Origin of the sequence: Spirabiliibacterium falconis (assembly GCF_014885015.1) — a bacterium.
Taxonomy (GTDB): domain Bacteria; phylum Pseudomonadota; class Gammaproteobacteria; order Enterobacterales; family Pasteurellaceae; genus Spirabiliibacterium; species Spirabiliibacterium falconis.
The window spans coordinates 346,028-403,315 of sequence record NZ_JABMIJ010000006.1; the positions used below are offsets into that span (position 1 = coordinate 346,028).

57 protein-coding genes and 4 tRNA genes (1 of these 61 running past the window's edge) are annotated in these 57,288 nt (G+C 42.9%); 20 read left to right on the forward strand and 41 right to left on the reverse strand.

Translation table 11 applies throughout. The features are described from left to right. From guaA to guaB, 3 genes are all read right to left on the reverse strand, one after another. On the reverse strand, window positions 1-1,151 hold the 5' portion of the coding sequence (guaA, locus tag HPC40_RS04255; protein WP_208118242.1) for a glutamine-hydrolyzing GMP synthase. 424 nt of this gene lie to the left of the window's left edge; the window shows 1,151 of its 1,575 coding nt (coding positions 1-1,151); its start codon is at window positions 1,149-1,151; the stop codon falls past the left edge of the window. A gap of 19 nt (window positions 1,152-1,170) precedes the next feature. Further along, window positions 1,171-1,692, reverse strand: coding sequence for a bZIP transcription factor (locus HPC40_RS04260; RefSeq protein WP_208118243.1), 522 nt, complete (start codon window positions 1,690-1,692; stop codon window positions 1,171-1,173). Between the two features lie 105 nt (window positions 1,693-1,797). Further along, window positions 1,798-3,261, reverse strand: a complete 1,464-nt coding sequence (gene guaB / locus HPC40_RS04265) for an IMP dehydrogenase (protein WP_208118244.1) — start codon at window positions 3,259-3,261, stop codon at window positions 1,798-1,800. 173 nt (window positions 3,262-3,434) lie between these two features. Here guaB and HPC40_RS04270 point away from each other — a divergent pair, with 173 nt between their 5' ends. Further along, window positions 3,435-4,394, forward strand: a complete 960-nt coding sequence (locus HPC40_RS04270) for an AEC family transporter (protein ID WP_208118245.1) — start codon at window positions 3,435-3,437, stop codon at window positions 4,392-4,394. Between the two features lie 22 nt (window positions 4,395-4,416). Here HPC40_RS04270 and HPC40_RS04275 read toward each other — a convergent pair whose 3' ends face one another. Both HPC40_RS04275 and HPC40_RS04280 read right to left on the reverse strand, forming a co-directional pair. Continuing rightward, window positions 4,417-5,610, reverse strand: a complete 1,194-nt coding sequence (locus HPC40_RS04275; protein ID WP_208118246.1) for a low temperature requirement protein A — start codon at window positions 5,608-5,610, stop codon at window positions 4,417-4,419. A 15-nt stretch (window positions 5,611-5,625) separates the two neighbouring features. Further along, entirely contained in the window at window positions 5,626-6,177 is a 552-nt protein-coding gene (locus HPC40_RS04280; protein ID WP_208118247.1) for a DUF924 family protein, read from the reverse strand. 184 nt (window positions 6,178-6,361) lie between these two features. On the opposite strand from HPC40_RS04280, the gene HPC40_RS04285 reads away from it, so the two are divergent. Continuing rightward, window positions 6,362-6,556, forward strand: a complete 195-nt coding sequence (locus HPC40_RS04285; RefSeq protein WP_208118248.1) for a CsbD family protein — start codon at window positions 6,362-6,364, stop codon at window positions 6,554-6,556. A gap of 95 nt (window positions 6,557-6,651) precedes the next feature. Here the strand turns inward: HPC40_RS04285 and galM are convergent, their stop codons facing one another. Genes galM through HPC40_RS04300 form a run of 3 tightly spaced genes read right to left on the reverse strand, consistent with a single transcriptional unit; the run spans window position 6,652 to window position 9,903 of the window. After that, complete coding sequence (gene galM / locus HPC40_RS04290) at window positions 6,652-7,686, reverse strand: galactose-1-epimerase (RefSeq protein WP_208118249.1); 1,035 nt, start codon at window positions 7,684-7,686, stop codon at window positions 6,652-6,654. Continuing rightward, entirely contained in the window at window positions 7,683-8,840 is a 1,158-nt protein-coding gene (gene galK / locus HPC40_RS04295; protein WP_208118250.1) for a galactokinase, read from the reverse strand. Before galK ends, galM begins: the two co-directional genes overlap by 4 nt. Window positions 8,841-8,850: 10 nt before the next feature. Further along, complete coding sequence (locus HPC40_RS04300) at window positions 8,851-9,903, reverse strand: UDP-glucose--hexose-1-phosphate uridylyltransferase (RefSeq protein WP_208118251.1); 1,053 nt, start codon at window positions 9,901-9,903, stop codon at window positions 8,851-8,853. Window positions 9,904-10,134: 231 nt separating this feature from the next. Between HPC40_RS04300 and HPC40_RS04305 the strand changes: the two genes are divergently transcribed. From HPC40_RS04305 to mglC, 5 genes are all read left to right on the forward strand, one after another. Next, window positions 10,135-10,815 (forward strand): MgtC/SapB family protein, encoded by a 681-nt coding sequence (locus HPC40_RS04305; protein WP_328805302.1) that lies wholly within the window; start codon window positions 10,135-10,137, stop codon window positions 10,813-10,815. An 84-nt stretch (window positions 10,816-10,899) separates the two neighbouring features. Next, on the forward strand, window positions 10,900-11,901 hold the full coding sequence (locus HPC40_RS04310) for a substrate-binding domain-containing protein (protein WP_208118253.1): 1,002 nt from the start codon (window positions 10,900-10,902) through the stop codon (window positions 11,899-11,901). 215 nt (window positions 11,902-12,116) lie between these two features. Then, the gene (gene mglB / locus HPC40_RS04315; protein WP_208118254.1) at window positions 12,117-13,109 is read left to right on the forward strand and encodes a galactose/glucose ABC transporter substrate-binding protein MglB; all 993 of its coding nucleotides are present in this window, start codon (window positions 12,117-12,119) and stop codon (window positions 13,107-13,109) included. 44 nt (window positions 13,110-13,153) lie between these two features. Then, a complete protein-coding gene (gene mglA, locus HPC40_RS04320; protein ID WP_208118255.1) occupies window positions 13,154-14,674 on the forward strand; it encodes a galactose/methyl galactoside ABC transporter ATP-binding protein MglA in 1,521 nt (506 codons plus the stop codon). 19 nt (window positions 14,675-14,693) lie between these two features. Continuing rightward, window positions 14,694-15,704 (forward strand): galactose/methyl galactoside ABC transporter permease MglC, encoded by a 1,011-nt coding sequence (gene mglC, locus HPC40_RS04325; RefSeq protein WP_208118256.1) that lies wholly within the window; start codon window positions 14,694-14,696, stop codon window positions 15,702-15,704. Between the two features lie 83 nt (window positions 15,705-15,787). On the opposite strand, the gene HPC40_RS04330 is transcribed toward mglC, so the two are convergent. From HPC40_RS04330 to HPC40_RS04390, 13 genes are all read right to left on the reverse strand, one after another. Then, on the reverse strand, window positions 15,788-16,225 hold the full coding sequence (locus HPC40_RS04330; protein ID WP_208118257.1) for a GNAT family N-acetyltransferase: 438 nt from the start codon (window positions 16,223-16,225) through the stop codon (window positions 15,788-15,790). Next, window positions 16,222-17,139, reverse strand: a complete 918-nt coding sequence (locus tag HPC40_RS04335) for a sigma 54-interacting transcriptional regulator (protein WP_208118312.1) — start codon at window positions 17,137-17,139, stop codon at window positions 16,222-16,224. The genes HPC40_RS04330 and HPC40_RS04335 overlap by 4 nt, the downstream gene beginning before the upstream one ends. A gap of 248 nt (window positions 17,140-17,387) precedes the next feature. Next, complete coding sequence (gene cydC, locus HPC40_RS04340) at window positions 17,388-19,118, reverse strand: heme ABC transporter ATP-binding protein/permease CydC (RefSeq protein ID WP_208118258.1); 1,731 nt, start codon at window positions 19,116-19,118, stop codon at window positions 17,388-17,390. A gap of 9 nt (window positions 19,119-19,127) precedes the next feature. Further along, window positions 19,128-20,888: a heme ABC transporter permease/ATP-binding protein CydD gene (gene cydD, locus HPC40_RS04345; RefSeq protein WP_208118259.1), complete on the reverse strand. Its 1,761-nt coding sequence runs from the start codon at window positions 20,886-20,888 to the stop codon at window positions 19,128-19,130. A 45-nt stretch (window positions 20,889-20,933) separates the two neighbouring features. Then, a complete protein-coding gene (trxB, locus tag HPC40_RS04350; protein ID WP_208118260.1) occupies window positions 20,934-21,887 on the reverse strand; it encodes a thioredoxin-disulfide reductase in 954 nt (317 codons plus the stop codon). An 11-nt stretch (window positions 21,888-21,898) separates the two neighbouring features. Continuing rightward, entirely contained in the window at window positions 21,899-22,753 is an 855-nt protein-coding gene (locus HPC40_RS04355) for a co-chaperone YbbN (protein WP_208118261.1), read from the reverse strand. Window positions 22,754-22,776: 23 nt separating this feature from the next. Then, window positions 22,777-23,172, reverse strand: coding sequence for a cytochrome b562 (locus tag HPC40_RS04360; protein ID WP_208118262.1), 396 nt, complete (start codon window positions 23,170-23,172; stop codon window positions 22,777-22,779). An 11-nt stretch (window positions 23,173-23,183) separates the two neighbouring features. Then, window positions 23,184-24,521 (reverse strand): phosphoglucosamine mutase, encoded by a 1,338-nt coding sequence (gene glmM, locus HPC40_RS04365; RefSeq protein WP_208118263.1) that lies wholly within the window; start codon window positions 24,519-24,521, stop codon window positions 23,184-23,186. A 14-nt stretch (window positions 24,522-24,535) separates the two neighbouring features. Further along, a complete protein-coding gene (folP, locus tag HPC40_RS04370; protein WP_208118264.1) occupies window positions 24,536-25,375 on the reverse strand; it encodes a dihydropteroate synthase in 840 nt (279 codons plus the stop codon). Between the two features lie 8 nt (window positions 25,376-25,383). Next, entirely contained in the window at window positions 25,384-26,235 is an 852-nt protein-coding gene (locus tag HPC40_RS04375; RefSeq protein WP_208118265.1) for an SDR family oxidoreductase, read from the reverse strand. A 2-nt stretch (window positions 26,236-26,237) separates the two neighbouring features. Next, window positions 26,238-26,861, reverse strand: coding sequence for a class I SAM-dependent methyltransferase (locus HPC40_RS04380; RefSeq protein WP_208118266.1), 624 nt, complete (start codon window positions 26,859-26,861; stop codon window positions 26,238-26,240). Continuing rightward, the gene (locus tag HPC40_RS04385; protein ID WP_208118267.1) at window positions 26,861-29,011 is read right to left on the reverse strand and encodes a 3-hydroxyacyl-CoA dehydrogenase NAD-binding domain-containing protein; all 2,151 of its coding nucleotides are present in this window, start codon (window positions 29,009-29,011) and stop codon (window positions 26,861-26,863) included. Before HPC40_RS04385 ends, HPC40_RS04380 begins: the two co-directional genes overlap by 1 nt. A gap of 2 nt (window positions 29,012-29,013) precedes the next feature. Next, window positions 29,014-30,321 (reverse strand): acetyl-CoA C-acyltransferase, encoded by a 1,308-nt coding sequence (locus tag HPC40_RS04390; RefSeq protein WP_208118268.1) that lies wholly within the window; start codon window positions 30,319-30,321, stop codon window positions 29,014-29,016. A gap of 145 nt (window positions 30,322-30,466) precedes the next feature. Here HPC40_RS04390 and smpB point away from each other — a divergent pair, with 145 nt between their 5' ends. Continuing rightward, window positions 30,467-30,946: an SsrA-binding protein SmpB gene (gene smpB / locus HPC40_RS04395; protein ID WP_208118269.1), complete on the forward strand. Its 480-nt coding sequence runs from the start codon at window positions 30,467-30,469 to the stop codon at window positions 30,944-30,946. 27 nt (window positions 30,947-30,973) lie between these two features. Here the strand turns inward: smpB and truB are convergent, their stop codons facing one another. The 9 genes from truB to HPC40_RS09400 form a co-directional block, all read right to left on the reverse strand. Then, window positions 30,974-31,888 (reverse strand): tRNA pseudouridine(55) synthase TruB, encoded by a 915-nt coding sequence (gene truB, locus HPC40_RS04400; protein ID WP_208118270.1) that lies wholly within the window; start codon window positions 31,886-31,888, stop codon window positions 30,974-30,976. A gap of 1 nt (window position 31,889) precedes the next feature. Further along, entirely contained in the window at window positions 31,890-32,276 is a 387-nt protein-coding gene (gene rbfA / locus HPC40_RS04405) for a 30S ribosome-binding factor RbfA (protein WP_208118271.1), read from the reverse strand. 57 nt (window positions 32,277-32,333) lie between these two features. Continuing rightward, window positions 32,334-34,982, reverse strand: a complete 2,649-nt coding sequence (infB, locus tag HPC40_RS04410; protein ID WP_208118272.1) for a translation initiation factor IF-2 — start codon at window positions 34,980-34,982, stop codon at window positions 32,334-32,336. Window positions 34,983-34,993: 11 nt separating this feature from the next. Further along, the gene (gene nusA, locus HPC40_RS04415) at window positions 34,994-36,487 is read right to left on the reverse strand and encodes a transcription termination factor NusA (RefSeq protein ID WP_208118273.1); all 1,494 of its coding nucleotides are present in this window, start codon (window positions 36,485-36,487) and stop codon (window positions 34,994-34,996) included. 32 nt (window positions 36,488-36,519) lie between these two features. Then, window positions 36,520-36,981, reverse strand: a complete 462-nt coding sequence (gene rimP, locus HPC40_RS04420; RefSeq protein ID WP_208118274.1) for a ribosome maturation factor RimP — start codon at window positions 36,979-36,981, stop codon at window positions 36,520-36,522. A gap of 173 nt (window positions 36,982-37,154) precedes the next feature. Next, window positions 37,155-37,231: transfer RNA gene (locus tag HPC40_RS04425), tRNA-Met, on the reverse strand. A gap of 56 nt (window positions 37,232-37,287) precedes the next feature. Then, window positions 37,288-37,425, reverse strand: a complete 138-nt coding sequence (locus tag HPC40_RS04430) for a hypothetical protein (RefSeq protein WP_208118275.1) — start codon at window positions 37,423-37,425, stop codon at window positions 37,288-37,290. Continuing rightward, entirely contained in the window at window positions 37,422-38,144 is a 723-nt protein-coding gene (locus HPC40_RS04435) for a BUD32 family EKC/KEOPS complex subunit (RefSeq protein ID WP_208118276.1), read from the reverse strand. Before HPC40_RS04435 ends, HPC40_RS04430 begins: the two co-directional genes overlap by 4 nt. Window positions 38,145-38,194: 50 nt before the next feature. Continuing rightward, window positions 38,195-38,899 (reverse strand): hypothetical protein, encoded by a 705-nt coding sequence (locus HPC40_RS09400; protein WP_235972296.1) that lies wholly within the window; start codon window positions 38,897-38,899, stop codon window positions 38,195-38,197. An 88-nt stretch (window positions 38,900-38,987) separates the two neighbouring features. On the opposite strand from HPC40_RS09400, the gene HPC40_RS04445 reads away from it, so the two are divergent. Further along, on the forward strand, window positions 38,988-39,551 hold the full coding sequence (locus HPC40_RS04445; protein WP_208118277.1) for a DUF1439 domain-containing protein: 564 nt from the start codon (window positions 38,988-38,990) through the stop codon (window positions 39,549-39,551). On the opposite strand, the gene nagK is transcribed toward HPC40_RS04445, so the two are convergent. Continuing rightward, on the reverse strand, window positions 39,548-40,462 hold the full coding sequence (nagK, locus tag HPC40_RS04450; protein ID WP_208118313.1) for an N-acetylglucosamine kinase: 915 nt from the start codon (window positions 40,460-40,462) through the stop codon (window positions 39,548-39,550). The genes HPC40_RS04445 and nagK overlap by 4 nt on opposite strands. Window positions 40,463-40,628: 166 nt before the next feature. Between nagK and ribA the strand changes: the two genes are divergently transcribed. Next, entirely contained in the window at window positions 40,629-41,249 is a 621-nt protein-coding gene (gene ribA / locus HPC40_RS04455) for a GTP cyclohydrolase II (protein WP_208118278.1), read from the forward strand. Here the strand turns inward: ribA and HPC40_RS04460 are convergent. Genes HPC40_RS04460 through HPC40_RS04470 form a run of 3 tightly spaced genes read right to left on the reverse strand, consistent with a single transcriptional unit; the run spans window position 41,246 to window position 43,946 of the window. Beyond that, the gene (locus tag HPC40_RS04460) at window positions 41,246-42,808 is read right to left on the reverse strand and encodes a peptide ABC transporter substrate-binding protein (RefSeq protein WP_208118279.1); all 1,563 of its coding nucleotides are present in this window, start codon (window positions 42,806-42,808) and stop codon (window positions 41,246-41,248) included. The two genes, ribA and HPC40_RS04460, sit on opposite strands and share 4 nt — an antisense overlap. Next, window positions 42,808-43,452: a YchE family NAAT transporter gene (locus HPC40_RS04465; RefSeq protein ID WP_208118280.1), complete on the reverse strand. Its 645-nt coding sequence runs from the start codon at window positions 43,450-43,452 to the stop codon at window positions 42,808-42,810. The genes HPC40_RS04460 and HPC40_RS04465 overlap by 1 nt, the downstream gene beginning before the upstream one ends. A gap of 17 nt (window positions 43,453-43,469) precedes the next feature. Continuing rightward, entirely contained in the window at window positions 43,470-43,946 is a 477-nt protein-coding gene (locus tag HPC40_RS04470; protein ID WP_208118281.1) for a hypothetical protein, read from the reverse strand. A 385-nt stretch (window positions 43,947-44,331) separates the two neighbouring features. Here HPC40_RS04470 and HPC40_RS04475 point away from each other — a divergent pair, with 385 nt between their 5' ends. From HPC40_RS04475 to HPC40_RS04505, 7 genes are all read left to right on the forward strand, one after another. Then, window positions 44,332-44,595 carry a type B 50S ribosomal protein L31 gene (locus tag HPC40_RS04475; RefSeq protein ID WP_208118282.1) on the forward strand — a complete coding sequence of 88 codons (264 nt, stop codon included), beginning with the start codon at window positions 44,332-44,334 and terminating at the stop codon, window positions 44,593-44,595. A gap of 11 nt (window positions 44,596-44,606) precedes the next feature. Further along, the gene (gene ykgO, locus HPC40_RS04480; protein ID WP_208118283.1) at window positions 44,607-44,747 is read left to right on the forward strand and encodes a type B 50S ribosomal protein L36; all 141 of its coding nucleotides are present in this window, start codon (window positions 44,607-44,609) and stop codon (window positions 44,745-44,747) included. 124 nt (window positions 44,748-44,871) lie between these two features. Then, window positions 44,872-45,459 (forward strand): aminoacyl-tRNA hydrolase, encoded by a 588-nt coding sequence (pth, locus tag HPC40_RS04485; RefSeq protein WP_208118314.1) that lies wholly within the window; start codon window positions 44,872-44,874, stop codon window positions 45,457-45,459. Between the two features lie 21 nt (window positions 45,460-45,480). Then, window positions 45,481-46,572, forward strand: a complete 1,092-nt coding sequence (ychF, locus tag HPC40_RS04490; protein WP_208118284.1) for a redox-regulated ATPase YchF — start codon at window positions 45,481-45,483, stop codon at window positions 46,570-46,572. A 204-nt stretch (window positions 46,573-46,776) separates the two neighbouring features. Continuing rightward, window positions 46,777-47,742, forward strand: a complete 966-nt coding sequence (locus HPC40_RS04495) for a Bug family tripartite tricarboxylate transporter substrate binding protein (protein WP_208118285.1) — start codon at window positions 46,777-46,779, stop codon at window positions 47,740-47,742. A 17-nt stretch (window positions 47,743-47,759) separates the two neighbouring features. Beyond that, window positions 47,760-48,215: a tripartite tricarboxylate transporter TctB family protein gene (locus tag HPC40_RS04500; protein ID WP_208118286.1), complete on the forward strand. Its 456-nt coding sequence runs from the start codon at window positions 47,760-47,762 to the stop codon at window positions 48,213-48,215. After that, window positions 48,212-49,732, forward strand: a complete 1,521-nt coding sequence (locus HPC40_RS04505; RefSeq protein ID WP_208118287.1) for a tripartite tricarboxylate transporter permease — start codon at window positions 48,212-48,214, stop codon at window positions 49,730-49,732. Before HPC40_RS04500 ends, HPC40_RS04505 begins: the two co-directional genes overlap by 4 nt. A gap of 16 nt (window positions 49,733-49,748) precedes the next feature. Here HPC40_RS04505 and bioD read toward each other — a convergent pair whose 3' ends face one another. Genes bioD through HPC40_RS04535 form a run of 6 tightly spaced genes read right to left on the reverse strand, consistent with a single transcriptional unit; the run spans window position 49,749 to window position 55,395 of the window. After that, window positions 49,749-50,396 carry a dethiobiotin synthase gene (gene bioD, locus HPC40_RS04510; protein ID WP_208118288.1) on the reverse strand — a complete coding sequence of 216 codons (648 nt, stop codon included), beginning with the start codon at window positions 50,394-50,396 and terminating at the stop codon, window positions 49,749-49,751. Between the two features lies 1 nt (window position 50,397). Beyond that, on the reverse strand, window positions 50,398-51,171 hold the full coding sequence (gene bioC / locus HPC40_RS04515; RefSeq protein WP_208118289.1) for a malonyl-ACP O-methyltransferase BioC: 774 nt from the start codon (window positions 51,169-51,171) through the stop codon (window positions 50,398-50,400). Further along, window positions 51,156-51,818 (reverse strand): DUF452 family protein, encoded by a 663-nt coding sequence (locus tag HPC40_RS04520; RefSeq protein WP_208118290.1) that lies wholly within the window; start codon window positions 51,816-51,818, stop codon window positions 51,156-51,158. Before HPC40_RS04520 ends, bioC begins: the two co-directional genes overlap by 16 nt. Next, the gene (locus tag HPC40_RS04525) at window positions 51,818-52,990 is read right to left on the reverse strand and encodes an aminotransferase class I/II-fold pyridoxal phosphate-dependent enzyme (RefSeq protein ID WP_208118291.1); all 1,173 of its coding nucleotides are present in this window, start codon (window positions 52,988-52,990) and stop codon (window positions 51,818-51,820) included. Before HPC40_RS04525 ends, HPC40_RS04520 begins: the two co-directional genes overlap by 1 nt. Further along, complete coding sequence (gene bioA / locus HPC40_RS04530) at window positions 52,987-54,276, reverse strand: adenosylmethionine--8-amino-7-oxononanoate transaminase (RefSeq protein WP_208118292.1); 1,290 nt, start codon at window positions 54,274-54,276, stop codon at window positions 52,987-52,989. Before bioA ends, HPC40_RS04525 begins: the two co-directional genes overlap by 4 nt. 3 nt (window positions 54,277-54,279) lie before the next feature. After that, window positions 54,280-55,395 carry a methionine biosynthesis PLP-dependent protein gene (locus tag HPC40_RS04535; protein ID WP_208118293.1) on the reverse strand — a complete coding sequence of 372 codons (1,116 nt, stop codon included), beginning with the start codon at window positions 55,393-55,395 and terminating at the stop codon, window positions 54,280-54,282. A 225-nt stretch (window positions 55,396-55,620) separates the two neighbouring features. On the opposite strand from HPC40_RS04535, the gene HPC40_RS04540 reads away from it, so the two are divergent. From HPC40_RS04540 to HPC40_RS04550, 3 genes are all read left to right on the forward strand, one after another. Further along, window positions 55,621-55,696 (forward strand) — tRNA-Gly (locus HPC40_RS04540). 3 nt (window positions 55,697-55,699) lie between these two features. After that, window positions 55,700-55,773, forward strand: a tRNA-Cys gene (locus HPC40_RS04545). Between the two features lie 4 nt (window positions 55,774-55,777). Then, window positions 55,778-55,864, forward strand: a tRNA-Leu gene (locus HPC40_RS04550). Between the two features lie 225 nt (window positions 55,865-56,089). Here HPC40_RS04550 and HPC40_RS09455 read toward each other — a convergent pair. Then, window positions 56,090-56,977 (reverse strand): tyrosine-type recombinase/integrase, encoded by an 888-nt coding sequence (locus tag HPC40_RS09455; RefSeq protein ID WP_208118315.1) that lies wholly within the window; start codon window positions 56,975-56,977, stop codon window positions 56,090-56,092. Between the last annotated feature and the right edge of the window lie 311 nt (window positions 56,978-57,288).

Here is a 57,288-nt window from a genome sequence, read left to right on the forward strand (position 1 = left end):
CGCACTTCGTCTTTAAAGAGTTCTTTAAGCGGTTCAACCAAACCAAGTTTCATATAATCTGGCAAGCCTCCCACGTTGTGGTGGGATTTGATCACATGCGCCTTGCCCGTTTTGCTGGCGGCGGATTCAATCACATCAGGGTAAATTGTGCCTTGAGCAAGCCATTTAACGTTGCTGAGTTTGTGGGATTCTTCATCGAACACGTCCACAAACACTTTGCCAATAATTTTACGTTTCGCTTCAGGATCTGCTACGCCTTTGAGCTCATTTAAGAAACGCTCTTCCGCATTAACGTGAATGATATTTAGCCCGAATTTGTCACCAAACATCGCCATAACTTGCTCAGCTTCGTTCAGACGTAGCAAACCATTGTCCACAAACACACAGTGGAGATTTTTGCCAATGGCTCGGTGAAGTAAAAGTGCGGTCACGGAGGAATCTACCCCACCCGATAGCCCTAAAATCACTTGATCATCGCCCACTTGTGCTTTGATGCGTGCCACCGCATCTTCAATGATGTTCTCTGCCGTCCATTCACGAGCACAGCCGCAAATATGCTCAACAAAATTAGTTAATAGCACTAAACCGCTCTTAGTATGCGTCACTTCTGGATGGAACTGCACACCATAGAAATGGCGGTTTTCATCTGCCATTGAGGCAATTGGGCAGGTTGGCGTTGTCCCCGTTATCGCAAAGTGCGGTGGTAGGCGGGTGACTTTATCACCGTGACTCATCCACACATCCAGTAATCCTTTACCTGCCTCATTTTGGGCATCTTGCATATGGGCAAAAAGTGCGGTTGGGTTTTCGAGTGCTACTTGTGCGTAGCCAAACTCGCGGTGATCAGAGGTTTCCGTCAAGCCACCGAGTTGCATCGCCATGGTTTGCATACCATAGCAAATGCCCAGCACCGGCACGCCTGCATTGAAAACATACTCTGGCGCACGCGGGCTATTCTCTTCGGTAGTGCTCTCAGGCCCACCTGAGAGGATGATGCCTTTTGGATTAAATTCACGGATTTGCGCTTCCGTAACGTCCCACGCCCACAGCTCGCAATACACACCGATTTCACGAATGCGTCGTGCAATCAGCTGCGTATATTGTGAACCAAAGTCGAGGATAAGAATTTTGTCATTGTGGATGTTATTCATATTTTCTCTTAATTATGTATTATTTTTTTGGTAATTCTCGAATGATATAACTAACTTTGTCTTTGGTAATTGTCGTGATAACAAATTGATAGTATTTATTTTTAAATTCAAAATTAACTGCATCCCCTGCATGTATATCAAAAGTTTTATTTTCTCCATCAGGAAAAACAATTCTTATCGTAGCGTATTGAAATGTAACTGACCAATCGGCTAGAGTTATCATTGTTCCTGTTACGGGATCAAATTCCGTAATGCCTTTTCCTGGAAAATCACGAGTTTCAAATGAATTAACAGTATCATTTTTAACAGCAACATCAGTATTTTCATTAACAGTGAGTTCGCTTAATTTCTTTTTAAGTTCTTCATTCTCTTCATGAAGGCGTGTGATTTGATCTTTTAATTTAGGATAATCTGTATCAACAACGCGTGTTGCAATAGTCCAAGTTGCAGAAATAGTTGTCGCAAGAATAACGGCTGAATATGAGATGAGTTTAAACCAAGACAAACTTTGCGCAAATTCAGTATTAGCGGGCTTTTCCATAAAATATCCTTTTAAACTAGTATAAAATATAATTGAATTATATAAATATATAAAAGAAAAATACATAATAAAACCGCACTTTAATTATTAAAGTGCGGTTTTAGCTTACCCCATGCGATAATTCGGTGCTTCTTTGGTGATGGTAACATCGTGCACGTGGCTTTCGGTGATGCCAGCACCGCTGATGCGGACAAATTGTGCTTTAGTGCGTAGCTCTTCAATAGTGGCACAGCCAGTTAAGCCCATACATGAACGCAAGCCGCCCATTTGTTGGTGAATGATCTCTTTCAAATAGCCTTTATAAGGAATTCGCCCCTCAATACCTTCTGGCACCAGTTTGTCGGCGGCGTTATCAGATTGAAAATAACGGTCGCTTGAGCCTTTGGTCATCGCGCCTAATGAGCCCATGCCGCGGTAGGACTTAAACGCACGCCCTTGATAAAGCTCAATTTCACCTGGTGCTTCTTCCGTGCCTGCCAACATGGAGCCGACCATCACGCAGCTTGCACCTGCGGCAATGGCTTTGGCTAAATCGCCCGAGTAGCGAATGCCGCCATCAGCGATCACAGGAATGCCACGATCTTTTAATGCTTCTGCCGCATCGGCAATGGCTGTGATTTGCGGCACCCCCACACCTGTAACAATACGGGTGGTGCAAATCGAACCAGGACCAATCCCCACTTTGACCGCACTTGCACCTGCATCAGCTAAGGCTAATGCACCTTCTGCCGTTGCGATATTGCCTGCAACGATCGGTAAATCGGGATATTTCGCACGCGTGGCACGTACACGTTCTAATACACCTTCAGAATGCCCGTGAGAGCTGTCAATTAACAATACATCCACGCCTGCGGCAACAAGGGCATCAATTCGTTCTTCGTTGCCTGGTGCTGCACCAACAGCAGCACCAACACGCAAACGTCCAAATTGATCTTTACACGCATTCGGTTTGCTTTCGGCTTTTTGATAATCTTTTAAGGTGATCATACCCACTAATTTAAACGCATCATTCACCACCAATACTTTTTCAATACGGTGTTGATGCATAAGTGCAAATGCCTCTTCACGCGGGCGGTGTTCTTGCACGGTCACAAGACGGTCTTTCGGGGTCATTACGGCACTAACAGGGCGTTCAAGATCGGTCACAAATCGTACATCGCGCCCTGTAACTATTCCAACAAGATCGCCATTTTCAGTCGTCACAGGATAACCTGCAAAACCATTTTTCTTGCTTAATGCAGCCAAATCTCGCAAACTCATATCAGGGCGTACAGTGATTGGATCGGTAACAATGCCACTTTCAAATTTTTTCACTTTGCGTACGCGGTCGGCTTGGCGTTCAATGCTCATATTTTTGTGGATAAAACCAATCCCGCCTTCTTGGGCAAGGGAAATCGCCAATTTGGTTTCAGTTACGGTATCCATTGCGGCAGATAACACAGGGATATTCAGTTTTATTTCTTTTGTTAATTGCGTGGTTAAATCTGCCGTATTTGGTAAAACGGTGGAATGGGCTGGCACTAATAATACATCATCAAACGTGAGTGCTTCTTTTGCGATTCTAAGCATGGCAATATCTCTCAAATCAAGGTGGGTTAGATAAATATTGCTGGCGGATTATACAGGCTTTATTGTCTTTTGTGAATGCCTTTTAATGCGATAACAACACTTTCTGCCCTATTACTGGCAATTTCAGCAAAATATGACTAAGATGTTAGCATTTAGACTCTATTGGAAGTGCTATGCAAGACACCTTTCTTGATTCGATTGCCTTTTCTATCAGTGTGACGTTGCCGAATATCTTGATGCTCATGCTAGGTATCTATCTCAAACGTATTGGTATGATCAATGATCATTTTGCACAACAAGGGGCAAAACTGGTTTTCAATATTACACTACCCGCACTTTTATTTCTAAGCATTATCCAAAACCCAACGGATTACTCTGCACAACTCAGTATTGTTAGCGTAGGCTATCTCGGCACATTCATTATTTTCATACTCGCTGAGTTGTATGCTTGGCGATTTGTTGCCGACAAACGTGAACGAGGCACTTTCGTACAAGGTGTTTTTCGAGGAAATAGCGGCATTATTGGGCTTTCGTTGTGTGCCAACGCCTACGGTGCAGCGGGTATTGCCGTCGCTTCCGTTTATACCGCACTTATCACATTGCTCTATAATGTACTCGCCGTAATCACGTTAAGCCGCTCATTAGCCGAAAATGGCAAAGCAGATCTGGTCTATGTGTTGAAACAATTAATCAAAAATCCATTGATTATTGCCATCATTTTGGCATTAATGATAAGCCATTTGCCCCTCACCATCCCCGAACCGCTGATCAGCACTGGTAATTATCTCTCACATATGACATTACCATTAGCACTCTTGTGCGCTGGAGCAAGTTTAGATCTGAAACACATTGATAGCACCTCAATGGTCGCCATTTCATCCAGCATTGGGCGCGTGTTTGTCGCCCCTATCATTATGGTGTTGCTTGCTCATTTCTTTGGATTACACGGTATTGGGCTAGGTGTTGTATTTTTGATGACATCAACCCCTGTTGCCGCTGCTAGCTATGCGATGGTACGAGGCATGGGCGGCAATGATAAAACTGCCGCCAATATTATTGGCATCACCACATTGCTCGCAATGTTCACTTCTGCCATTGGCGTAGTGATCTTAAAAATGCTCAATTGGATCTAACCGCACATAAGTGCGGTCTATTTTATTGATTTTCTTGGTATAACATAATCATTGCCACTGGCGAAATCACACTAAACCAGATCGCCCATTGCAACGGCATGCCAAAATATACCGCCAAAACTGAAAGTGCGGTTAATGCTAGAGCAAATACATAACCAATAATGTGATAATTACACGCCCCTTGATTAAGACGCGCTCGTAGTAACGTCACAACACTGAGATAAATAGCTAGGGAAAAACTCACAACAGACATTGCAAGGAATGGCGACACACTATGCTCCTGAGCACTATGCGTTACATTCTGTACGCTAGCTTTTACACTATCAGCGACCAACTCAAGTCCAGCCCCCACAGCGATTAACGCACCAAAAATAAAATAATGCCCATAGCCATAAAGCACCGCAATACGTACACGGCGATTATGTTCAAGCAAAGTTGCCCACGGCATTTTAAAATATAACCACCACAGCGAAAACATTAATGCAGAAATGCCTAATCCCAGTGGAAACGCCTGTGTTAGCCAACGAATTTCTGTGTGCATTAATGGCGCGATAGCATTTGCGGCTCCTAAAATTCCTTCACCAAGCACAATAATTGTTAATAAACTATATCGCTCAGCAATATGATGTGGATGCCATGTTGTGGATTCTGCCTTTTCTGCCCAAACAGGTACTGCAAGCTCGGCGAAAATAAACACAATAAGCCAGTACGACATGATTGCTGGTGGTAAAAATAGCATCACCCCCCATGCTATTTGCACTAAACTTATTCCTATAGCATAACGCAAACACGTTACGCTACGCGCTCGATCGCTTTTGGCTGCTCTTAACCATTGATAAACCAACGCAAAACGCATCACTATATAGCCGACAATCATTAAGCTAAATGATTCTTGCTCAAAGACATCAGTAATCCCAATAGCCAAAATAAGTGAGCCAAACATTTGAATCATCGTTGCAATACGATATGCGACATCATCTGTATCATATGCTGAGGCAAACCAAGTAAAGTTCATCCACGCCCACCATACTGCAAATAAACTTATACCAAAAGTCCAAATACCTGTTGCAAAATGATGTGCAGCAAGCGCATGATGCAAGCCACCTGCCACTGCGGCAATTGCCACAACATAAACTAAATCAAAATATAACTCCAATGGCGTCGCAACCCGATGATGTTCATTGTGATTTCTCGGTTGCATAACTTTATAAAACATAATCAATCCCACAAATTAAAATGACGAACCATCTTCTTGCAAAAATTGCAACTCTTCTTCTGTTGAAGTGCGGTTTAAAATTGCATTACGGTGTGGATAACGCCCAAAACGGTCAATAATTGCCTTATGACGCAGTTCAAAATCCAACGTCATTTCATCTTGCAATGCTTCAAAATAAGGTAAGGCACGCTCGTGAATAAGCCGCGATTCGCTGTGCATAAACGGCATCAAAATAAATTTTCGCCACACTGGGCAAAGCGTCACATACCCTTCCGTTTTCAATGCCTCTTGTGCCAATGCCAATGCAATATCATCTTGTGCAAAAGCCTGCGGTGTATTGCGATAAACATTGCGAGAAAACTGATCCAACACAATAATCTCTGCTAAACGCCCTTCAACAGTGGTGCGCCACTCAGACAACTCACATGCTGCCGCTTGGCGCAATACCTCACCAAATTGAACTCGGATTTGCTCGTCAAAATCCGCACTTTTAACAAACCAAAACGCCTTATTTTGTTCATTAAACCAAAAATCTAATACGTTTTGTGCATCGCAATGAACCTGCATCTTACCTCCACTTATTTTCTAATTAACGCTTGCTATTCAAGCATATAATAGGCATTTTGACAAAAACTTGCACTGCCATTTTTTATCAAGAAAATAGTAAAAATATGCAACTCATTGATTTTATAATAAATATACTATATAATAAAAATTCTTGAATAAAATAATCATTCGTTAAGGAGCAATTATGAATTGGGATCAAATTGAAGGAAAATGGGAACAACTTAAGGGCTCTGTCAAAGAAAAATGGGGTAAACTAACCGATGACGACCTGACCGTTATCGCGGGTAAACGCGATCAACTTATCGGTAAACTTCAAGAGCGTTATGGCTTAACCAAAGAAGAAATCGAAAAAGAGCTAAACGCGTGGGAAGACGAATAATGTTCAACTAAATAAAAAGTGCGGTCTGACCGCACTTTTTATTATCAACGCAATGGTATTACCTTTTCAACCGCACTTTAATGTGCGGTTTTATTTTATGGTGTATAAAATTGGAAAACCGTATCATTGCAATACTGTTCTCCAGCTTGACTCATGCCGCCATACTGCCACCATTCAGGGTGATTTGGCGTATCAGGCAGTGCTTCTGTTTCTAGTGCAATACCCGCTTGATTAACGTATGCTCTCCCTTGGCTATTTGGCGTGCCTGCTAAAAAATTCCCCGTGTACACTTGAATAGCAGGTTGGTTGGTGGAAATGGCTAATGCCAAATCATCTTTGCTTGATTGCAACCGCACTTGCACATTGTTCGCATTGCATTCATCAAATAAAAAGGCGTGATCATATCCTTTGGTAATGCGTTGATCTTCATCACGCATAAAATCTTGCCCAATGGCTTTCATGGTACGAAAATCGAAGCCCGTTCCCTCAACCGCCGTAAGCGGCTTGTTTGGAATCCCTTCTCTGTTCACCGGCAAATAATGGTTGGCTGCGATACTCAGTTTCTGCGTTAAGATCGTATTGGCTGAGTTAATACCATCAAGATTAAAATAAGGGTGGCTGGTTAAATTAAGAGGGGTATCCGCTGTGCTACTGGCGGTATAGCAAATGCGTAAGGCGTTGTCGTGATTGAGGGAAAATACTGCCTGCACTTGTACCTCTCCGGGAAATCCCTGCTCACCATCAGGGGAAACCAATGCCAGTGTTACCGCACTTTCATGTTGTTCTACGATACGCCAACGTTGCTGATTAAAGCCATGACTGCCACCATGTAACTGATGTTTACCATCTTGATTGGCATTGAGATGAAAAGTGCGGTCATGCAAGGTAAATTGCGCATTGGCGATACGATTAGCATAACGTCCAACACTTGCGCCTAAATAGGCCCCTTGCTCACACTGCACTTTTGGGCTATTTGCACGCAATAGCACTTCTCGCATCAGCGTACCCACAGGCACAGAGCACGCCAGCCATGTTGCCCCCCAATCCGTGAGCAATACTCGCATGCCGTGCGTATTTTTCAGTTCGATCAACTTAAATGGTTTACCATCAGGTGCGAGCATCTCGGTCATAGTTTATGCACTCCCTGTGAGGCGTGGCAAACATAAAATGTTTCCGATTTTCCAAACCGTGCTTTGTAGTGTTTTGCAATATGCGACCGCACTTTATCCACTTTGTCTGCATCCGCTAATGCCACAATACAACCACCGAAGCCCCCACCTGTCATTCGTGCACCACCTTCATTGCCAATAGCTTCTTGTGCCAGCTCAACCAAATAATCCACTTCAGGCACGGTAATTTCAAAATCATCACGCATTGAGCAATGCGACTGTGCCATTAATTCGCCTAACCGCACTAAGTCACTTTTTTCTAGTGCATTGACGGCATCTAGCACACGCTGATTTTCACTGATAACATGACGAGCACGTTTTGCCACCTCATTGTCTAACGCCATTAATGCCTGCTCTTGAGCTTTAAACTGGGCCACACTGACATCACGCAAGGCTTTTACACCAAAAAACTGGGCAGCTTTTTCGCACTGCTGACGGCGGGTATTATACTCACCACTGACTAAGTCATGTTTTACATTAGAATTGATGATCATCACGGCCACATCTTTTGGTACAGGGGTTGGTTTGGTTTCAAGGCTACGGCAATCAATCATTAACAAATGATCTTGTTGCCCTAATGCAGAGATGAGCTGATCCATATTGCCGCACTGACAACCTACGAATTTGTTTTCCGCTTTTTGCCCAATTAACGCTAATTCAACATTACTCAGTGGCAAATTCCCAAGTAATTGGCAAAATTTTCCAACCGATACTTCTAACGCCGCTGATGAGCTTAGCCCTGATCCCAATGGCACATTCCCACAAATGACTAAATCTGCACCTTGTTGAAAATCAGGACATTTTTCTTGGATAAATTTCACCACGCCACGCACATAACCTGTCCATTTTTTATCATGATTTGGCTCAATTGGCTGGCTTAAATCAAATTCATCCCATTCATTGAGATCAACGGCATAAACTTTAAACAGGCTATCTGACCGCACTTTACCACTCACGGCTGTGCCATAATCAATCGCACATGGCATAACAAAGCCGTCATTATAATCCGTATGTTCTCCGATAATATTGACTCGCCCTGGGGCATACACGGTCAATTGTGGTTCACAATGAAATTGTGTTTCAAATGCATGTGGCGATTTTTGTTGTGGACTCATCTCTCTCTCCTTATCTTGCTTTGTAGTGCACATCGCTAAGGTTTGCCAAACGTTCAGCGGCTTGCTCGGCGGTAAGATCACGTTGTGCTTCGGCGAGCATTTCATAGCCCACCATAAATTTGCGTACAGTCGCGGAACGCAATAATGGTGGGTAGAAGCACGCGTGTAGCTGCCAGTGGTCAATATTACGCCCATCTTTGAAAAACGGCGCAAAGTGCCACCCCATTGAATACGGGAATGCACACTCAAATAAATTATCGTATTTCGTCGTTAATGTTTTTAATGCCAACGCCAAATCATCACGGTGCGCCGCATTGAGCTCGTCAAAACGACGTACTGGTATTTTTGGCAATAATAGGGTTTCAAATGGCCATGCTGCCCAATAGGGCACAACGGCAAGCCAATATTCACTTTCTACCACTGTGCGTGCGCCATCTTGGCGTTCTGCCTTGACGTAATCAAGTAGCAAGTTGCTACCATATTTTTCGTAATAAGCACGCAAATTTTTCTCTTTTGTGGCAATTTCATTCGGCAGAAAACTGTTTGCCCAAATTTGCCCGTGTGGATGCGGCTGTGAACACCCCATCATAGCCCCTTTATTTTCAAAAACTTGCACCCAAAGATACTCTCTACCTAATTCTTGTAACTGACTATCCCATGTATCAATCACGCCACGAATTGCGCTCACATCCAATTCAGGTAACGTTTTACTATGATCGGGCGAAAAGCAAATCACACGACTTAATCCACGCACGCCTTGCACTTGGAAAAGCGGATCATCACTGCTCGGTGCGTCAGGGCTATCTGTCATGAGTGCCGCAAAATCATTTTGAAAAACGTATGTGCCTGTATAATCAGGATTTTTCTCGCCTGAAATGCGCATGTTTCCAGGGCAAAGAAAGCAGTTTGGATCATAGCTGGGTAATTTATCTCGTGCGGGGGCTTCATTTTGCCCACTCCATGGGCGTTTAGCACGGTGTGGAGAAACTAAAACCCATTCATCTTTCAATGGGTTATAACGACGATGTGGATGTTCAGTTGCGTCAAATTGCAAAATAGACATAACGCCTCCCAAAATGTAAACGTTTTCATTGTTACTTTAGCAATGAATTAACCTTTAAACTGTTAAATAGATCACAAAGTTTATAAAAAGTTTCATACACTGCGTTTCCTTACGATTTTCGTTATTGTGCGATTATTTTTTATCACAATTGCGTTACAATAGCCTCTAACAATATAACAATGTGAGTGGATTATGACGTGGACAACATTTTTTACTAGCCTCAGCCATCAAATGGATTGGGTTGTTTTAGGAAAATTATTATTAACCGCACTTTTAGGGGGATTAATCGGCATTGAGCGTGAAATCAAACGTAAACCCGTTGGCTTGAAAACCTGTGTCGTTATTGCAGTTACCACCTCAGTGCTGACCATCGTATCTATCCATGCGGCAGAATATTATGCGTCACTCTCTAACAATATCCGAACCGATCCTATGCGTCTTGCCGCACAAGTTATCAGTGGCATAGGCTTTATCGGTGGTGGCGTAATTTTACAAAAAAATAATGATGTGATTTCGGGTATTACCACAGCAGCGATTATTTGGGCAGTGGCTGGCGTTGGTATCACAGTAGGGGCTGGCTTTTACCTTTATGCCCTGATTGCTTCGGCTATCATCATTTTTATTCTAAAATATAGCACAGGCATAAAACGTGTGATCCCCAAACATGAAAATATTAATCGTGTCATGATTAAATTGGATATGCAAGACACGCAGCTTGTCAATCACATATCTAAAGTCTTACATCGCGAAGCGTGTGATATTGAAACCATTAGCATCAAAGAACAAGATGAACATAAATTGGTGCTAACCATCAAGGCGCAAATGCCAGAACATGGTTCGTCTTATGAGCTGTATAAAGAACTAAAAAAAGTAAGTGGCATAAGCAACATTGAGATCAATTATTTTAACTAAACCGCACTTTATCCTGTAAAGACTACCCAAAAGGGTAAAAAATCGCTATGATAGAAAACGGTTACACTTCAGACAAGGGAAAGTATGGTTACCATTCGTGATGTGGCGCAAGCGGCTAATGTGTCTGTGGCAACAGTCTCGCGCGTGTTAAACGGCTATGCCAAAATCAGCGATAAAACACGCCAAGCGGTATTAAGTGCGGTCGAAAAACTGGGTTATTATCCAAATGCCAATGCACAAGCACTTGCCAGCCAAAGCTCAGATGCACTTGGCGTGGTGGTCACTGATGTTACTGATGCTTTTTTTGGTATTCTCGTTAAATCCGTCGATCAAGTCGCTCATGCTCATAAACACAATATTCTCATTGGAATTGGCTATCATGATGCCCAAAAAGAGCAAGCGGCAATCGACTTGTTGCTACGCAAACGTTGCTCTGCATTGGTGGTGCATGCTAAGGCGTTAAGCGATGACATTTTATGTAATTATATGCGTAACCATCAAGGAATGGTGCTAATCAACCGCACTTTACCCGGTTTTGAACAGCGTTGTGTTGATCTCAATAATGAAAAAGGTACTTTTCTTGCTACCCAAACGCTGATCCAATATGGGCATTCTCATATTGGCTATATTGGTTCAAATCATAATATTAGTGATGAAATTGACCGCAAAAATGGCTATCTAAATGCCCTAACAGAGCACCATATTATGCCGCAAGACACCTATATGGTAAGCTCTAGCCCAGATTACCAAGGCGGGAAAGAAGCTATGGTTAAGTTATTGAGTTTTAATACGCATTTAACTGCGGCGGTATGCTATAACGATTCAATGGCAGCGGGTGCGCTGTCTATTTTAAATGAAAACGGTATAAAAGTGCCTGAGCAATTTTCATTGATTGGCTTTGATGATATGCCACTTGCCAGTTATTTAATTCCTAAACTGACTACTATTCGCTATCCGATTGATTTAATGGCAAGTTATGCGGCGAAATTGGCCCTTAGTCTAGTCAATTCTGCTATGCAGCCACCGAAAAATATTACATTTAATCCAACCTTAGTGAAACGCTTCTCTGTCGATTTTCCCAAATAACCGCACTTTTGTGATCATTGTCACATATTTTTATTTTATTAATGTAATCGTTTTCATTCTGTGAAAATGATCACATACTTTTTACATTATGTTGCGTATCCTTTTTGTCACGTTATCGTGCACAATGCGATAATCTCTTGGACTCGGTTAAAAGTGCGGTTACGCAATGACACCGACAATCCAGATCTTTCAATAGGTTATATATGGAGAGAACTATGAAAAAAGCTGTTTTATCTGCCATTGCAGTTGCTGTCGGTATGGGCATTGCAGTCACCAGTGCACAAGCAAAGGACAAAATTGGGGTTACTATCTATAAATACGATGATAATTTCATGTCTTTAATGCGCCAAGAAATTGAAAAAGACGCTAAAGCCTTACAAGATGTTGAATTATTGATGAATGATTCACAAAATGCACAATCTATTCAAAATGACCAAGTTGATGTGCTAATTTCAAAAGGTGTAAAAGCCCTTGCAATTAACTTAGTTGACCCTGCGGCTGCCCCAACTATTATCAAAAAAGCGTCTGAATATGATATTCCAGTTGTTTTCTTCAACAAAGACCCAGGTCAAGCCGCACTTGATAGCTATGATAAAGCCTATTTTGTTGGAACAGACCCTAAAGAATCAGGTGAAATCCAAGGTGAATTAATCACTAAACAATGGAAAGCACACCCAGAACTGGACTTAAATAAAGATGGTAAAATCCAATATGTTTTATTAAAAGGTGAACCAGGACACCCAGATGCTGAAGCGCGCACAAAATATGTTATTGAACGTTTAAATGCAAACGGTATCGAAACTGAACAGCTTTATATTGATACAGGTATGTGGGATGCTGCGCTGGCTAAAGATAAAAGTGATGCGTGGCTTTCAGGCCCTAAAGCCAACGAAATTGAAATGATCATCTCTAACAATGATGGTATGGCGATGGGTGCATTAGAAGCAGCTAAAGCACATGGCAAAAAACTACCTATCTTTGGTGTTGATGCACTCCCTGAAGTATTGCAATTAATCAAAAATGGACAAATTGCAGGAACAGTGTTGAATGATGGTGTCAATCAAGCGCAAGCTGTAGTTGACCTATCAAATAATCTTGCTAAAGGTAAGCCAGCAGCAGAAGGCACAAAATGGGAAGTAAAAAACCGCAATGTACGTGTGCCTTATGTTGGTGTTGATGCCGATAATTTAGATAAATTCTTAAAATAATCAATCAAGGGAGAGCTTGCTCTCCCCTTTCCTTGAGGTTGGCTATGAGTACACAACAACCCTCTCAAATGGGAGAGATTTTGCTGGAAATGAAAGGTGTCAGCAAAACCTTTCCGGGCGTTAAGGCCCTAGATAATGCCAATTTAACCGTTCGCTCTCACAGTGTACACGCACTAATGGGAGAAAACGGTGCCGGCAAATCGACATTACTAAAATGTTTATTTGGTATTTACGCCAAAGATGAAGGCGATATTTTATTTTTAGGTGAACCTGTTAATTTTAAAACCTCAAAAGAAGCCTTAGAAAACGGGATTTCGATGGTGCACCAAGAATTAAACTTGGTAAAACAAAGTAGTGTTATGGATAATCTTTGGTTAGGTCGCTATCCAACGAAAGCAGGATTTGTTGAGCATGGCAAAATGTACCATGATACTAAAGCGATTTTTAAAGAATTGGATATTGATATCGATCCCAAAGAAAAAGTTGGAAAATTATCCGTATCCCAAATGCAGATGATCGAAATTGCCAAAGCCTTTTCCTATAACGCCAAGATTGTGATTATGGATGAGCCGACCTCATCGCTCTCTGAAAAAGAAGTTAATCACCTTTTTACGATCATTGAAAAACTCAAAAATAAAGGCTGCGGTATTATTTATATTTCCCATAAAATGGACGAGATTTTTAAAATCTGTGATGAAATCACCATTCTGCGTGACGGCAAATGGATTAATACCATTCCAGTTAAAGGCGCAACAATGGACGGCATCGTGGCAATGATGGTGGGACGTGAACTCACACAACGCTTCCCACCAAAAACCAATGAGCCCAAAGAAGTGATTTTAGAAGTCGAACACTTAACTGCCCAAAATCAACCGTCTATTCACGATGTCAGTTTTACTCTCCACAAAGGTGAAATTTTAGGTATTGCGGGGCTTGTTGGTGCAAAACGCACGGATATCGTAGAAACCATTTTTGGTATTCGTGAGCGCAAAGATGGAAGCATCAAGTTACATGGTAAAGAAATGCGTAATAAAACCGCACTTGAAGCAATTAATAACGGTTTTGCGCTTGTGACGGAAGAACGTCGCTCCACAGGGATTTACTCTAACCTTACTATTGAGTTTAACTCATTGATTTCTAATATTAAATCTTATATGACTAAATTTGGGCTATTAAGTAGTGCCAAGATGAAAAGTGATACCCAATGGGTCATTGACGCAATGAATGTCAAAACTCCATCACATAAAACAACGATTGGCTCACTTTCAGGTGGAAACCAACAAAAAGTCATTATCGGGCGTTGGTTATTAACTCAACCTGAAATATTAATGCTTGATGAGCCGACGCGAGGGATTGATGTTGGAGCGAAATATGAAATTTATCAATTAATTATGGAGCTTGCGAAAAAAGATAAAGGCATCATTATTATTTCCTCAGAAATGCCAGAGCTGTTAGGTATTACTGATCGCATTATGGTAATGAGCAATGGCAAACTCGCAGGTATTGTCAACACCAAAGAAACATCGCAGCAAGAAATTCTTCAACTTGCCGCCAAATACTTATAAAAATAGAAGGAACGCAAAAATGGCTGAAATAGGAAAAAACAAGTCGCTTGATTTTCTTAAACAAAATGCGATTTATTTTGTGTTATTAATTCTCTTAGCAGTTATTATTATCCAAGACGCTAGTTTTTTGAGTTTAATCAACTTTAGTAATATCTTAACACAATCCTCTGTACGACTAATTATTGCACTTGGTGTAGCAGGGCTTTTAGTTACACAGGGAACTGACTTATCTGCGGGGCGACAAGTAGGTTTAGCCGCCGTGGTTTCTGCAACCATGTTGCAAGCTATCACCAATGTTAACCGCGTATTCCCAGATTTACCCGAAATACCAATCCCAGTCGTCATTCTCACTGTCTGTGCAATCGGCGCAATGATCGGATTGCTTAATGGCTTTGTCATTGCGGTGCTAAACGTAACACCATTTATCGCAACCTTAGGTACGATGATTATCGTCTATGGAATCAATTCACTTTACTATGATGCGGTCGGCTCATCACCTATCGCAGGCTTTACTGCCAGCTTCTCCGAGTTTGCACAAGGCTACTTCCGATTTGGACATTTTAGGCTCTCATATATTACCATTTACGCCATTATCGCCACCGTGTTAGTGTGGATCATGTGGAATAAAACCCGCTTTGGTAAGAATATCTTTGCCATTGGCGGCAACCCTGAAGCCGCTCGCGTGTCTGGTGTCAATGTAACGCGCAACCTCGTTGTAATTTATATGATTGCTGGTATGTTCTATGCCTTCGGCGGTATGCTTGAAGCAGGACGCATCGGCTCAGCTACCAACAACCTCGGCTTTATGTATGAATTAGATGCTATCGCCGCCTGTGTTGTCGGTGGTGTATCATTCGCTGGTGGTGTGGGTACCGTTATCGGTGTGGTAACAGGGGTGCTGATTTTCACCGTTATCAACTATGGTTTAACCTACATCGGCGTTAACCCATATTGGCAATATATCATCAAAGGCTCAATCATTATCTTAGCCGTGGCGATTGACTCCTTGAAATATGCCAAGAAAAAATAGCCACATCTCAACAGATAAAACCGCACTTTTAACGTGCGGTTTTTATTTCGTTGGGCTATTAGTAAACGAATTGCTATGGCGTTTTATGCTTTCTTGAGATAGATAATCGGATAGGGCTGACCTTGTTCATCAACCTTGCTTGTTCGTTCAATCTGAAATCCCATTTTCTGATAAAATGCCAACGCATTCGGATTTTGTGCATTCACCACGACATTACTCACACCGTTTTTCAAGGCAAAATCCATCAGATTTTTACCAAAACCTTTACCAAAATAATCAGGGTGAACAAATAACATCTCAATTTTATCTCCATTAATGCCAATAAACCCGATCATTTTTTCGTTTTCCATTGCCACAGCAAGGCACTCCACACCTAAAAGTGCGGTTGGCACATGATTTTTTATCTCCGCAATGGCATTAGTATCTAAAAAATGATGGGTTGCTATAACGGACTGTTCCCACAACGCAACGAGCAACGCAACATCATGGGATGATCTGTCAGTCAGCTTTTTTATGTTCATTTTTTAATTCCATACAATTTTAGCTTGTTCGCAATCGTGGTGTGTGACGTTCCAAGTCGCGTAGCCAGTTTGCGAGTGCTTGGATAGGCTTGGTAAAACGTCCGCAGCACTTGTGATTCGTATTGCCCAATAATCTCGTCTAGCGACATCTGCTCAAAACGCTCGATTGTGATGCTGTCCGATGCAAAGTGCGGTTGATTCTCAGTTAACTGTAGCTGTTCGCCATCTGGCGTATTCACACAGCAACGATAAAGCGTATTATAAAGCTCTCGTACATTGCCTGCCCACTCACGGCGTTCAAGTTGCTGGATAAAAGTGCGGTTATAACGCAGGTCTCCTTTACCCAGTTGTTGGCTGATTTGAGGCAAGAAGTAGTTCACTAACGGCTCAATATCATCTATGTGTTGACGAAGCGGTGGAATTTCCAAGCCCAACACATTTAAGCGATGATAAAGATCTTCTCGCAACTCGCCTTTTTCTACATAGTATTGCAACGGTTTTTGTGAGGTGCAAATCACTCGCACATCCGCATAATGCTCACGTTCTTCCCCAACACGGCGATAACTGCCATCATTGACAAAACGCAGCAATTTGGCTTGTAATCCAAGCGAAAGTTCATTGACTGAATCCAACAACACGGTTCCGTGATTTGCGTACTCAAAAAAACCCGTGCTTGTGCGTTCGCCACTGGCGTGACCAAACATTTCCTGTTCGGCATCTTCTGGTGGTAATCCCGCACAATTAACAGCGATAAACTTATGTCGTTTACGAGGGCTTAATTGATGACAGCATTTCGCAAACAGATCCTTGCCTGTCCCTGTTTCACCTTGGATGAGTAATGGGGCATCAGATTGCGCATACGTTTCCAATGTCGTCAGTAATCCTTGCATAACCGCACTTTGTGCGATAATCATAGGCTCTGCACTGGCGTTATGGGTTTCAACCAAGTCGATATGTTGAATGTCGGCAAAATGTGCTAACGCATTGCGTACAACCTGCCAGTCAACATTAGTACAATCCGCCGACAAATGAACACGCAACTGCTCATCTCGCACTTGTTCAATAGATTGGATAGAAAGAGAATACTGACGCACACATTGTGCAATGTGTGCCAGTGTTGTAGGCGTGTCTTGTGTAATAATGTCAACGATCATGTCATCTCCTAACCAATACGCTGCATAAAGCGGTTAAATAGGCTATCTTGAACGCCAACCAATTCGCTAAATGAGCCTTGTTCCATAATGTGTGCTTGATCCATGATACAAATGCGATCAAATTGCTCAAGTGCGGTTAATCGGTGGGTTACCATAATTAACGTTTTATGCTGACAATGCCGTAAAATCAAGCTCAAAATCTCACGCTCTGTTTCTCGGTCAAGCCCCTCCGTAGGTTCATCTAATAACACCACAGCGGCACGACTTAACAACACGCGTGCAATACCAAGACGACGTTGCTCGCCACCAGAAAGCGGTCGCCCGCCATCGCCAAGCCACTGGGCTAATCCGTCTTGCTCAAGTAAATGCCCAAGTCCAACCGCACTTAAGGTTTCACATAGCTGCTCATCACTGGCATTACGATTGGCTAAACGTAAATTATTCGCCAGAGTATCGCTAAAAATATAAACACGTTGCGTCATTAAACACATTTCGCTACGCAGTGTGCTTTCCGTATAGTGGGCAATAGGCACGCCATATAATGAAATAGTCCCCGCAGTAGGATCATAATTGCGCACCAATAATTGCAATAATGATGATTTACCACTCCCCGTTTTTCCCAACAAGGCTACTTTTTCACCCGAGTTGATGGCAAGATGAATATCAGTCAACACTGGGATTGTGCTATCTGGGTAATGAAAATGCACATTATCAAATGCAAGTGCAACCGCACTTTGTGTAACAGTTGTGTGAGTGCCATTGAATTGCACCAAGGGTTGTTGCTCGGTGATGTCATTAATCCGCTGAGCAGAACTGATTACCTGCCCTAAACGCAAAAACGCCGCACCTAGCGGCATAATGATTTCAAACGATGCCAAGGCTGCAAAGGTGAATAAGGCAATATTCGCCAACACAAAATCATGTTGTTGTACAAACTGTGTACTGCCTGCCAGATACAACATTGTCAGTAATAACACCCCATTGATCAATAAAACAACCGCACTTGATAACCCTGTCAATGCGGCTTCTTGCCCTTGCAGACGTTGCCAATGTAACTCTTTTTTACTCAATGCATGGCGGGCTTGGGTTTCAACATTAAACAACAAAAGTTCAGCATGGTTTTGTAACCAGTCAATAAAACGTACACGAAATGCAGCCCGTTCAAGCGTTAACAGCACGCCAAAGCGTTTGCCCAATTGATAGAACATAAATGGAACGAGGAATGTTAGCACTAACAAAAATGCCACTAACACCAATGCCAACGTGCGGTCAATTAAACTCAAGCCCAAAAACAAAAATAAGATCACCGCTAAGGCACTGATAAAGGGGGCTGTTAGGCGTAAATACAGATTATCAAGGGTATCGACATCAGCAACTAAACGATTGAGTAAATCGCTGTTACGAAAACGCGAGAGTACACTTGGTGTAAGTGGAATAAGTTTGGCAAATACCGCAATACGCAATTTTGCAATCACACGAAAAGTCGCATCGTGAGTAACAAGTCGCTCGGCATAGCGAATAGCTGTACGCCCAATAGCCAACCCTCTCACACCCGCTGATGGATAGAAAAAGTTAAACAAAATTTGGCTGCCCGCCAACGCTGCTGCCGCCAAAAACCAGCCAGATAATGTTAATAATCCAATACTTGCACTCAAGCCTAAGATCATAAGCACAATCCCGAAAATCAAACGCCCGAGTGCATGTTTAAATAACGCTAAAAAAGGAAAAATAGCTCGCATATCATATTCTCAATTTATCGCATATTTCCGTTCATTTAAGAGTTGTGCAAAATAGCCTGACTGCGCCAGTTCCTCAAATTGCCCTTGCTGCACAAGCCTACCTTGACGCATCACCAAAATTTGATCGCATTGACGTAAGTCTTCTATACGGTGCGTTATCATCAATGTAGTCTGGCTGCGGCTTAATTGCGTCAATGATGCCAACACCGCACTTTCACTATTTGCATCTAAGCTAGCTGTAGGTTCATCGAGCAATAATAATGCACTTTTACGCAAAATCGCTCGAGCCACGGCCAAACGTTGAATTTGCCCTCCTGAAAGTCCAACACCACCTTCTTGCAAAGCATAATCCAACCCTAATTGCGTAACAAATGCCATTGCATCCGCTTGCTCAAGCGCATGCCATAGCATATCATCACTGGCATCAGGGTTGCCTAACATTACATTTTCACGAATACTGCCAGGTAATAACAACGGATTTTGACCAACCCATGCAATATGCTCTCGCCACGATGTCAGCTCAAGTTCCCGTAGCTCAACGCCATTAATACGCACACTGCCACGATAGGGTAAGAAACCGAGCAACACATTAAATAACGAACTTTTCCCTGCACCACTTTGCCCCACCAACGCCACTCTCTGCCCTTTTTTTAGGCTAAAATTAAGATTCTCACTAAGTGGTTTACCTTCTGGCGTAAGCACTTCAAGATCACAGGCAGTGATGTCAATTTGCGCAGAACTGTTAACCGATTTAACCGCACTTTGCGTGGTGATCACCTGTTGTGAGAGAAATTTTTCGATACTATCCGCCGCACCAATCGCCGCGGCACGGTCGTGATAATAGGTTCCGAGATCGCGTAGAGGTTGATAAAATTCAGGTGCAAGAATTAGGCTGAAAAAGCCAACAAATAACGTCAACATCACGCCTTGATGCCCAAATTCGATCTGCCCAAGATAGCTAAAACCAAAATAAACCGCCATCATCGCGATGGAAATAGAGGTGAAAAATTCCAATACCGCTGAGGACAAAAACGCCACTTTCAACACATCCATTGTAGTTGTGCGAAATTCATCTGCTGCCTGTGCCATTTGTGTTTTTTCATAGTCTGTTTGGTCAAATAAACGTAACGTTTCTAGCCCTCGTAACCTATCAAGAAAACGTCCGCTTAGTCGCTGCAACACCGTGATATTTTTTTGGCTAGTTTCTGCCGCTTTAAGCCCTACTAATGCCATAAAAATAGGAATAAGTGGTGCGGTAATCAGCAAAATTGCACCTGCTACCCAGTTAATTGGGAATACTGCCGCCACAATAATCAGTGGAATTAACAGTGACAAATATTGTTGTGGCAGATAACGTGCATAAAAATTATGCAAATTTTCCACCTGCTCTAGCACAATGGTTGCCCAGCTTCCTGCGGGGTGTTGTTTCATTGCAACAGGACCAATTTCTGCCAATTTATCAAAGAGTTGGCTTCGAATATGATGACGCAAGCGTTGCCCACTGGAAAAACCAATTTTTTCACGCCAATACAAAATACCTGCACGCAGGATAAAAATGCCTAGCAGTCCAACAAAATAGTTCACAAATGCATTCGGCAAAGCACGTTTAATGATCAGTTGCTCAAGTAAAAATGCCAGTCCCCATGTTTGTATCACGAGTAAAACCGCACTTATACCACCAAGCAGCACGTTTAAATATAAAGGGCGTTTAATAATCGCACGTTGAGCCCGTAACCATCGATTAACTTGCTTTTGACGTGTTTTATCCATTCTTCGTCCTTGAACTAGTGCAAGCTCACCCTTGCACATTCGTCATTATTGTGTTTGATTGTCTAAATAACGTTCAGCATCTAATGCTGCCATGCAGCCTGTGCCAGCAGACGTGATCGCCTGACGGTAGATATGATCCATCACATCACCAGCAGCAAAAACGCCTTCAACAGATGTTGCCGTTGCATTGCCATTTAACCCTGAATTGACAACAATATAACCACCATTGAGAGTTAATTGTCCTTCAAAAAGTGCGGTATTAGGCGCATGTCCAATCGCAACAAACACACCATCTAAGGCAATATCTTCTTGACTCTCAGACTGCGTATCTTGCAATCTTACCCCTGTTACCCCCATATCATCCCCCAATACCTCTGCTAAAGTGCGGTTAGTGTGCAATATGATTTTTCCTTCGGCTACACGTTGTTGCATGCGATCAATTAAAATCTTTTCCGCACGAAACGCTTCACGACGGTGCACCAAATGCACTTCGCTTGCGATATTAGCAAGATAAAGTGCCTCTTCCACTGCGGTATTTCCTCCACCAATGACTGCCACGGGTTTATTGCGATAGAAAAAGCCATCACAGGTCGCACAGGCTGAAACGCCCTTGCCTTTATATTTTTCTTCGCTCTCCAGCCCTAAATATTTCGCTGAAGCCCCCGTTGCGATGATTAAGGCATCCGCAGTAAACGCGTGACTATCTCCCCACAATTTGAACGGACGCGAACTTAAATCCACTTTGTTGATGTGATCAAATACAATGTCAGTATTGAATTTTTCTGCATGTTGTAACATACGTTGCATTAAAGCAGGACCGGTTGTATCGCCAAAATCACCTGGCCAGTTCTCAATTTCGCTGGTGGTCGTTAATTGTCCACCTTGTTGCATGCCTGTAACCAACACTGGATTAAGGTTTGCACGAGCGGCATAAATAGCCGCGGTATAACCCGCAGGGCCTGAGCCTAAAATCAATAATTTGCAATGTTTAACGCTCATAAAAAATCCTTTTAATAGAGAAGTGAATAGATAAAACGACGATATTGATTAGCAAGTGGATCCGTGCCGAGTGCCTGTAAAATTGCCAGATACTCTTTTTTTAATTCGCCATTTTCTATGTTTAAATCCTGTTTTAAGAATGACAGTAATAATTGTAATGCCTCTTCATTTTTACCCGCTTGATGCAACTGCAAAGCGAGCTTTAACGCAATATCTGGGCGGGGAGATTTTTTGAAATCCTCTTGTAACTGCTGAATTTCAGGCGTATTCGCTGCTTCATTCATCAGATCAATTTGTGCTTGCAAACCTTGCCAGCGACTATCTCTGTCTTGTAATGGAATTTCATTTAAAATATGTTGTGCACTTTGTGCATTTTTCATTGCGATATAGGTTTCTGCATAGAGCAATGCAATATCGCTGTTTTTCTGATCTGACAATTCCCACGCTTCTTTAAGCAAAGGAAGGGCGCTGTTGTAATCTTCCGCCTGTAAAAAATCCAATGCAAGATTAAATTTAATCTCTTCTTCTTTAGGCAATAATACGCTTAGCCGCATATTGAGTTCATCTTCACTCAATGCCCCCGTAAACGCATCAAATGGTGCGCCATCTTTGAATAAATAGGTGGTTGGCACACTTTGCACTTGAAATTGCTGGGCGATCATCATCTCATTTTCACAATTCACCGTTAACAGTAAAAATGCGCCGTGATGTTTTTCCGCAATACGTGTTAAAAGTGCGGTAAATTCCAGTGATTGTGGACTCGCGGGGCTGAAAAAATTGACAACCATTGGCGATTGCTGAGCTGATTGCAATACGTCATTAAAATTATGTTGCGTTAATTCAATAACAACGGGTTGATTTTGCATAATACTCCTAGATGATCACTGTGTTATTTATATTTTGGGTGATACGTATCACGCAAGTCATAAAGCGTTTGTACATGCGCTTTTGCATCATCAAGTTTACCTTGTACCGCATCGTCTTTTGCCTGCTCTGCTGCCTCAATAAATGCTTGCATTCCATTTTGATAATCTTGCATTTCTGCACTATCTGGGGCGTTATCCGCTAAGCGATGTGGCGTTTGATCCTTGCTGCGTTGTGCCGCTGCAATGACACTCTCCATTGCCTTGATAAAATCCTGCTCATTATCCGCTCTTAGGGCTTGGCGCGTACTTTGCATAATCTCCCGCATATCTTGCGAGAGTGCGCCATGCGCTAACGTCACGGTGCTTACGCCCAATAAACCTGCAAATACCGCACTTTTCATCATCATATTTAATTGCATACTCACTCCTGTTATTTAACCGCTTTCACCGCACTTGCTATTCGTTCAGCACTACTTTGAGCCAATTCAGCATCTTGGCACTCAACCATAACACGAATAAGTGGCTCTGTGCCTGATTTACGCAGTAAAATACGCCCTTTTCCTGCAAGCTGTTTTTCCACCTCTGCGGCAACGGCTTTCACATCATCGCTTGCTAATGGATCCATACCGCCTTCAAAACGCACATTAATTAATACTTGCGGGAAGAGTTGCACCGCACTTGCTAATTCATTGAGGCTGACATTCTGTTGCACCATCGCTGCAAGCACCTCTAGAGAGGCAATAATGCCATCACCTGTGGTATTTTTATCAGACACGATAATATGTCCAGAATTCTCACCGCCAAATTTCCAGTTATGCGCTTCCATTTGCTCAAGCACATAACGATCCCCAACTTTCGCTCGCACAAAGGGGATCATTAACTGTTTTAATGCAAGCTCTAGTGCCATATTACTCATCAAGGTGCCAACCACGCCACCTTGTAATTTACCCGCACGCAACGCTTCACGTGCAATAATAAATAAAATCTGATCCCCATCGACTTTATTACCAAGGTGATCTACCATAATTAAACGGTCACCATCACCATCATACGCCAAGCCGACATCAGCGCGTGATTGCACCACAATTTCTTGTAAGGCTTTAATGTCTGTCGCACCGCACTTTTCATTAATATTTAGCCCATTTGGTTTTGTCCCAATTTCAATCACATCCGCCCCTAATTCACGCAATACATTTGGGGCAATGTGATAGGTTGCGCCATTAGCACAATCAACGACAATTTTTAAGTTATTTAAACTGGCATGGGCTGGAAATGTGCTTTTACAAAATTCAATATACCGCCCAGACGCATCACTAATACGGCTCGCTCGCCCAAGTTCCGCAGACTCCACGCAATCCATTGGCTCATCTAGCATTGCTTCAATTGCCAGCTCTACGTCATCAGGTAATTTTGTGCCTTGACTCGAAAAAAACTTAATACCGTTATCCCAATAAGGATTATGCGAGGCAGAAATAACAATGCCCGCTTCAGCACGAAACGTGCGAGTTAAATATGCAACCGCTGGCGTCGGCATAGGTCCAATAAATGCCGCAGAAAGTCCTGCCGCCGCAAGCCCAGCTTCTAGTGCGGATTCAAGCATATAACCTGAGATACGCGTATCTTTTCCGATTAACACTTTTTTACTGCCTTGACTTGCAAGCACTTTGCCTGCTGCCCAACCAAGTTTTAAAGCAAATTCAGGCGTGATAGGAAAAGTCCCTACTTTGCCACGTACACCATCAGTACCGAAATATTTACGTTCTGCCATTGTTTTTCCTTAACTTATTTTACCAAGGCAGGATTTTGCGTTACCTGCCAAATTTTAAGTGCCTGCGCCATTGCTTTCACATTGTGCACACGCAAAATACGTGCTCCTTTCATCACGGTGAGTAATGTTGCCACCGCACTGCCAAGATCGCGATCATCAACATCATTTTTTAAGACATTACCGATCATGGACTTGCGTGAAAGCCCCGCCAATATGGGATACCCTAACTTACACAATTTATCTAACTGTTGCAGTAATTGATAATTGTGTTCTGTAGTTTTTCCAAAACCAAAGCCGGGGTCAAGTATAATATGTTCAGCCCTAACCCCTGCATTTATGCAGATTTGTGCTCGTTGTGCAAGGTATTCACACACCTCTTGCACAACATCATCATAGTGCGGGCATTGCTGCATCGTACGAGGTTGCCCCTGCATGTGCATTAAACAGACAGGCAAATCTAGCGCAACCGCACTTTGCAATGCTCCGTCTTCTTGTAATGCTCGCACATCGTTGATGATGTCCATGCCCGCCTTAGCCGCCTCTCGCATCACTTGTGCTTTGGAGGTATCCACTGAAATCCAACAATCAAAGCGCGATCTTACCGCTTCTACCAGCGGGATAACACGGGCTAACTCTTCATCCACGCTAACGTCTGCCGCGCCAGGGCGTGTCGACTCTCCCCCAATATCAATGATGCTCGCCCCCTGCGTTAACATTGCTTCTGCATGATAGAGGGCGTCATCCAAGCGTAAAAATTGTCCACTATCTGAAAATGAATCGGGGGTAACATTTAAAATCCCCATAATCTGCACTTGGCTAAGATCTAAAGTGCGGTTATTTGCGCTTAATAACATATCTGCCCTTAATCTTGATGAAAATATTGCGTTTGCTCTTCCAGCACCATTTGATAAGGATCTGGATAGCGATAATCAAATTCAAGCTCACGACAAATTTTCTCACCGCAGATAATACGTTGTGGGTCGTGTGATGAATACGCAAATTCAGGGACATCAAGCCCACTTTGCTTCGCCATTTCCACATAATAGTCTGCACGCGTTGGATGATTTGGGGCACAAAGATTATAAACCCGTTTATAAGCACGCGTTTCTAACAATAGTTCGATTGCCAAAATGCAGTCCGTTAAATGCACCAGATTGACAGGCTGGTTGCCATTTGGCAGGTTTTTGCGTCCAGCCAATGTATTGATCGGGTGACGATCTGCTCCGATTAAGCCACTTAACCGTAAAATATCACAATCAATATCGTGCTGTGCCAGCAGCCAATTTTCTATTTCAAACAACGCAATGCCAACCTCAGAGCTAGGATTAGGACGATCATTTTCAGTAAAAATGCCTTCTGCTAACGGATATACCGCACTTGAGCTAATAAATAAAATATGCTCAACACCATTGTTCAGTGCCTCATTGACTAAATTTTTTATCCCTTGTACATAGCTGTTAAGATCGAAAAAATATTCACTCGGCGGAATATTAATAATCAAGCTATCCACATCGAAAAGTGCGGTCAAATCATCAGGATCGGCATTAATCTCAGGCGTTAACTCTAACAGATAGGCCTCAAACCCATTTAAGCGCATTCGCTCTTCACCATCATGGGTACGCTTAGTGCCTTTCACTGCCCAACCAACACGCTTCAAATGTTTTGCTAAGCTAAAACCAAGCCATCCAAGCCCAACAATTGCCACCGAGTTCATAGTTAATCCTTGTTTGTTACTTTACGCAAGCAAATGTGTTGCATCTGCCCGCCGAAAAATGTTTGTTGCGTTATTATCGCCAATGGTTGCGCGATGAGCAAGTTATCAATTTGTAAAGTGATACGTGTGCCAAGTACTGCTGTCAGCTTATTCAGCCATCGACGCAATACGCCAATATTTTCTCCCATTAGCACAGCTTTATCCCAAATAGATAAAATACCGCCCTCTTTTAACACTCGCACGGCTTCTTGTAAAAGTGCGGTTTCGTCATCCACGACGGCTAAAATCAAATGCAGTAACACACAATCCATCGATTGATCAGGTAAACGGGAATGTAGCACATTCACCTGCTCAATATGTAGATCCAGGTTATGCCCTTGCTGAGCAAGTTTTTGCTGCCTTTGCTGGCATTTTAACAACATCGTATGAGAAAAGTCACTGGCATAAACCGCACTTTGTGCTGGCAAAAATGCGAGATCTTGCCCATTGCCGCAGCCCGGTAGCCAAAATTTGCGGCACTCACTGAAATCTAGTGCTGCAAATACCTGTTTACGCTGGTGGGCTACCAAAGAAATGATGTGATCATAAAATACAGCATACCAATCCCAACGCATTGCATTCGCCATTACTGTTCTCCTACTTCGGGTTGGGATAAGGCCTTTTCTTGCAACCACGCACAAGGGGTAAAACGCTCGCCAAGCGTTTCACGCAACAACGTCAGCTCTGCCACAATGGTATCTGCCCCTACAGTGTCAATATAGGCATAAATACCGCCTCGAAATTCAGGAAAGAAAAAACCAAGCACCGACGCCACGTTACCTTCTTCTAAACTGGCAATCACGCTTTCTTGGGCACAATATGCCGCTTCATTAATCATCATTAAAATACAACGCCGTACAATAGCTTCACTTTCTAAATTGTTTTCAATAATCAGATCCAACACTTGATAAATACTTTTATCAACTTGCGTGCGATCGCCTGTTCGGGAGTGATACAGATAGAAACCACGACGATTTTTACGTCCTTTGCGTTCATTTCGTAATAAGTCATCTATTTTAGGCGGCAAAGCAAAGCGTGTGCCAAAGCTACGTTCAAGCTGTGGCAAGGCCTTAACAAAAATATCTAGCCCCATTTCATCAAGCATCGCAAAAGGGCCAACTTTAAAGCCAAATTCTTGTAACGCTTTTTCAATGGTGGGAATATCTTCACCGTCCAACAACACATAATACGCCTCTAGTAAAAATGCACTTAAAATGCGTGTGATGAAAAACCCTGTGCTATCTTTAACTAAAAGCGGAGCTTGCCCCTGCTGTATGACCAGTCCAACAGCCTTCGCAATCGTTTGAGGAGCACACTTGGCATGCGGGATAATCTCCACCACACGACGCTGACTGACAGGCGTAAAGTAGTGAATACCAATAACATTTTCAGGGCGTACCGCACTTTGTGCAATTTCTGTAATCGATAAGGTATTGGTGTTACTGGCAAACACGGTATCTGGCGCATAATATGCTTCGCTTTCAGCAATGAGTTGTTGTTTAAGTTGCAGATCTTCATACACGGCCTCAATAACAATATCCGCTTGTGGTTTGCCAACAAAACGGTCACCGCCGCTGATAAGATACATTTTTTGGAGCAATTTTCCATACGGTAAAAAGCCTTGCTCCACCTCTTTTTGCAGTAATAAATAACTCAAGCGTAACGCTTTTTGTACGCCGTGAGGATTAATATCTCTAATTCTCACTGGCAAATGGGCACGTGCTGCCGTAATGTAGGCAATGCCCGCCCCCATGAATCCGCTACCCAATACTGCAACCTTATTGAGAGCAACATTGTGCTGCAAATCAAGATACTGATGACGCATACGCCGATGCGTTCGCTCAATTTGACGTAACATTTTCGAGCTGTTGTCTAAAAAAAGACGTGCAAACTGTGCACTAACCGCATGTTGATGGTGTTCTTGTTGCTGGCGAAATAAGGCAAGCAGTGCATTAATAGCAGGATAATTTTCAAATGCCCATGTTTTGCACTGCTGTTCCGCTTGATTCAAAATACGCTGACGCATTAATCCTATGCGTTCTATTTTTCGCCATAACTGAAACCGCACTTTGGCCGTTTGTTGTGGATATTGCAGATAGTAGCACGCTGTGGCGGTTAAAATGGCAGGATTGACGACTTCATCGACCAAGCCAATCTCAAGTGCACGCTCTGCACTACACTTTTCACCATTGAGAAGTAAATACAACGCTCGAGCTAATCCTATTTGCTGAGGCAAACGCAAACAACCGCCAGCAAATGGCAAAATCCCCGACCGCACTTGTGGCATAGCTAAAAATATCGGTTGTGTGCTGCCAACAATGCGGTAATCACAGGCAAGTGCTAATTCAAGCCCAAGCCCGAAGCAGTTCCCCTCAATCACGCAGACCGTTGGAATACTCAAGTTGGCGATCTTGTCCATTAATTGCTGACAGTGATTCGCAAAATTAATCAAATCATGTTCGCCGCAATTCTCTAATTCAGAAAGCGGAAAACCTTGCACAAAATGGTGCTGTTTGCCTGATTGAAATAAAACCCCCTTCGCTTGCCAGTGGAGAATATGATCCAATGCCGCATCCAGCTGTTGTATCAATTTCTGCCCCAACCAATTGACGGGTTTTTCAAGCACATTGAACGTGATCACCGCGATGTCATCTGGTCGGAAACTCAGTTTAAATAACTGACTGTCACGTTGTTGTTCGAATGCGTCAACCGCACTTTGTATTTGTGAGTGCTCCATACTTACTCTCTCTCCAACACCATTGCTGCGCCTAAGCCACCCAATCCACTTGAAGCGACAAGTGCGGTTTCAAGATCATGGCGTTGCATATGATACAGTGCTTGAATGAGGGTTCTCATGCTGGTAATTGCACGTGGTGACCCAAAGGCTAACGAGCCTCCCAGCGGGTTAAGTTTAGTCGTATCAACTGCACCAAGAGGCTCATCACGCTGAAGGTGTTTTTGTGCAAATTGAGGGGATTCAAATAAGTGGAGATTTGCCAGCACTTGTGCCGCCGATGACTCGTGCATTTCAATTAAATCAATATCTGCCAGTGTCATGTTCGCCCACTCTAGTGCTTTCGCACTTGCGTAGGTCGCCCCTAGTAACATATTCTGCCATACATCATTGCCGGTTATCGCAAAGCTACGAATATACCCCAACGGCACTAACGCATATTGCTCCACCATTTCTTCACGCATCAGTAATACTGCCGCAGCCCCATCAGCTGGCTCAGACACACTCCATGGCGTAACACGATGATGATCACTGCCATGAATAGGCTTAAATGTGCTGTAATACTCAGGGCTAATATGTTCGCTGATCATATTATCACGCCGCACATAATGGGTATATGGTGTTGGATAAGCTAACATAACCTCGTCATCAAACCATCCTTGTTGCCATGCCAACTCTGCTTTTTGATGCGATTGTGCCGTATAAGCATCTAATGTTTCACGCGAAAGTGCAAAATTCTGTGCCATTTGCTCAGAAATATCGCCGAGGGAAAAATGCGTAAGCGGATCGCGCAAATTAATCTGTTGCAGCTTAAAATCATGCCACGATAAGCGTTTTAAGACTTGCCATTTCTGCGAAAAGCTAGGCGCTCTAAGCGTATCACCCAACAGTCTGGTCACGCTGGGTTTTAAGCTAATCGCAGCATTGGAAATGGAATCAGCCCCGCCTGCAATGCCACAAGAAATGGAGCCACTAATGATCCCGTTACATACATTCGCAACAGCTTGTAATCCTGTCGTACACGAGCTGGTTAAGGTATAAGCCTCAACTTGTGGCATACTCAAGGTGATCGCAATTTCACGCGCAAGGTTTGGTACATCAGGCTGCTGAATGACTTGCCCAAAAATAAATTTATCAATTTTTTCACGCTCAATCGGTAATCGATTTAATAATTCATTGGTCACCATAACCCCCAAATCAAGGGCAAAACAGTGTTTAAAACCTGTATTACGGCGCAAAAACGGCGTTCGCAAGCCACTTACCACTGCGATACGCTCGCCTCTTACATTGACCAATCGTTGCGAAATGGACATATCAATCCTTAATCTTTTACTGCAATGCTTATAAAGTGTAAGCATAACAAAACATTGTATATAATGGCTAACAATTTTGATGCGTGGCTTTTATAAGCACGCTGAACTTGTTACAATCAGACTTTATCGAAAATTCAAACATATTATGGTTAAAAAGAAAATACATCCAACATCCAACACGATTGCCTTAAATAAACGTGCTCGCCATGATTATTTTATCGAAGATGAAATCGAGGCGGGTCTGTCTTTACAAGGCTGGGAAGTAAAATCCCTGCGTGCGGGTAAAGCCAATATTGCCGATAGCTATGTCATTTTTAAAGACGGAGAGGCCTATCTCTTTGGTGCTCAAATCACGCCATTGAATGTCGCATCAAGCCATATTGTGGCAGATCCTACCCGTACGCGTAAGTTATTACTCAATAAACGCCAGCTTGATAGCCTGTATGGCAAAACCAGTCGTGATGGTTTCACTGTCGTCGCATTATCATTGTATTGGAAAGCTGCGTGGGCAAAAGTGAAAATTGGGCTCGCCAAAGGTAAAAAACAGCACGATAAGCGTGATAGCATCAAAGATCGTGAATGGGCGCGAGACAAAGATCGGATTATGAAACACAGCACACGTTAAAACATAAAAGTGCGGTCAACCGCACTTTTATTTTATTGTCACCAAGCGTTGAGGGTGTAGCACTTGGTGTGCGTCAAATCGCCCCACACCTAAAAACTGCTGTTGTGGAGAAAACAGGCGGACTTGTTGTTCGTCCATATCAAGTGCTAATTTTAAACGCTGCCCTTGGCATATTCTTTGTGTGTGGATGTCATCCAAAACTAATGCCGGCAACGTGCTAACTGCACTATCAGTGGATAATAAAAGATCATCAAGTGCATTCACATCCTGCTCAGCATAGTGTTGTAGCTGTGTAAGTGTAAACATTTTATCTTGAGGATAATTCGCCACACTAGTACGCCGTAGCATCGTCACATGCGCACCACAACCTAGCATTTCGCCGAGATCATCCACTAATGTACGAATATATGTGCCTTTTGAGCAGTGTACGTTAAGCGTTAAAAATGGTGCACAGCATGAAATCAGTTCGAGAGAAAACACCGTAATTGGGCGTGCTTCCCGTTCAATTGTGATACCAGCACGTGCGTATTCATATAGCGGTTTACCGTTGTGCTTCAAGGCTGAAAACATGGTCGGCACTTGCAGAATATCGCCACAAAATTGCGGTAATGCTTGCTCAATCTCACGTAAACCGCACTTCACCTCCCGCTGGCTTATAATCTGCCCATCAGCATCCGATGTATCTGTACGTTCCCCCAATTTAGCCGTTACAAGATAGGTTTTATCTGCATCCAGTAAAAACTGGCTAAATTTAGTTGCCTCTCCTAAACAGATCGGCAACATGCCTGTGGCAAGCGGATCAAGCGCCCCTGTATGCCCTGCTTTATTTGCTTGAAATAGGCGTTTAACTTTTTGCAAAACATCATTAGAGCTCATGCCTTGGGGCTTATCCAGCAGCACTACGCCATCAATATCACGCCCTCGCTTTTTTGGTCTTGCCACGTTATTCGTCGTCTTTTTTGTGTTTCGCGTTATCGTCGTTGACAACTTGCGTCACTAAGTTTGACATACGCATGCCCTCAACCAATGAGTTGTCATATTCAAAGCGCAACTCAGGCACAACACGCAAACGCATCGCTTTGCCGAGCAAAGTGCGGATATAACCTGAGGCTTCATGCAGCCCTTGCATACCTTTTTGCACCGCACTTTCATCTTGGTCAAACAAAAACGTGACAAAAATTTTCGCATGCTCCAAGTCACGAGATAATTCCACATCAGAAACCGTGACCATGCCAATACGAGGATCTTTTACTTCACGCTGTAAAATGACGGCAATTTCTTTTTTGATTTCTTGAGCGACCCGCTGAGCGCGGGAAAATTCTCTTGCCATATAAACTCCTATACAACCGCACTTTCTCCATCGTAAGATAAAGTGCGGTCTCTTTCATTAAATGCTACGTTTTACTTCAACGGTTTCAAAGACTTCAATTTGATCGCCTACACGAACATCGTTGTAGTTTTTCACACCAATACCGCATTCCATACCATTGCGAACTTCGTTAACATCGTCTTTAAAGCGACGCAATGATTCCAGTTCGCCTTCGTAAATCACAACATTATCACGCAACACGCGAATTGGGTTATTACGTTTTACCACACCCTCAGTGACCATACAGCCTGCAATTGCACCAATTTTCGGCGATTTAAACACATCACGCACTTCTGCAAGCCCGATGATTTCTTGCTTAAATTCAGGCGATAATAAGCCACTCATTGCCGCTTTCACTTCATTGATCAAATCATAGATAACAGAATAGTAACGCAGATCAATATTTTCCGCTTCAACTACGCGACGTGCAGACGCATCCGCACGCACATTAAAGCCAACTAAAATGGCATTAGACGCAGCGGCTAATGTGGCATCAGTTTCAGAGATTCCGCCCACACCCGAGCCGACGATTTTCACTTTCACTTCAGCCGTTGATAGTTCAATCAAGGCTTGGCAAATAGCTTCAACAGAACCTTGAACATCGGCTTTGACGACAATATTCACTTCTGCCACATCACCTTCGGTCATGTTGGTGAACATATTTTCTAATTTCGCTTTTTGTTGACGTGCCAATTTCACTTCACGGAATTTACCTTGACGGTGTAATGCCACTTCACGTGCTTTTTTCTCATCACGTACCACTGTGGCTTCATCACCTGCAGCGGGTACGCCCGATAAGCCTAAAATTTCAACTGGGATGGATGGTCCTGCAGAATCAATTTCTTTACCATTTTCATCACGCATTGCGCGTACACGACCGTATTCTAATCCACACAGTACAATGTCGCCCTTATGTAAAGTACCCGATTGAATTAAGACCGTAGCAACTGGACCACGTCCTTTATCAAGGTAAGATTCAATCACAACCCCGCTTGCCATGCCATCTTTCACAGCGGTTAATTCAAGCACTTCAGATTGTAATAAAATCGCATCCAGCAATTCATCAACGCCAGTACCTTTCTTAGCTGAAACATGAACAAATTGCGTATCACCACCCCAATCTTCAGAAATTACATCATATTGTGATAACTCATTTTTAACCCGATCAGGATCCGCTTCAGGCTTATCAATTTTATTGACAGCAACCACCAAGGGTACATTTGCTGCTTTGGCGTGTTGAATGGCCTCAATGGTTTGTGGCATAACGCCATCGTCTGCAGCCACAACGAGCACAACAATATCTGTTGCTTTTGCACCACGTGCGCGCATCGATGTAAAGGCGGCGTGCCCTGGTGTATCAAGGAACGTAATCATACCGTTTTCGGTTTGTACATGATATGCACCGATATGCTGAGTAATCCCGCCAGCTTCGCCTGAGGCAACTCGCGATTTACGGATATAATCTAGCAATGAGGTTTTACCATGGTCAACATGTCCCATGATCGTAACAACTGGCGCACGAGTAACGGCTTGTGCATTGCTATCACGATCACTTAATAATGCCTCTTCAAGCTCATTTTCACGGCGTAGCACCACTTTGTGCCCCATTTCTTCAGCGACAAGTTGTGCTGTTTCTTGATCGATTACCTGATTAATGGTTGCCATCGCCCCCATACCCATCATGGTTTTAATCACTTCCGTTGCTTTTACTGCCATTTTGTTAGCCAGCTCTGCAACGGTAATGGTTTCACCGATAACCACTTCACGGTTAACAGGTGCGGCAGGCTTCGTAAAACTTTGCTGAATGGAGCTACCGCGTTTACCATTTTTACCGCCTTTGGTATTTTTTTGGTTACGGCGATTAGCTTCACGCTCTGATTTTGAGTTATTGTCATCATCACGTTTTTTCGCTTTATTCACTTTTTTGTTGCGACCGCGACCTTCTTTACGACGTGCTTCTTCATTTTCCGCTTCTTGTGCGTAACGAGAAGTCAGTTTTGCATCAGTAAAGTCTTCTGATTTAGGCTTATCGTCAGACTCTTCACTGTCTTTTGCCTGTTCAGCCATACGACGAGCCTCTTCAGCAGCTTGACGTGCTAAGGCTTCAGCTTTTTCTTGTGCTAACTGCTCGGCTTTACGGCGTAATTCAGCCTCTTCTGCTCGCAGTTTTTCTTTTTCACTATCGACTTTTTTCGTTTTGACCGCACTTTCCTTTTTCTCGGCTTGTTTTTGTGCTTCTCGTTTCGCTTTTTCTTCTGCCTCACGTTTGGCTTTCTCAGCAGCTTCTCGCTCAGCTTGTTCTTTTGCTTCACGTTCTGCTTGAGCTTGCGCTTCTAAACGAGCTTGCTCTTCTGCTTTCTTACGCTCAATATCCTCTTTCGACACAGGCGTAATGGTCCGCTTTTTACGCACTTCAACCTTGACTTCTTTACTTTTACCGCCTGTTCCTGTGATTTTTAGCGTGCTGCGTTCTTTACGTTGCAACGTAAGTTTTTTCGGTTTCACTTCAGCACTTGTACCACCGAGTGATTTCAATAACTTACGCTCATCCGTTGCATTAATTGAATCATCAGCCCCTTTTTCAATCCCCGCTTCTTTCAGCTGGGTTAATAATTTATCTAGTGGGGTATTTATTTCCATGGCTAGATCTTTTACTGTTTTACTCATCTATTTTCCCCCTATTTTGATTCAGCATCGCTAAACCAGCAAATCTCACGTGCTGCCATAATTAGCTGTCCTGCTTTTTCTGCACTTAGCTCTTCGATATCCGCTAAATCATCCACACTCTGCTCAGCAAGCTCTTCAAGAGCTGTCACGCCTTTTTCGGCTAATTTAAAGGCGATATGACGATCCATTCCAGCTAAATTCAGTAGTTCTTCTTGGATATTGGCTTGTGATAAACGCTCTTCTTCTGCTAATGCAATTGTTGTAATCGCACTTTTCGCACGAGCACGTAGCTCATCAACTAAATCTTCATCGAAACCATCAATTTCTAGCATATCTTCTGTTGGCACATATGCGATTTGCTCAAGTGAGCTAAACCCTTCATCCACAAGAATTTCTGCAATATCTTCATCAACATCCAAATGTTCAATGAACAAATTCAATGCACGATCTGTCTCTTTCTGGTGTTTTTCATTTAATTCTTCGGTGGTCATCACATTTAATGTCCAGCCCGTTAACTGTGTTGCCAAGCGAACATTTTGCCCATTGCGACCAATAGCCTGTGCAAGGTTTGCCGCATCAACCGCAATATCCATTGCATGCTTGTCTTCATCAACGACAATTGAGCTTACATCCGCTGGTGCCATCGCATTGATAACAAACTGAGCTGGATTATCGTCCCATAACACGATGTCCACACGCTCGCCACCTAATTCATTGGTAATCGCTTGCACACGTGCTCCACGCATGCCTACACACGCTCCAACAGGATCGATTCGGCGGTCATTACTTTTCACTGCGATTTTTGCGCGAGATCCTGGATCACGTGCAGCACCTCGAATTTCAATCAATTCTTCACCGATTTCAGGTACTTCAAGGCGGAACAATTCAATGATCATTTCAGGTTTAGAGCGGGTAACAAACAATTGTGCACCTTTGGCTTCAGGATTAATTTTGTACAGCACACCTTTTACACGATCACCTGGACGGAAATTTTCTCGTGGCAACATATCATCACGCTGAATTACGGCTTCAGCTTGGTTGCCAAGATCAAGTTGAATCACATCACGATTTACTTTTTTTACGATCCCCGAGACAATTTCACCTTCTTGACTACGGAAATTTTCCACGACTTTATTGCGTTCCGCTTCGCGAATTTTGCTGCTAATGACTTGTCGTGCCGTTTGCATAGTAATGCGATCAAATGGGATTGAATCGATCTCATCTTCAATAAATTCCCCTAACTGAATGTTCGGTTCTTCCACTTGTGCCGCTTCTAACGTGATTTCTTTGGTTGGAATAGTAACCTCTTCCACCACTAACCAACGACGAAATGTTTGGAAATCCCCTGTTTTACGATCGATTACCACACGTACATCAATGTCCATTTCATGCTTTTTCTTGGTTGAAATCGCCAATGCATTTTCTAACGCTTCAAAAATTTTCTCTCTTGGAAGTAAACGCTCATTTGATACAGCTTCTGCTGCTAATAAAATTTCTTTACTCATAGTTGCCTCTCTACGCTGCCTCGCAGCGGGTATTAATCATCAAAGTGGTAAACGATATGCCCTTTCTGGATATTGCCAAATGCAAAAGTTTGCACTTCACTATCCGCATTTAGTGTCAGCATATCGCCAGTGACACTTTCAAGTTTGCCACGCCATTTTCTGCGATTTGCAACGGGCACACGCAGATGCACTACGATCTCTTGCCCGATAAAACGGCTATATTGCTCAAGGGTAAATAGGGGTCTATCCAATCCTGGAGATGATACTTCAAGATTGTATTTATCTGCGATTAAGTCTTCCACATCCATAATCGCACTCACTTGACGACTCACATCAGCGCAATCATCTACGCTCACGCCGCCATCTTTATCAATATAAAGACGAACTGTCAAAAACCGCCCTGCTCGATGTAATTCCACACCCCAAAGCTCACAGCCATACGCGCTGACCGCACTTTGCACGGCATCAACAATTTTTTGTTCTAGTGTCGCCAAAAGATCCCCCAGTTAAAAAAGATACAAAAAAAGGGCTAATAGCCCATAAATTTTTAGTTTGAATACTCAAACTCCAACATTATTCCACAAAAAAACCCCTATTGGGGCTTTATGGGCTACACAATCTGCCTTAGGCAGATCGCCATATTCTTACCTGCTACATCACAGTAAATTGGTTGCGGGGGCTGGATTTGAACCAACGACCTTCGGGTTATGAGCCCGACGAGCTACCAAGCTGCTCCACCCCGCGTCCGAAACAGCGCATATTATACTAACTTTTATCGTCAATAGCAAGATTTGAGTTAATTAAAAACTAAATCCTGTGAATATCCCAAGTGATCCGCCAACACCTAAGCTGCCTCCGCCTGCATTTGCGCTCACGCCAGTATTACTACACGCACTGAGTAAAACGCATAAGCCTAAAATGAACCATGCTTTTTTCATTTATCATCTCCTGCTAGAAAATAGTCAAATAGTTGCAGCCCCGAGAGCAAATCTTTTCCCGCAAAACGCCGAGTCGGTTTTAAAAGATAATACAACCAACGCCAACGCTGTAAAAGTGCGGTTGAATCCTGAAAAATCAGCTCTCCTCCCGCTTGTCGATATGCTGATATAGCGTGAGTCACCATTTTTTCGCTGGCTTTTTCGCTACGATAAATATCATGTAGAAAAACAAGAAAATCGCGTATTTTGTTATGCGTGAGTTTACGTTGATTAAGGGTCGATTCAAAATCAATAAACCGCACTTTACCCTCTAGATAGCCCATATCACGCAGTGCGGGGCGACCATGTACGATATTTTTTTGATGCAAATCCGCTAATGCTTTAGCACACTTAGAGACGATTTCATTTTTTTCAGTCTCAGTAAGATTGGTATCATTTAGCCAATGATTGACGGTGTTGCCGACATCGTTAAGCACCATATAATCTTCACCTGCATCGACTAATTGCGCACAAGGCGCATTGACTTGATTTAAACGGCGCAAGGTGGCGATTTCTGTCTCCAACGCACGTTGCGGATTTCCTTTCAACAGGCGCATCACGCCCGCAGTCTGTTCTAGCTGCTTGAGCCAATACTTTTTGCCTTGATAATCAAACGATAGCACACGCTGATTTGGATTATCACGTCTAAGTTGTGTTATATAATTTTGTAGTGTCATCATAAACTAAAAGAGCGGTCGGAACCGCTCTTTTCTTTCTATTAATCTATTACTTATTTTTTATGTAAGCTCAAACTGGCCACACGGTCACCTTGCAATTGGCAGTCCATGACATAGTATTGATTGCCATTCAAACGCATATCTGCACTTAAACGTGTGCTATTACCACGGTTAGCTGAGCTTCGGAACACGCGTTTCGTGCCTGCAACTTGTTGCAACTTCGCAATACATAAGTAGTTAAGTTTAGCATCTGCCCCTGTACGAACACGAGATGGATTACGTTCTGCGGCAGTTAAACCAAACATCGTTGCCCATTTTTTCGCTTTCGCATTCCATGCGTGAGTTTGCTTCGCGGCAGTATCCTCTGCCAATTTGGCAACTTTACCATTACTATTAACCACTTGAACTAATTTTCCTTGTTCATCAAAGCTAAGAACTTGCCCTTTCTCTACGGCTGCAAACAATTTGCCATTTTTATAATAGGCTTTTGTAACATCACCTTTTACTTTTGCCTCAACAAATGCCACTTTACCCGCATTGGTGTATGCACGATATGTATCTTGATTTAACTGATACATAAATTGTGGCTGTTTGCTAAGCTCTTGCTCCATTTGCATTAATTGCGCACCGACTTGACTTTCCATCGCCGCACTTTCTGTGCCAGGTAAGTTGACACCGGTTACATCAGAAATTGTGCTACACGCCCCTAATGCCAAAGCCGATGATAAAAGCGCAATTTTTGTGATATAGTGTTTCATAGTTCCTCACTTCAAGTGAATAATATCGTGAATAATTTTTGTTATTCTAACGTGTTTTTACCATAATTTAAACTAGAAAGGGTATTTTATGCGCCAAATAAAGCGGGGTTTATTTTCTGTTTTCCTATTCTTTTTGCCATTATGTGCTATCGCTGGCGATTTTCGCATTAGTGAGGCGCAAGTTAATCAATATTTAAGCAAAAAATGGGGTTATAGTGATGATTTCTCGATCCCGATGTTGATGAAAATGCATTATCAAGTTGATGCGTTACAAGCCAAAATTGGCGAAAAAAATAGTGATAAAGTGCAGCTTGATGGATCTGTAAGTGCTGATATTCAATTTCAGGGTAACCCAATCAACACGAAAATCGCGATCACTTTTGATGTTACCCCCGTGTATAACCCCGAGCAAGGTGCCGTTTATTTGAAAAATTTACGCATTTTACGCTGGTCATCTCAGCCTGATAAATACGCAGCACAGATGCAAACATTAATGCCCTTGATTGGCAATAGCCTAGAATTGCTACTCAATCAATTTCCTGTTTATACATTAGATACCCGTGATAACACACAACGAATGATTAAAGCAATGGTAAAAACATTGCGTATTGAACAGGGTTACATTGTCTTAGAAACTGGCGTGCCACTTTAGCGCGCCATATGTAAAGCTGCCGCCCCTCGCACACCACCTGAATCACCAAAAATCGCTTTCTTAATAACGGGCACTTTGGCACTGCGAAGGAGATATTTTGGCAACGCATGGGGCAGTACTTGATAGATATGATCAAAATTCGACAAGCCTCCACCCAGCACGATCATATCTGGATCAAGTGCGGTAATAATATTGGCAATACTCATCGCCATTAATTCGATATACATATCAACAAACTCGACTGCACTTTTATTACCTTGCTGAAAGCGTGCGATAATATCAGGCGCGGTTAGCGTTTCCCCTTTGAGATCACGATAAAGCATCTCAAAACCTCGCCCTGAGATATAGGTATCTAAACATGCCTCATTTCCGCAACCGCACTTATAGATCGGAGCATTATCCCAACCAAGCAGTTTAAGCGCATGGTAATTCAGTTGCATATGCCCAAGCTCACCTGCCATACCAATATGCCCTGAGTGCGCTTTGCCATCAAACACTAAACCGCCGCCAAAGCCAGTACCGAGAATCAGCCCCAGCACAAAAGAATACTGTTGATTTTGCTCAGCCCACGCTTCCGATAAGGCAAAGCAGTTAGCATCATTTTCCGCCCGCACTTCACGCGCTAAACGCTCACTTAAATCACGCAAAATAGGACGATTATCTGCCGCACGAATATTGGTAATTTCCGCAATACCTGTTTCACGATTCACAAATCCCGGCAGACCGATACCCACACAGCCTTTACACCCGAATTTCTGATCGGCTTTTTCAACTAATCCTGCAACAGTATCGATCCACTGCTGATAATCCTCTTTCGGGGTATCAACACGCTCTTTATGTAACAATTCAAACGCTTCATTAAATGCAGCTAACTCTATTTTCGTGCCGCCAATATCTAAACCATAATAGATCATAATGACTCCTTAACTTACACTCGTCCTATTTTAACTGAAAATTTATGCTATTGCTCATTAAAGCTGTATTAGATGTGAGCGACCACACAAAAAATTCCACTTATTCGGGGATAATTTTATGCTATGATAATGCCGATTTTTAGATGCGCGAAAGGATCTCTATATGGCAAAAATTGCACGAGTCGCACAAGCCAATTTACCTACTCGTTATGGCGTATTTCAACTGATTGGCTTTGAAATGCCTGATACTAAAAAAGAGCATGTGGCACTGGTGATGGGCACAATAGATGACGGTGAGCCCGTATTAACACGAATTCATTCGGAATGCTTAACAGGCGATGCGTTGCATAGTCTAAAATGTGATTGTGGCTTTCAACTGGAAACGGCATTAAAGCAAATTAGTGAACAAGGGCGTGGCGTACTGATTTACCATCGAGAAGAAGGGCGAGGAATCGGGCTTATTAATAAAATTCGTGCCTATGCCCTTCAAGATCAAGGGTTGGATACTATCGAGGCCAATGAAGCACTTGGCTTTAAGGCCGATGAGCGCGATTTTACGGTCTGTGCTGATATGCTCAGTGCGCTAGGTGTGACCAAAGTGCGGTTACTCACCAATAATCCGAATAAGATAGACACCCTCAAACACGCTGGCATTAATATTGTAGAGCGGGTTGCATTAAATGTAGGAGAAAATCCCTATAACAATGACTACTTGCAAGTGAAAGCCGATAAAATGGGGCATTTCACTGGCACGCACAAATGCAAGTGCGGTTGCCACGATTAAGGCGTGACCTTGCGATAAAGCCCTTCGCTTGGCAAATAGCCTAAACGGTTGTTTGCCTCAACACCTTGTACACTATCACTGATTAACAAATAACGATAGGCTTGAAAGAGCGGTAGCACCACTTGTTTTTCATCAACCCAACCCGCTAATTTATCATATAAAGCTCGACGCGCATCATCACTGATATCTTGCTGATAAACGGCTTTAAGCAACTCATCAATATCAGGCTCATTGATACCCATTTTATTATTCGGGCTATGGCTATAAAGCGGGTCAAAAAACGCGGCAGGATCGTGAAAATCAGCACACCAGCCCGAGCGAATCAAATCAAAATCACCGCTATTGCGTCGCTGAAGTAGTTCTGAAGTGCTGACAGCTTCAGGCTGAATATGAATTAAATCCGATTGTGAAAACATCCGCACTAGCTGCTGCGCCACAGCAGGATGAATACCCGCATCATCATACGTCAAACGCAATTTTAGAGGCTTTTCTCGACTTACCCCTGCTTGTGTAAATTGTTGTTCTGGCACCACTGCAACCCAGCCTTGTGATTGGGTTTCTGTTTGCAAATTATGTGGTAAATATTGTGCATTCACTCGCACATTCATAACATTTGGGGGGATTAGATCATGACGTGCAATCATGGCATTCAATGCTTGACGAACCGCACTTTGCTTTAATTGCGGATGACGAAAATTCATTTCATAGTAGTAGGTACATAACTGCGGCAAAGGTAATATATGTTTTTGTGTTTGATCATCACTGCGTGGGGCTTTAACTGGCGCAATATCAAGCGGCATATTGCCACCAGCATGATAACGCACTTGCTCAAATGCCACATTGGCTTGGTTAAAATAGGTTTGATTTTTTTCCAACACCGCCGTTTCGTGATTATGTGATGTCAAGCGATACGCACCATTGCTAACCAATACCGCACTTTCCTGCTGATAGACTGGCAATAACACCGCATGCGCAAGCAATTTTGGTAAAAAAGGAACTGGCTCACTCAATGTTAATTGCAAGGTATGCTCATCAAGTGCCTTAACACCAAGGCTTTCCACCCCGACAGTTTTCGCTAAGACCGCCTCTGTATTGGCTAAATGCAAATAACGCAAATATTCACGCAATGGACTTTCACTTAACGCAAGTTGCCACCAGCTTTGCACAAAATCCTGCGCAACGAGCGGTTCATCATTCGACCATTTTGCATCGTCTCTTAAATAAAATTGCCATTCGGTCGGGGAGCGTTGCTCCCAATGGCTAGCGACCGCACTTTCAATATTGCCATCACTCGTTAAACGAACTAAACCTGCATAAAGATCATAGATCAATGCCCGCTGCCCTGGTGCTTGAATTTCAGTTGGCAAAAACACAAACGGGCTATCCATGCCACGCTCTAAGCGTTTGCGGCTTATTTCATCCCCTTTGGGTGCTTTCACCACCTGCGCATCGCCTTTAGGCAATGATGGACTTGGCTTATTCGGGTTATCGCACCCACTTATTAAGCATAACGCAAATGATGCGAATATGAGGCGGTAAAAAAGCAAAGTGCGGTTCATTAATGCATCAAGCCTGGGAAAAGATTACCAATACCCACAACGGCGACTTCAATGCCTAGAGACATTAGCACAACCCCCATAATACGAGTAACCACATTGCTGCCTGTTTTGCCTAGCAAGCTAACGATATAAGGTGCTGAGCGAAATAAGACATAACATAACAGTGCAAATAACAGCACCGCAATAGAAAATGCCCCCAGATCGATCCAAGAATTGTAGCGTGATGACCATACTATGGTGGTGCTAATACTCCCCGGCCCTGCCATAATTGGCATTGCCAATGGCACAACGGCGATATTACTATACTCGTTCAGATCGGTGGTTTTTTCTTCTTTATTTTGCTTCTGATCGCCCAGCTTACCGTTAATCATCGTCATAGCAATGCTCACGATCAAAATGCCACCTGCAATACGAAAGGCGTCAATTGAAATGCTAAATAAATTTAAAATCAGCTGCCCGATATAGACACTAATGAGCAAAATTACCGCAACTGCAACACAGGTCATCCACGTTGTTTTCTTGCGTTCAGCTTCATACTGATTGGCTGTCATACTGACAAAAACAGGCAAGATCCCAAATGGATTGACAATGGCAACTAAGCCAATAAAAAATTGAACATAGACAGAAAAATTTGGTAAATCCACAGTACAACCTTTGCAATTTAAAGAAGTCGATTTGACTGCACACTATACCCTATTACCGTGCGATTATCATCTAAAGTTACAGGATTAGCAGAACAAATGGCATTAATTAACCAATATTGACCACTGCCCACTTTAGGCGTAACCCACAGTGAAGGTTTTGGAACATAAGAGAACATTCGCTCGGAAAGATTAGGATAGGTAACCACTTCTACCGTTCGCATTGCTAATCTACGGCAATTAAAAACGGAGGTTTGAGAATATAAATTTGCTTTATCACTCGTACCTAATGTAGCGATACGAAAATCTCGATTTTTCCCCGTTCCTACCCGCACTTTACTTAAGCGCACGCTATAATCACCAACATAAAGATAAGCATCTAAACCTACAATAGTAGGCACTTTTAATGTTAAAGTAGGTAATTGATCAACGCGAATACTATTGTGTGAAATGGTTTCAAGCCAGGTATACATCATATCCATATAACTACCATTCATTGGCGTCTCAGACAACGGATCTGATTTCTCTTGGGCATATACCTGAACTGATATACATTGACATAGAAAACCAAGTAATACTGTCATCACGAATATTAGCTTTGTATGTAAATGCATTATCACTCCCTAGTGATACTAAATAACATCGTTAATCGTTAATCGTTAATCGTTAACATTGAGCTTGAATTAAGAAACCCGACGATACAACAAAATCAGATGATTTTTCACATTATATTTTGTTTTCAATTTAAACAAAAGCAAATAAAAAAAGATTGCATTAATTGACCAAATGCAAAATAAATATACAATTTATTATTTGATAATGATTATCATTATTGATAGTATGATTCTTTTATTTCAACCTCTATCTTACAAAGGAATGGTTATGCAAAAAGGAATCCACCCTGACAACTACCGCACTGTACTATTTTACGACTCTAATGCCAAAACAGGCTTTTTAATCCGCTCTTGTGCACGTACCACAAACACAATGCAATGGGAAGATGGCAATGAATACCCTGTTTTTATATGCGATACATCATCAGCCTCCCATCCATTTTACACGGGTAAAACACGCCAAATTGCCACGGAAGGACGCGTCAGTGAATTCACCAATCGCTTCGCAAAATTTGGGTTAAAAAGTAAATAACAGGAGGCAGTATGCAAGTTCTTACCTCACTAAAAAGTGCCAAAACACGCCACTCTAGGTGCAAAATTGTGCGTCGCCACGGCGTTGTTTATGTCATTTGCAAAGAAAATCCCCGTTTTAAAGCTCGCCAAGGCGGCAAAAAACGGAAATAACATCCAAAGTGCGGTTTAACCGCACTTTTTCATGTTAACACCTATACATTACGTTTCGCGCTTGTGTGCTTTTCCCTTTTAGCATAAAATGACGGATTATTTTGATTTTCAAGATGAGCATCACGTGTCACAAATCAAGTTAATCGTCGGCGTAAATAACCCTGGCAGTCAATATGAAGGCACTCGTCATAATGCGGGTGAATGGGTGCTTACCCAATTATGTGAGCGCAATAATGTGCGACTTGTGCCTGAAAGCAAATATTTTGGCTCAACAGCGAAAACGGTCATTGAAGGGCAAGAAGTGCGGTTGCTCCTGCCCTCTACCTTTATGAATTTAAGTGGCAAAGCGGTTGCTGCATTGGCGAATTTTTATCGTATTGCGCCGCACGAGATTCTCGTTATTCACGATGAGCTTGATCTCCCGCCTGGCTCTGCAAAATTTAAGCTCGGCGGTGGGCATGGTGGACATAATGGTCTGAAAGATATTATCGCCCGTCTTGGCAATCAGCGAGATTTTTATCGTTTACGGATCGGCATTGGTCATCCTGGCGATAAGGCTTTGGTCAGTCAATATGTACTCAGCAAACCTGCTCCAACTGAGCGGGAAAAAATGACACAAGCAGTAGATGAAGCGACACGCTGTATTGAAGTGATGTTAAAGCAAGATATTACTGTAGCCATGAACCGCTTAAATGGCTTCAAAGCAAACTAAATAATCATGTAAGGAATTGTTATGGGATTTAAGTGCGGTATCGTCGGTTTGCCGAATGTGGGCAAATCAACTCTTTTCAACGCGTTAACCAAAGCTGGGATTGAAGCGGCGAACTATCCGTTTTGCACCATTGAGCCCAACACAGGTATAGTGCCAATGCCAGATCCAAGGCTTGATGCACTAGCACGCATTGTCAATCCACAACGTGTGCTACCAACCACAATGGAATTTGTTGACATCGCAGGTTTAGTTAAAGGTGCCTCTACTGGCGAAGGGTTGGGCAATAAATTTCTGGCGAATATTCGCGAAACTGACGCGATTGGACACGTCGTGCGCTGCTTTCAAAACGATGACATTGTGCATGTTGCTGGCAAAATAGACCCCGCTGAGGACATTGATATCATCAATACTGAGTTGGCGTTAGCTGATTTAGAAAGCTGCGAAAAAGCGATCCAGCGTTTACAGAAAAAAGCAAAAGGCGGGGATAAAGAGGCAAAATTTGCGCTCAGTGTGCTCGAAAAATGTCTGCCAGTGCTCGAAAATGCAGGTATGTTACGCACCCTTGCGTTTGATAAAGACGAGTTGACCGTACTGAAAAACTACAACTTCCTCACCATGAAACCAACAATGTATATCGCCAATGTCAATGAGGATGGCTTTGAAAATAATCCATTTTTAGATAAAGTGCGGTCAATTGCAGAAAAAGAGGGCTCGGTTGTCGTGCCTGTATGTGCGGCAATTGAAGCAGAAATTGCCGAGCTAGATGACGATGAAAAAGATGAATTCTTAAACGAGCTTGGGCTTGATGAACCAGGGCTAAACCGTGTTATTCGTGCTGGCTATGAATTGCTCAATCTACAAACCTATTTTACTGCAGGCGTGAAAGAAGTGCGTGCATGGACAGTTTCTGTGGGCGCAACAGCTCCAAAAGCGGCAGCGGTCATTCATACTGATTTTGAAAAAGGCTTTATCCGTGCAGAAGTGATAGGCTATGACGACTTCATTCAATACAATGGCGAAAACGGTGCCAAAGAAGCAGGAAAATGGCGATTAGAAGGCAAAGATTATATCGTACAAGACGGCGATGTAATGCACTTCCGCTTTAATGTCTAGTTCTCACCAACCACCGCATTGCGGTGGTTTTTCTTTCCAATAGCTGTTTTTTCAACGTGCACTGCTAGCACTAAATTCTAAATTTGAGATCCAGATCACTGCATTGTCAAACTGCCTTTGTTGTGTCACTGTCCTATTTTTGATAATTTGATTTAACAAGTATTTATCATTTTTTTATCAAAAAAGATACAAAAGGAGCATCAAATGAAAAAATTTGCCAGTGCAGTTTTATTAACCCTTGTTGCCACATCTAGTTTTGCGGCCCCTGCTGTCAAAGAGTGTATTGCACCAGCAGGCCCTGGAGGAGGTTGGGATTTTACTTGCCGCAGCGTCTCAAAACTGTTATTTGACGAAAAATTAGTTCCAAGCCAGATTCAAACGGTCAATATGGCAGGTGCTGGCGGTGGTGTTGCATTCGCACATGTCGTATCAAAACGTAAAAAAGACAACAGCGTATTTATTGCAGCATCAACAGCAACTACAACTCGATTGGCACAAGGGCAATTTAAAGGAATGAACGCTGATATGGTGAAATGGGTTGCCGCAATTGGTGCCGAATATGGTGTCATTGCAGTTAAAAAAGATTCTCCTTACCATACATTGACCGAATTGATGGACGCTCTCAAAAAAGAGCCAAGTGCGGTTAAATTTGCTGGTGCAAGCTCTGTCGGTGGTTGGGATCATCTTAAAGTGTTAATGGCTGCACAAGAGGCGGGCATCCAGAATGCAAAAGATATTCGATATTTATCTTTTAATAATGGCGGTGATGCTATAACTAAAGTGCTCGGTGGGCATTTAGATGCGTTTACAGGCGATATTTCAGAAGCACAAGGGTTTATTCAGTCAGGAGATTTGCGTGTATTAGCGGTGCTTGCTGATGAACGCTTACCCGCACCTTATGATCATATTCCAACCGCCAAAGAGCAAGGTGTTAATACCACTGCTGCTAATTGGCGGGGTTTTTATTTACCAAAAGATGTGAGTGATGACACCTATAATTGGTGGGTTGCAACGCTCGATAAACTCAGTGATGATCCAAAATGGCAGGCTGTCATGGCACAAAATGGTCTCATGCCATTTCATAAATCAGGGGCTGACTTTACTGACTATGTAAACTCACAAATTGCTGATATTCAAGCAATTTCTAAATCATTAGGTATTATTCAATAACACAATAGAGGTTGGTTATGATACAGCGTCGATCAGCAGACCGCATTTTTGGCTTGTGCATGGTGCTACTTGCGCTAACTTATGGTTATCTTGCGCTTGAATTTGAGCAACCTTTTGGTGCAGAGGAAACGATTGGACCGCGTACATTTCCAACCATCATTGCCACCGTGTTAACGCTTGCTGGGTTATGGCTAGTGATAAAACCACAAGCAAATAGTGAATGGGCACGAGGCAAAACTTGGTTGTCACTTTTACAGGTTATCATGGTACTAGTGATTTATGCCCTGCTTTTAGAGCCTCTGGGATTTATTCCCACATCACTATTGTGCTGCGGTTTTCTAAGTTGGAAAATGGGTGCCAAACCACTCTCAGCGTTTGCGATTGCAGCAGGCTATTCGACCGCACTTTATTTTTTGTTTAATTTTGTGCTGGAACTCATGCTACCCTCAGGCATGTTAGGAGCATGGTTATGACAACACTTGATCTTCTCTTAAACGGTTTTATTGCAGCATTAACATGGCAAAACCTCGCATTTGCTGCGCTAGGATGTACACTTGGCACATTAATTGGTGCATTACCTGGTCTGGGCCCCGCCAATGGTGTTGCCATTCTCATTCCACTGGCATTCAGCCTTGGATTAGATCCAACCACCGCACTGATTTTATTGACGGCGGTCTACTCTGGTGCAATGTATGGTGGGCGGATTTCAAGTATTTTATTAAATATCCCAGGTGATGAACCCGCCTTAATGACTACGCTCGATGGCTATCCTATGGCAAAACAAGGCAAAGCAGCTGAAGCACTCGTATTTTCAGCGTTTGCTTCTTTTGTTGGTAGTTTTCTTGCCACGATCGGACTAGTATTACTCGCTCCACTTTTAGCCAAAGCAGCATTACATTTCGGGCCGCCTGAATATGTTGCACTCTATATTCTGGCCTTTGCCGCCCTTGGCGGAATTACCAGTAAAAGTGTGGCAAAAACCTTAATTGCAACCGCACTTGGACTGATGATTGCAACCGTTGGCATTGATGCCAGCACGGGCATTCCTCGCTATACCTTTGACATGCTTGAACTATATGAAGGCATTGATTTTATCATTGTTCTCGTTGGCTTATTTGCAATCAGCGAACTTTTACTGTTTATTGAAAGCCACAGTAACGATGTGCGTAAAATGATTACTGTTAATAAAATGTACATCAAACTGGCTGATATTCTCTCGCTATTGCCAACCTCCTGTCGTGGTGCGATTCTTGGGTTTATTTCTGGTGTATTACCAGGTGCAGGCGCATCACTCGGCAGTTTTATTAGCTATACACTTGAAAAAAAATGGGTGGATAAAAACAACACATTTGGCACAGGCGATCCGCGTGGTGTTGCTGCACCCGAAGCAGGCAATAATGCAGCCGCTAGCGGTGCGTTAGTTCCAATGCTAACCCTTGGTGTACCAGGCAGCGGCACTACTGCGGTGCTTCTTGCCATGCTAATTTCCTTAAATATCACCCCTGGGCCAATGCTATTTCAGCAAAATGCGGAATTGGTATGGACAGTGATTGCTGCACTCTTTATCGGAAATGTATTGTTATTATTGCTCAATATTCCAATGGTTGGCTTTTTCGTCAAAATTTTGTCTATTCCGCCACGCTTTCTGATGCCAGTGGTTACCCTGATTGCCATTCTCGGTATCTATGCCTTAAGTCATAGTGTCATGGATCTGTACATTATGATTGCTTTTGGCGTTCTTGGTTATATCCTGAGAAAAATAGAAATCCCCCTCGTGCCAATCATTCTGGGAATGCTGCTTGGCCCAGAGCTTGAAATCGCACTACGCCATTCGCTGATGATCTCAAATGGCAGTTGGTCAATCTTATGGGCAAGTCCTCTCGCAATCGGTCTATGGCTGGTTGCACTGCTTGGACTCATTTTACCTATGCTCGTTGGGCCTATCTTACGAGCGAAAATGAAAGCCTCTAGCAAAGGACTTGATGATTAATGCAAAAGCGATCTTTCTAGATCGCTTGTTGCACCTCTAACATCCTAAAATGTGCATTTGGATGGTGCTTTTTCAGATAGGTTTGCAGATAAAGTGCGGTATCATTTTCAATGATCGGATCTTTCTGAGGAAAGCGATTATACATTAACGTATGTATCTCAATATTACGTCTACGGCAAATCTCAAGGCTCAGTAGCGTGTGATTAATGCTACCCAGTTTGCCAGAAGTCACTAATATCAGCGGATAGCCCTGTGCTTGCAGATAATCCAGCGTGGTACATTCCGCATTTAACGGTACGGCAAGTCCACCTGCCCCTTCAAGCAATACCACCTCATAACGTTGGCTCAGCGTTTGACTGTCGTAGGTTATTTGCGCCAAATCCAATGGTCGTTGCTCCATTTCTGCCGCTAAGTGCGGTGAGCAAGGATAGCGATAAATAAAACGGCAGGTTAAGCCACTTTTATCATCATCATTTAAGCTAATGCCCTGTATTTTACGGTGTGTCGCGATGTCGTCAGATACGGTTTCACAACCTGTCTGCACCATTTTTTGTGTAATCACATTAACGCCTTGTTGTGCCAATTCACGCGCATAAACCCCTGTGGCAATGGTTTTGCCAACATCGGTATCAATCCCCGATACGAATACGATCTGCCCTGCCATACTATTTCCTTTTTGCAATAATAATCAATGGATTATACGTTAACTGCACGCCTGTTGGCGTTGCAAATTGTGTACAATAGCTCTGCTCAAATTTTTGTAAGCGAGTTTTATTCCACGGCATATGCGCCGTTGCTGTCACACCTGTTGCCTGCAAATGTTTCAGAACAGCCCGCGGTGTTGGGAAATCCAGAGGACATAAACACGCCTCCAATGCAACAAGCGTAAAGTGCGGTTCTAGCCATGCTTGCCATTGTGCTTGTGTAGGATAGTGCAACCCTTTGCCCGTTAATGTCCGAATCTCGTATAAATTATGGGATAAAAACGTGCTAAACGCCAATACTCCGCCTTGACGCAATCCCAACTGTGCCTGAGCCACAATACGCTCAGGCTGATGAAACCATTGAACAGTAGAACCCGATAGCCACAGATCAAATTGGTGGACTAACGGCAATGTGCACTTCAGTTCTTCGCCATCAGCACAGAAAAAGTGGGTGTGCTCTCCTTGCCATTTCTCGGCGACTTGCTCCACTGCCAACGGATTGATGTCATTATGCCAGCCCTGTTGCACACAAAGATCGCGATATATAAGTGCGGTGAGATCGCCACTGCCACATCCAACTTCCAGTACATGAGCAAATGCACAACCGCACTTTTCAATAAGCAATGCCATTAGCCGCTGATTCACCGCCTGCTGCACGCAAGCATGGTTATCGTATGTCGCAAGTGCTTTGGCAAAACGCTGCACAACTCGCTGTTTGTTTATGGCTGCTGACATAATGCCTGCCATGAGGAAAAATAAGAAAATACCAAGTGCGGTGCATCGAGCTTACACCGTTCACACTGCGGGTGAAAATGATGGAAATAACGCCATTGATTGGCAGCTGGAAAGATAAAATCTTTTTCACCTATAATGGCATGTGTCCAATGAAAAGTGCGGTACGGCGTATGCTTTATCGCATCTGCCAGATAAGTCAATTCCGCCTGAATTTCAGCCAATTCCCGTTGTGGCAAGGCTTGATAGCGTTGCAACTGCTCACGCGAGCCACACATTCTACGTTCAAACTTGGCACGCCCAACGGCATCTAACTGCTCAAGCGTGCGATCAAAAATCTGTATTGGGATGCCAAACGCATCATCCATTGGTTTCCCTGTCCCATTTATCGCAATGGCACGGCGAATAGGCAAATCGTGCGCTAGCGTCTGCTGTGCCACCCACACACCTAGCGACCATGCCACGACAATAATGTCATCATAATGATAGATATTATGCGAAAAATCTAGACTGCGATAATCAAAGCAGACCAGCAGATCACACTCTTCAGGAATTGCCCAATCTGCCACGACAGCCGCATTCGTCCCCCAGCCTGCAAAATAGAGAATGAGCTTGCGTTTTGCCTCACATTTAAGCCATTGACATTGCATTACGACCTCAATAATTGCGTAAGTGTGGTTAATAATTTATCTATCGTCTGCTCAGTGATGCCTGCATTCAATGAAAAACGAATGCGTGCAGTGCCCTGTGGCACCGTCGGCGGGCGAATCGGTAAACAATAAAACCCGTTTTGTTGCAGGACATGTGCCAAATCGACGGCACGTTGGTTTTCTCCTACAATCAGCGGCACAATGTGGCTTGTACTCGGATTGGGTTGCCCTGTCAATGCCGCAATCTCAGCTCGTAACATTTGGCTAATGTTAGCAAGATGCTGACGTTTTTCAGCAAACTGCGGCATTTTAGTGCATAAATAATGATTCCATGCCACGATTAATGGAGAAAGTGCGGTTGAAAAAATTAGCGGGCGCATAAAATTGATCAAATAGTCTGCTACCACCTGATCACACACCACAAACGCCCCTGTCGAGGCATAGGCTTTACCAAATGTCCCCACGAGCAGATCAATGTCAGCCATTACACCGCACTTTTGTCCCCAGCCCAGCCCATGTTCGCCATAACAGCCAACACTGTGCGCCTCATCAATATACAGCAGCACATTACTAAAGCGACGTTTTAACGCCACCAACGCACTGAGATCGGCACTATCGCCGTCCATACTAAACACACTTTCGCTCACCACAATAATACGTTGATAATGCGCATAATATTGCTCCAGCAAATGGGTTAGGTGCGTCATATCATTATGTCGAAAGCGTTTAAAATCACATTGCGCCAAGCGAATGCCATCAATTAAGCTCGCATGGACTAATTTATCGGCTAAAATTAAGGTATGCGGATTTGCCAACGCGGGTAAGATCCCAATATTGGCGTGATAACCGCTATTAAAGACCAACGCCGCCTCTCGCCCATAAGCACGCGCCAGTGTATTTTCAAGCTGTGCATAGGCAGGGAAACTGCCCGTTAATAAGCGAGAAGAACACGCCCCCAGCGGTGCATTCTGAATATCGTGCTGTGCTAAAAATGCCAGCTGTAATGCCGCATCTTGCCCAAGTGCAAGATAGTCATTCGAGGACAAATTCACTCTAGAATGTCCATGTTGCCAAACATAACCACTACGCTGCTCTAGCGAGGGTAAAGTGCGGTACTGATGACGCACCTTGAGCTTTTCTAGATCACATGCCAACTGCGTCAATGCATTCATTGCAAATATTCCTCACGCATTGCATTCAAAAGCCCCGTCGTGAGGCGAGTTAATTGCGCAGGTGAAATCACAAATGGTGGCATCAGATAAATCAGTTTACCAAACGGACGCACCCATATGCCTTGTTCCACAAAACGCTTTTGCAAACTTGCCACATTAACCGCACTTTTCATTTCAATCACCCCGATTGCCCCGAGCACGCGCACCTCTTGCACACACGCCCACTGAGCAGCTGGGGCAAGTTCTCGTTGCAGCTGCTGCTCTATTGACCGCACTTTGCTTTGCCAATCTGAAGATAACAGTAGTTTGATCGACGCAGCCGCCACCGCACAAGCTAATGGATTGCCCATAAACGTCGGACCGTGCATAAAGCATTGCGCGTCGCCTGCACAAATCGTAGTTGCTACCTGCTCACGCGTAATGGTGGCAGAAAGCGTCATATAGCCGCCTGTCAGTGCTTTACCAAGGCAAATAATATCTGGCACCACGTTGGCATGCTCTAGTGCAAACAGTTTGCCTGTACGCCCAAACCCTGTGGCTATTTCATCAAAAATCAGTAACACATTATGCTGTTCGCATAAAGCCTTCGCCCCGCTTAAAAAGTGCGGTGAGTAAAAATACATTCCACCTGCACCTTGCACCACGGGTTCTAAAATCAAGGCGGCAATATCATCACCATGCTGAGCAAGCAATGATTTTAATGGCACAAGATCCCGTTCATCAAAGTGATCAGTAAAACGCGATTGTGGTTGTGGCAAGAAGTATTGCACAGGCAAGCGTTGCCCAAAAATCGAGTGCATGCCAGTGACGGGATCACACACCGACATCGCATGCCATGTGTCACCATGATAGCCTGAGCGAATCGTCGCGAAGTGGCATTTTTTCGGTTTAGCTTGTGCTTGAAAATATTGTAATGCCATTTTCATCGCTACTTCCACCGCCACCGAGCCAGAATCGGCGTAGAAAATTTTATTAAGCTCTTGAGGAAGCAATGTCAGCAATAATTGCCCCAATTCGACCGCACTTTGATGGGTTAATCCGCCAAACATAATGTGGCTCATTTTCGACAGTTGATGTTGCACCGCCTCGTTTAATACGGGGTGATTATAGCCATGTAATGCCGCCCACCAAGACGACATACCATCAATCAACACGCCCCCATCGGTTAACGTAATTTCTACGCCTTGTGCATGTGATACAGCATAAGTGGGCAGAGGATCACACATCGAAGAATACGGGTGCCACAAATGCGTGCGATCAAACGCTAGTAATGAATCTTGTTTCATTATTTAATCCAATTGAGCAAATGCTTGGGTAAGATCTGCTTTTAAATCCTCAACATTTTCAAGCCCAACGGAAAAACGCAACAAGCGATTACACACCCCACGCGCAATACGTTCAGCTTCAGGGATATCCATATGTGTTTGCGTAGCAGGATAAGTAATAAAACTTTCCGTGCCACCTAAACTTTCAGCAAACGTAATCAATTTAATCGCTTTTAAAAATGGATTAACCCAGCGTTCCTCTTGCAAACGAAACGATAGCATCCCGCCTTTATTTGGATATAGCACATCACGTACGTGCGCTTGAGCACGCAAAAATTCTGCCAACGCGTGTGCGTTTTGCTGATGACGTTCCATACGCAAGGCAAGGGTTTTCATACCACGGATAGTCAGCCATGAATCAAACGGAGACAACACCGCACCAGCACCATTTTGAATATAAAATAAACGCTCACACAATTCCTGACCTTTGGCAACAATCAATCCTGCCAATACATCGTTATGCCCTGCAAGATATTTGGTCGCACTATGGATCACAACATCCGCCCCATGTTCTAATGGACGAAACAGTACTGGTGTTAAAAATGTATTATCTACAATCAATAATACATTATGTTTTTTCGCAAGCTGGCTAATTGCATCCACATCGCACTCTTCCATAAGTGGGTTGGACGGTGTTTCAATAAAAATCGCTTTTGTATTTTCGCTAACCGCACTTTCAATGGCTGCCAAATCCGCTGTAGCTGTATTGACATAAACAGGCTTTACTCCATGATTATTTTTGTAACAGTGATCTAACAAACGGTATGTCCCGCCATACACATCACTGGAAATAATCCACTCATCGGGTGCTTTGAAAAGTGACATCAACATCTGAATCGCTGCCATGCCAGAAGCACACGCAAAGCCACGCTCGCCCCCTTCAAGTTTCGCTATCCCCTCTTCTAGTACGGTACGAGTGGGATTTTTCGTCCGCGTATAATCAAAACCTGTAGACTCATTAATCCCATGATGCCCATAGGCGGTTGAAAGATAAATTGGTGCAGATACAGCACCTGTTTTAACGTCACTGCGATTACCCAACTGAGCTAATTGCGTTTCAAGCGAAAAAGAACCTGACATTGCGTTTTCCTTAACAAAAATAATTTATTATTGAAAACGCATATTCTGACACAAGGCTCGCAGGGTTGGAATACTCTAACGTAGGAATATCACAATTGTCTCAACTGCATGTTTATTTTTAGTCAAAATCATTCATTTTTTCAGCAATTAAACAAAAAATTCACTTGAAAGATTGACACCTGACGCGAAATGAGTAAAATGCCAATCTACTTTCTTAATGGAAGTGCGGGAATAGCTCAGTTGGTAGAGCACAACCTTGCCAAGGTTGGGGTCGCGAGTTCGAGTCTCGTTTCCCGCTCCAAATGGCGTGTTAGCAGAGAGGTTATGCACCGGATTGCAAATCCGTGGAGCTCGGTTCGATTCCGGGACACGCCTCCATTCAGCCCGAGTGGTGGAATCGGTAGACACAAGGGATTTAAAATCCCTCGGCTTTCGAGCTGTGCCAGTTCAAGTCTGGCCTCGGGCACCATCACCATTTTATGATTAATCGTATATAACTTCTTGTTTTAGAAACCAAATTCTAAACATAAATCATTGTACTGAATGTACCTAGCCAATACACTCCATAATTTTTAGGGTTTATGACCCATATTTATTATGCCTCGTATGAGCGTAGTTTGTAAAGCCTTAAAACAGTAAATCCAATCAAGATCACAACAAAAGATCCTAAATAATAGGATCTTTTGTCAAACCACTATATCAGTGCATTAATTTTGTTTCTAATCATATCAACATCGTGCTCAATATAGCTTAGAGTTACCTTAATATCTCTGTGACCCAATAGTTTCTGTGCAATATAAACATTCTCAGGTTCTTTCATTAATTTTGTTGCTATTGTGTGCCTAAATCTATGCGGAGAAACTGAAATTCCTATCTCTTTCGATATTACTCTACATAAATGCGAGAGTTGATGCTGCGTTGTTAATAACCCTTTTCTTCTGTTACATACAGAAAAAAGATTATAATTAAATAACTGCATATCATCAGAATAACCCCGTTTTTTTATTTCAAGTACTAATTGAGTTAAATAAGGATGCAATATGTCAGGAATAGGGATGATATGATCATCATGATTTTTATTATGGTGTCCTTCAATATAAATAACTTTATCTCTCAGTCGAATATTCTTTACTTTCAATGTTAGTAACTGAGATCTACGTATCCCTGTATATTGGAATGTTAATATAAGCGCTTTAATAAACCACACTGGCTTTAATATTCTGGGAATATCATCAGCATCATCTAATAATATACTGATTTTATTTAGCTCATCTTCTGTAAAAATCTTTCTTTTTCCTTTCCCTGCTCTGACAAATAATTTAGCAAACGGATTGCATTTTATTAAGATTAATTTTTGTTCAATTGCAAAAGAAAACAATGCTTTGAGATGGCGAATATAACTGTTCCAAGTGACGGGTTTTACTTCTATATTAAGAACTTGAGAGCGCCACTCTAAAATTAGCTCACTCGTAAGTTCTGCTGGCTTGATATCGGGATAAAAAACTAATAACCGCCTGACGGCCTTCTGGTAGCTTTCAATTGTTGCGGGGCTTAAATATTTAAAGAAAAAAAATTTGTTAATAAATCATCAAAAGAAATATCATGATTTAACTTCATAAATCACCTTTTATTAAAATATGACAGTATTACTCTTATGCACATCACACTTGATGCGAAGGCAGATAATACATCAAATAGCCCTTATCGCCAACACCCATAGAAAATACTCATCTTTCTTTACCTCGAAGGTCTATTTTTCTATCTCATTTTGAAAAAGAGTTTCTTCTTGTTAGAAATCCTCTCTCTCTATAAAGTCATTTTAGATAACTTTTAAAGAGTATTATCAAATGGATAATAATGTTAAAGCCATTGGGTGTCAATGATCTTCAAAAA

Bases quoted from the DNA above. Each gene is read 5' to 3' on its own strand.
- HPC40_RS04535 (WP_208118293.1), bottom strand. From the start codon at position 55,395: ATGTCAGGTTCTTTTTCGCTTGAAACGCAATTAGCTCAGTTGGGTAAT.
- cydD (WP_208118259.1), bottom strand. From the start codon at position 20,888: ATGGATAAAACACGTCAAAAGCAAGTTAATCGATGGTTACGGGCTCAA.
- HPC40_RS04520 (WP_208118290.1), bottom strand. From the start codon at position 51,818: ATGCAATGTCAATGGCTTAAATGTGAGGCAAAACGCAAGCTCATTCTC.
- HPC40_RS04505 (WP_208118287.1), top strand. From the start codon at position 48,212: ATGACAACACTTGATCTTCTCTTAAACGGTTTTATTGCAGCATTAACA.
- glmM (WP_208118263.1), bottom strand. From the start codon at position 24,521: ATGGCAGAACGTAAATATTTCGGTACTGATGGTGTACGTGGCAAAGTA.
- HPC40_RS04500 (WP_208118286.1), top strand. From the start codon at position 47,760: ATGATACAGCGTCGATCAGCAGACCGCATTTTTGGCTTGTGCATGGTG.
- HPC40_RS04445 (WP_208118277.1), top strand. From the start codon at position 38,988: ATGCGCCAAATAAAGCGGGGTTTATTTTCTGTTTTCCTATTCTTTTTG.
- HPC40_RS04260 (WP_208118243.1), bottom strand. From the start codon at position 1,692: ATGGAAAAGCCCGCTAATACTGAATTTGCGCAAAGTTTGTCTTGGTTT.
- galM (WP_208118249.1), bottom strand. From the start codon at position 7,686: ATGACCGAGATGCTCGCACCTGATGGTAAACCATTTAAGTTGATCGAA.
- ribA (WP_208118278.1), top strand. From the start codon at position 40,629: ATGGCAAAAATTGCACGAGTCGCACAAGCCAATTTACCTACTCGTTAT.
- HPC40_RS04280 (WP_208118247.1), bottom strand. From the start codon at position 6,177: ATGCAGGTTCATTGCGATGCACAAAACGTATTAGATTTTTGGTTTAAT.
- HPC40_RS09400 (WP_235972296.1), bottom strand. From the start codon at position 38,899: ATGAAACACTATATCACAAAAATTGCGCTTTTATCATCGGCTTTGGCA.
- HPC40_RS04335 (WP_208118312.1), bottom strand. From the start codon at position 17,139: ATGATTATCGCACAAAGTGCGGTTATGCAAGGATTACTGACGACATTG.
- HPC40_RS04375 (WP_208118265.1), bottom strand. From the start codon at position 26,235: ATGAACTCGGTGGCAATTGTTGGGCTTGGATGGCTTGGTTTTAGCTTA.
- smpB (WP_208118269.1), top strand. From the start codon at position 30,467: ATGGTTAAAAAGAAAATACATCCAACATCCAACACGATTGCCTTAAAT.
- HPC40_RS04460 (WP_208118279.1), bottom strand. From the start codon at position 42,808: ATGAACCGCACTTTGCTTTTTTACCGCCTCATATTCGCATCATTTGCG.
- HPC40_RS04430 (WP_208118275.1), bottom strand. From the start codon at position 37,425: ATGAAAAAAGCATGGTTCATTTTAGGCTTATGCGTTTTACTCAGTGCG.
- HPC40_RS04270 (WP_208118245.1), top strand. From the start codon at position 3,435: ATGCAAGACACCTTTCTTGATTCGATTGCCTTTTCTATCAGTGTGACG.
- ykgO (WP_208118283.1), top strand. From the start codon at position 44,607: ATGCAAGTTCTTACCTCACTAAAAAGTGCCAAAACACGCCACTCTAGG.
- HPC40_RS04390 (WP_208118268.1), bottom strand. From the start codon at position 30,321: ATGTCCATTTCGCAACGATTGGTCAATGTAAGAGGCGAGCGTATCGCA.
- HPC40_RS04525 (WP_208118291.1), bottom strand. From the start codon at position 52,990: ATGAATGCATTGACGCAGTTGGCATGTGATCTAGAAAAGCTCAAGGTG.
- HPC40_RS04300 (WP_208118251.1), bottom strand. From the start codon at position 9,903: ATGTCTATTTTGCAATTTGACGCAACTGAACATCCACATCGTCGTTAT.
- mglA (WP_208118255.1), top strand. From the start codon at position 13,154: ATGAGTACACAACAACCCTCTCAAATGGGAGAGATTTTGCTGGAAATG.
- bioA (WP_208118292.1), bottom strand. From the start codon at position 54,276: ATGAAACAAGATTCATTACTAGCGTTTGATCGCACGCATTTGTGGCAC.
- infB (WP_208118272.1), bottom strand. From the start codon at position 34,982: ATGAGTAAAACAGTAAAAGATCTAGCCATGGAAATAAATACCCCACTA.
- HPC40_RS04285 (WP_208118248.1), top strand. From the start codon at position 6,362: ATGAATTGGGATCAAATTGAAGGAAAATGGGAACAACTTAAGGGCTCT.
- mglB (WP_208118254.1), top strand. From the start codon at position 12,117: ATGAAAAAAGCTGTTTTATCTGCCATTGCAGTTGCTGTCGGTATGGGC.
- rbfA (WP_208118271.1), bottom strand. From the start codon at position 32,276: ATGGCAAGAGAATTTTCCCGCGCTCAGCGGGTCGCTCAAGAAATCAAA.
- HPC40_RS04330 (WP_208118257.1), bottom strand. From the start codon at position 16,225: ATGAACATAAAAAAGCTGACTGACAGATCATCCCATGATGTTGCGTTG.
- mglC (WP_208118256.1), top strand. From the start codon at position 14,694: ATGGCTGAAATAGGAAAAAACAAGTCGCTTGATTTTCTTAAACAAAAT.
- HPC40_RS04475 (WP_208118282.1), top strand. From the start codon at position 44,332: ATGCAAAAAGGAATCCACCCTGACAACTACCGCACTGTACTATTTTAC.
- guaB (WP_208118244.1), bottom strand. From the start codon at position 3,261: ATGCTTAGAATCGCAAAAGAAGCACTCACGTTTGATGATGTATTATTA.
- ychF (WP_208118284.1), top strand. From the start codon at position 45,481: ATGGGATTTAAGTGCGGTATCGTCGGTTTGCCGAATGTGGGCAAATCA.
- HPC40_RS04275 (WP_208118246.1), bottom strand. From the start codon at position 5,610: ATGTTTTATAAAGTTATGCAACCGAGAAATCACAATGAACATCATCGG.
- nusA (WP_208118273.1), bottom strand. From the start codon at position 36,487: ATGAGTAAAGAAATTTTATTAGCAGCAGAAGCTGTATCAAATGAGCGT.
- HPC40_RS04495 (WP_208118285.1), top strand. From the start codon at position 46,777: ATGAAAAAATTTGCCAGTGCAGTTTTATTAACCCTTGTTGCCACATCT.
- HPC40_RS04470 (WP_208118281.1), bottom strand. From the start codon at position 43,946: ATGAATGGTAGTTATATGGATATGATGTATACCTGGCTTGAAACCATT.
- bioD (WP_208118288.1), bottom strand. From the start codon at position 50,396: ATGGCAGGGCAGATCGTATTCGTATCGGGGATTGATACCGATGTTGGC.
- HPC40_RS04310 (WP_208118253.1), top strand. From the start codon at position 10,900: ATGGTTACCATTCGTGATGTGGCGCAAGCGGCTAATGTGTCTGTGGCA.
- galK (WP_208118250.1), bottom strand. From the start codon at position 8,840: ATGAGTCCACAACAAAAATCGCCACATGCATTTGAAACACAATTTCAT.
- HPC40_RS04355 (WP_208118261.1), bottom strand. From the start codon at position 22,753: ATGCAAAATCAACCCGTTGTTATTGAATTAACGCAACATAATTTTAAT.
- bioC (WP_208118289.1), bottom strand. From the start codon at position 51,171: ATGTCAGCAGCCATAAACAAACAGCGAGTTGTGCAGCGTTTTGCCAAA.
- trxB (WP_208118260.1), bottom strand. From the start codon at position 21,887: ATGAGCGTTAAACATTGCAAATTATTGATTTTAGGCTCAGGCCCTGCG.
- folP (WP_208118264.1), bottom strand. From the start codon at position 25,375: ATGTTATTAAGCGCAAATAACCGCACTTTAGATCTTAGCCAAGTGCAG.
- cydC (WP_208118258.1), bottom strand. From the start codon at position 19,118: ATGCGAGCTATTTTTCCTTTTTTAGCGTTATTTAAACATGCACTCGGG.
- HPC40_RS04305 (WP_328805302.1), top strand. From the start codon at position 10,135: ATGGATTGGGTTGTTTTAGGAAAATTATTATTAACCGCACTTTTAGGG.
- HPC40_RS04435 (WP_208118276.1), bottom strand. From the start codon at position 38,144: ATGATGACACTACAAAATTATATAACACAACTTAGACGTGATAATCCA.
- HPC40_RS04360 (WP_208118262.1), bottom strand. From the start codon at position 23,172: ATGCAATTAAATATGATGATGAAAAGTGCGGTATTTGCAGGTTTATTG.
- HPC40_RS04380 (WP_208118266.1), bottom strand. From the start codon at position 26,861: ATGGCGAATGCAATGCGTTGGGATTGGTATGCTGTATTTTATGATCAC.
- HPC40_RS04385 (WP_208118267.1), bottom strand. From the start codon at position 29,011: ATGGAGCACTCACAAATACAAAGTGCGGTTGACGCATTCGAACAACAA.